This is a genomic window from Mesorhizobium sp. WSM4814 (genome assembly GCF_055811595.1).
Genome location: NZ_JBVVQT010000011.1, coordinates 1 through 57,671 on the forward strand (window position 1 = coordinate 1; position 57,671 = coordinate 57,671).

General features: G+C 61.9%; 45 protein-coding genes and 8 pseudogenes. 30 read left to right on the forward strand and 23 right to left on the reverse strand.

The annotated features are described in order from the left end of the window. From AC0L2V_RS17780 to AC0L2V_RS17810, 7 genes and pseudogenes are all read right to left on the reverse strand, one after another. On the reverse strand, nt 1-401 hold a 401-nt coding region (locus AC0L2V_RS17780), incomplete at its 3' end, for an apurinic/apyrimidinic endonuclease family protein (RefSeq protein ID WP_473520733.1). Nucleotides 402-829: 428 nt separating this feature from the next. After that, nucleotides 830-1,377 (reverse strand): annotated as a pseudogene (locus tag AC0L2V_RS17785) (transposase); the annotation flags it as partial. Continuing rightward, nucleotides 1,362-1,505 (reverse strand): annotated as a pseudogene (locus AC0L2V_RS17790) (IS6 family transposase); the annotation flags it as partial. The pseudogenes AC0L2V_RS17785 and AC0L2V_RS17790, both read right to left, overlap by 16 nt. Before the next feature lie 725 nt (nt 1,506-2,230). Beyond that, nucleotides 2,231-3,127 carry an alpha/beta hydrolase family protein gene (locus AC0L2V_RS17795; RefSeq protein ID WP_473520734.1) on the reverse strand — a complete coding sequence of 299 codons (897 nt, stop codon included), beginning with the start codon at nt 3,125-3,127 and terminating at the stop codon, nt 2,231-2,233. An 89-nt stretch (nt 3,128-3,216) separates the two neighbouring features. After that, nucleotides 3,217-3,543: a tautomerase family protein gene (locus AC0L2V_RS17800; protein WP_473520848.1), complete on the reverse strand. Its 327-nt coding sequence runs from the start codon at nt 3,541-3,543 to the stop codon at nt 3,217-3,219. After that, nucleotides 3,474-4,829, reverse strand: a complete 1,356-nt coding sequence (locus AC0L2V_RS17805) for an MFS transporter (RefSeq protein WP_065011452.1) — start codon at nt 4,827-4,829, stop codon at nt 3,474-3,476. Before AC0L2V_RS17805 ends, AC0L2V_RS17800 begins: the two co-directional genes overlap by 70 nt. Before the next feature lie 61 nt (nt 4,830-4,890). Further along, nucleotides 4,891-5,877, reverse strand: a complete 987-nt coding sequence (locus tag AC0L2V_RS17810) for an NAD(P)H-dependent flavin oxidoreductase (protein WP_473520735.1) — start codon at nt 5,875-5,877, stop codon at nt 4,891-4,893. Between the two features lie 116 nt (nt 5,878-5,993). On the opposite strand from AC0L2V_RS17810, the gene AC0L2V_RS17815 reads away from it, so the two are divergent. From AC0L2V_RS17815 to AC0L2V_RS17840, 6 genes and pseudogenes are all read left to right on the forward strand, one after another. Next, on the forward strand, nt 5,994-6,920 hold the full coding sequence (locus tag AC0L2V_RS17815) for a LysR family transcriptional regulator (RefSeq protein WP_473520736.1): 927 nt from the start codon (nt 5,994-5,996) through the stop codon (nt 6,918-6,920). 1,165 nt (nt 6,921-8,085) lie between these two features. Next, nucleotides 8,086-8,838, forward strand: coding sequence for an acetoacetate decarboxylase (locus AC0L2V_RS17820; protein ID WP_473520737.1), 753 nt, complete (start codon nt 8,086-8,088; stop codon nt 8,836-8,838). A 149-nt stretch (nt 8,839-8,987) separates the two neighbouring features. Continuing rightward, entirely contained in the window at nt 8,988-9,722 is a 735-nt protein-coding gene (locus AC0L2V_RS17825; protein ID WP_473520849.1) for a CoA transferase subunit A, read from the forward strand. A 15-nt stretch (nt 9,723-9,737) separates the two neighbouring features. Continuing rightward, nucleotides 9,738-10,367, forward strand: coding sequence for a 3-oxoacid CoA-transferase subunit B (locus AC0L2V_RS17830; RefSeq protein ID WP_473520738.1), 630 nt, complete (start codon nt 9,738-9,740; stop codon nt 10,365-10,367). A gap of 236 nt (nt 10,368-10,603) precedes the next feature. Continuing rightward, a pseudogene (locus AC0L2V_RS17835) lies at nt 10,604-10,832 on the forward strand (nucleotidyl cyclase domain-containing protein); the annotation flags it as partial. A 172-nt stretch (nt 10,833-11,004) separates the two neighbouring features. Beyond that, nucleotides 11,005-11,950 (forward strand): IS630 family transposase gene (locus tag AC0L2V_RS17840; RefSeq protein ID WP_473520739.1). Its coding sequence is split into 2 segments (ribosomal slippage): nt 11,005-11,133 and nt 11,135-11,950, totalling 945 coding nucleotides; the frame shifts between segments, so codons are not numbered across the junction. Between the two features lie 71 nt (nt 11,951-12,021). Here the strand turns inward: AC0L2V_RS17840 and fni are convergent. The 9 genes from fni to AC0L2V_RS17885 all read right to left on the reverse strand — a co-directional run bounded on the left by fni (nt 12,022) and on the right by AC0L2V_RS17885 (nt 22,112). Beyond that, nucleotides 12,022-13,074 (reverse strand): type 2 isopentenyl-diphosphate Delta-isomerase, encoded by a 1,053-nt coding sequence (gene fni / locus AC0L2V_RS17845; RefSeq protein ID WP_473520740.1) that lies wholly within the window; start codon nt 13,072-13,074, stop codon nt 12,022-12,024. Between the two features lie 85 nt (nt 13,075-13,159). Further along, complete coding sequence (locus tag AC0L2V_RS17850) at nt 13,160-14,062, reverse strand: terpene synthase family protein (RefSeq protein WP_473520741.1); 903 nt, start codon at nt 14,060-14,062, stop codon at nt 13,160-13,162. After that, entirely contained in the window at nt 14,059-15,609 is a 1,551-nt protein-coding gene (locus AC0L2V_RS17855; protein ID WP_473520742.1) for a hypothetical protein, read from the reverse strand. Before AC0L2V_RS17855 ends, AC0L2V_RS17850 begins: the two co-directional genes overlap by 4 nt. A gap of 295 nt (nt 15,610-15,904) precedes the next feature. Beyond that, nucleotides 15,905-16,906, reverse strand: a complete 1,002-nt coding sequence (locus AC0L2V_RS17860) for a polyprenyl synthetase family protein (RefSeq protein WP_473520743.1) — start codon at nt 16,904-16,906, stop codon at nt 15,905-15,907. 136 nt (nt 16,907-17,042) lie between these two features. Further along, entirely contained in the window at nt 17,043-18,386 is a 1,344-nt protein-coding gene (locus AC0L2V_RS17865) for a cytochrome P450 (RefSeq protein ID WP_473520744.1), read from the reverse strand. Further along, on the reverse strand, nt 18,386-19,231 hold the full coding sequence (locus AC0L2V_RS17870) for an SDR family oxidoreductase (protein ID WP_473520850.1): 846 nt from the start codon (nt 19,229-19,231) through the stop codon (nt 18,386-18,388). Before AC0L2V_RS17870 ends, AC0L2V_RS17865 begins: the two co-directional genes overlap by 1 nt. Beyond that, nucleotides 19,218-19,526, reverse strand: coding sequence for a ferredoxin (locus tag AC0L2V_RS17875; protein ID WP_473520745.1), 309 nt, complete (start codon nt 19,524-19,526; stop codon nt 19,218-19,220). Before AC0L2V_RS17875 ends, AC0L2V_RS17870 begins: the two co-directional genes overlap by 14 nt. Before the next feature lies 1 nt (nt 19,527). Further along, nucleotides 19,528-20,817, reverse strand: a complete 1,290-nt coding sequence (locus AC0L2V_RS17880) for a cytochrome P450 (protein ID WP_473520746.1) — start codon at nt 20,815-20,817, stop codon at nt 19,528-19,530. A 92-nt stretch (nt 20,818-20,909) separates the two neighbouring features. Beyond that, nucleotides 20,910-22,112: a cytochrome P450 gene (locus tag AC0L2V_RS17885; protein ID WP_473520747.1), complete on the reverse strand. Its 1,203-nt coding sequence runs from the start codon at nt 22,110-22,112 to the stop codon at nt 20,910-20,912. An 818-nt stretch (nt 22,113-22,930) separates the two neighbouring features. Between AC0L2V_RS17885 and AC0L2V_RS17890 the strand changes: the two are divergent. After that, nucleotides 22,931-23,383, forward strand: a pseudogene (locus tag AC0L2V_RS17890) (ATP-binding protein); the annotation flags it as partial. A gap of 233 nt (nt 23,384-23,616) precedes the next feature. Here the strand turns inward: AC0L2V_RS17890 and AC0L2V_RS17895 are convergent. After that, nucleotides 23,617-23,853 carry a DUF6074 family protein gene (locus tag AC0L2V_RS17895; RefSeq protein WP_473520748.1) on the reverse strand — a complete coding sequence of 79 codons (237 nt, stop codon included), beginning with the start codon at nt 23,851-23,853 and terminating at the stop codon, nt 23,617-23,619. 147 nt (nt 23,854-24,000) lie between these two features. On the opposite strand from AC0L2V_RS17895, the gene AC0L2V_RS17900 reads away from it, so the two are divergent. The 11 genes from AC0L2V_RS17900 to AC0L2V_RS17950 all read left to right on the forward strand — a co-directional run bounded on the left by AC0L2V_RS17900 (nt 24,001) and on the right by AC0L2V_RS17950 (nt 36,464). Then, nucleotides 24,001-24,381, forward strand: coding sequence for an HNH endonuclease (locus AC0L2V_RS17900; RefSeq protein ID WP_473520749.1), 381 nt, complete (start codon nt 24,001-24,003; stop codon nt 24,379-24,381). A gap of 1,377 nt (nt 24,382-25,758) precedes the next feature. Then, nucleotides 25,759-26,328 carry an FMN reductase gene (gene msuE / locus AC0L2V_RS17905; protein WP_473520750.1) on the forward strand — a complete coding sequence of 190 codons (570 nt, stop codon included), beginning with the start codon at nt 25,759-25,761 and terminating at the stop codon, nt 26,326-26,328. Nucleotides 26,329-26,353: 25 nt separating this feature from the next. Continuing rightward, nucleotides 26,354-27,454 carry a dimethylsulfone monooxygenase SfnG gene (sfnG, locus tag AC0L2V_RS17910; protein WP_473520751.1) on the forward strand — a complete coding sequence of 367 codons (1,101 nt, stop codon included), beginning with the start codon at nt 26,354-26,356 and terminating at the stop codon, nt 27,452-27,454. A gap of 55 nt (nt 27,455-27,509) precedes the next feature. Then, nucleotides 27,510-28,412 carry an ABC transporter ATP-binding protein gene (locus tag AC0L2V_RS17915; RefSeq protein ID WP_473520752.1) on the forward strand — a complete coding sequence of 301 codons (903 nt, stop codon included), beginning with the start codon at nt 27,510-27,512 and terminating at the stop codon, nt 28,410-28,412. Continuing rightward, a complete protein-coding gene (locus AC0L2V_RS17920) occupies nt 28,412-29,308 on the forward strand; it encodes a branched-chain amino acid ABC transporter permease (protein ID WP_473520753.1) in 897 nt (298 codons plus the stop codon). Before AC0L2V_RS17915 ends, AC0L2V_RS17920 begins: the two co-directional genes overlap by 1 nt. A gap of 3 nt (nt 29,309-29,311) precedes the next feature. Continuing rightward, entirely contained in the window at nt 29,312-30,349 is a 1,038-nt protein-coding gene (locus AC0L2V_RS17925; protein ID WP_473520754.1) for a branched-chain amino acid ABC transporter permease, read from the forward strand. 49 nt (nt 30,350-30,398) lie between these two features. Further along, complete coding sequence (locus AC0L2V_RS17930; protein WP_473520755.1) at nt 30,399-31,730, forward strand: ABC transporter substrate-binding protein; 1,332 nt, start codon at nt 30,399-30,401, stop codon at nt 31,728-31,730. Between the two features lie 64 nt (nt 31,731-31,794). Further along, nucleotides 31,795-32,586 (forward strand): ABC transporter ATP-binding protein, encoded by a 792-nt coding sequence (locus AC0L2V_RS17935; protein ID WP_473520756.1) that lies wholly within the window; start codon nt 31,795-31,797, stop codon nt 32,584-32,586. Further along, nucleotides 32,583-33,830: an SfnB family sulfur acquisition oxidoreductase gene (locus tag AC0L2V_RS17940; RefSeq protein WP_473520757.1), complete on the forward strand. Its 1,248-nt coding sequence runs from the start codon at nt 32,583-32,585 to the stop codon at nt 33,828-33,830. Before AC0L2V_RS17935 ends, AC0L2V_RS17940 begins: the two co-directional genes overlap by 4 nt. A gap of 31 nt (nt 33,831-33,861) precedes the next feature. Further along, the gene (gene ssuD, locus AC0L2V_RS17945; RefSeq protein WP_473520758.1) at nt 33,862-35,037 is read left to right on the forward strand and encodes an FMNH2-dependent alkanesulfonate monooxygenase; all 1,176 of its coding nucleotides are present in this window, start codon (nt 33,862-33,864) and stop codon (nt 35,035-35,037) included. Next, nucleotides 35,034-36,464, forward strand: a complete 1,431-nt coding sequence (locus AC0L2V_RS17950) for an FAD/NAD(P)-binding protein (protein ID WP_473520759.1) — start codon at nt 35,034-35,036, stop codon at nt 36,462-36,464. Before ssuD ends, AC0L2V_RS17950 begins: the two co-directional genes overlap by 4 nt. A 612-nt stretch (nt 36,465-37,076) precedes the next feature. Here the strand turns inward: AC0L2V_RS17950 and AC0L2V_RS17955 are convergent. The 3 genes from AC0L2V_RS17955 to AC0L2V_RS17965 all read right to left on the reverse strand — a co-directional run bounded on the left by AC0L2V_RS17955 (nt 37,077) and on the right by AC0L2V_RS17965 (nt 40,706). Beyond that, nucleotides 37,077-38,135 carry a class I SAM-dependent methyltransferase gene (locus AC0L2V_RS17955; RefSeq protein ID WP_473520760.1) on the reverse strand — a complete coding sequence of 353 codons (1,059 nt, stop codon included), beginning with the start codon at nt 38,133-38,135 and terminating at the stop codon, nt 37,077-37,079. Beyond that, the gene (locus tag AC0L2V_RS17960; RefSeq protein ID WP_473520761.1) at nt 38,128-38,334 is read right to left on the reverse strand and encodes a hypothetical protein; all 207 of its coding nucleotides are present in this window, start codon (nt 38,332-38,334) and stop codon (nt 38,128-38,130) included. Before AC0L2V_RS17960 ends, AC0L2V_RS17955 begins: the two co-directional genes overlap by 8 nt. 1,961 nt (nt 38,335-40,295) lie before the next feature. After that, nucleotides 40,296-40,706 carry a hypothetical protein gene (locus AC0L2V_RS17965; RefSeq protein ID WP_473520762.1) on the reverse strand — a complete coding sequence of 137 codons (411 nt, stop codon included), beginning with the start codon at nt 40,704-40,706 and terminating at the stop codon, nt 40,296-40,298. A 54-nt stretch (nt 40,707-40,760) separates the two neighbouring features. Between AC0L2V_RS17965 and AC0L2V_RS17970 the strand changes: the two are divergent. The 6 genes and pseudogenes from AC0L2V_RS17970 to AC0L2V_RS17995 form a co-directional block, all read left to right on the forward strand. Next, nucleotides 40,761-41,042: pseudogene (locus AC0L2V_RS17970) on the forward strand (sigma 54-interacting transcriptional regulator); the annotation flags it as partial. Nucleotides 41,043-41,341: 299 nt separating this feature from the next. Continuing rightward, nucleotides 41,342-42,427: a histidinol-phosphate transaminase gene (gene hisC / locus AC0L2V_RS17975; RefSeq protein WP_473520763.1), complete on the forward strand. Its 1,086-nt coding sequence runs from the start codon at nt 41,342-41,344 to the stop codon at nt 42,425-42,427. A gap of 145 nt (nt 42,428-42,572) precedes the next feature. Next, entirely contained in the window at nt 42,573-43,601 is a 1,029-nt protein-coding gene (locus AC0L2V_RS17980; protein ID WP_473520851.1) for an LLM class flavin-dependent oxidoreductase, read from the forward strand. A gap of 660 nt (nt 43,602-44,261) precedes the next feature. Beyond that, nucleotides 44,262-45,205, forward strand: a protein-coding gene (locus AC0L2V_RS17985; RefSeq protein ID WP_473520764.1) for an IS630 family transposase whose coding sequence is annotated in 2 segments (ribosomal slippage) — nt 44,262-44,598 and nt 44,598-45,205 — 945 coding nt in all. Because the reading frame shifts where the segments join, the coding sequence is not laid out codon by codon here. Nucleotides 45,206-45,323: 118 nt separating this feature from the next. After that, nucleotides 45,324-45,911: a nitronate monooxygenase gene (locus tag AC0L2V_RS17990; RefSeq protein ID WP_473520765.1), complete on the forward strand. Its 588-nt coding sequence runs from the start codon at nt 45,324-45,326 to the stop codon at nt 45,909-45,911. A gap of 38 nt (nt 45,912-45,949) precedes the next feature. Beyond that, nucleotides 45,950-46,402: a nitronate monooxygenase gene (locus AC0L2V_RS17995; RefSeq protein WP_473520766.1), complete on the forward strand. Its 453-nt coding sequence runs from the start codon at nt 45,950-45,952 to the stop codon at nt 46,400-46,402. 155 nt (nt 46,403-46,557) lie between these two features. Here AC0L2V_RS17995 and AC0L2V_RS18000 read toward each other — a convergent pair. Beyond that, nucleotides 46,558-48,180 (reverse strand): annotated as a pseudogene (locus AC0L2V_RS18000) (ISL3 family transposase). Nucleotides 48,181-48,326: 146 nt separating this feature from the next. Between AC0L2V_RS18000 and AC0L2V_RS18005 the strand changes: the two are divergent. Together AC0L2V_RS18005 and AC0L2V_RS18010 are read left to right on the forward strand one after the other, a co-directional pair. Further along, a complete protein-coding gene (locus AC0L2V_RS18005) occupies nt 48,327-49,031 on the forward strand; it encodes an acyltransferase family protein (protein WP_473520767.1) in 705 nt (234 codons plus the stop codon). A 14-nt stretch (nt 49,032-49,045) separates the two neighbouring features. Beyond that, nucleotides 49,046-49,723 (forward strand): methyltransferase family protein, encoded by a 678-nt coding sequence (locus AC0L2V_RS18010; protein ID WP_473520768.1) that lies wholly within the window; start codon nt 49,046-49,048, stop codon nt 49,721-49,723. 2 nt (nt 49,724-49,725) lie between these two features. Here the strand turns inward: AC0L2V_RS18010 and AC0L2V_RS18015 are convergent. Beyond that, a pseudogene (locus tag AC0L2V_RS18015) lies at nt 49,726-49,975 on the reverse strand (EamA family transporter); the annotation flags it as partial. Between the two features lie 467 nt (nt 49,976-50,442). Between AC0L2V_RS18015 and AC0L2V_RS18020 the strand changes: the two are divergent. Further along, nucleotides 50,443-50,541 (forward strand): annotated as a pseudogene (locus AC0L2V_RS18020) (IS5/IS1182 family transposase); the annotation flags it as partial. 65 nt (nt 50,542-50,606) lie between these two features. On the opposite strand, the gene AC0L2V_RS18025 reads toward AC0L2V_RS18020, so the two are convergent. Continuing rightward, nucleotides 50,607-50,957 carry a hypothetical protein gene (locus AC0L2V_RS18025; protein ID WP_095482951.1) on the reverse strand — a complete coding sequence of 117 codons (351 nt, stop codon included), beginning with the start codon at nt 50,955-50,957 and terminating at the stop codon, nt 50,607-50,609. Nucleotides 50,958-51,355: 398 nt separating this feature from the next. Between AC0L2V_RS18025 and AC0L2V_RS18030 the strand changes: the two genes are divergently transcribed. From AC0L2V_RS18030 to AC0L2V_RS18040, 3 genes are read left to right on the forward strand one after another with little or no spacing between them, the layout of a single operon-like run. Continuing rightward, on the forward strand, nt 51,356-52,864 hold the full coding sequence (locus AC0L2V_RS18030; RefSeq protein WP_473520769.1) for an efflux transporter outer membrane subunit: 1,509 nt from the start codon (nt 51,356-51,358) through the stop codon (nt 52,862-52,864). Further along, nucleotides 52,864-53,937, forward strand: coding sequence for an efflux RND transporter periplasmic adaptor subunit (locus tag AC0L2V_RS18035; RefSeq protein WP_473520770.1), 1,074 nt, complete (start codon nt 52,864-52,866; stop codon nt 53,935-53,937). Before AC0L2V_RS18030 ends, AC0L2V_RS18035 begins: the two co-directional genes overlap by 1 nt. Then, nucleotides 53,934-57,176 (forward strand): efflux RND transporter permease subunit, encoded by a 3,243-nt coding sequence (locus tag AC0L2V_RS18040; protein ID WP_473520771.1) that lies wholly within the window; start codon nt 53,934-53,936, stop codon nt 57,174-57,176. Before AC0L2V_RS18035 ends, AC0L2V_RS18040 begins: the two co-directional genes overlap by 4 nt. The last annotated feature ends 495 nt before the right edge of the window (nt 57,177-57,671 follow it).

Sequence of the window (57,671 nt, forward strand, 5' to 3'; positions counted from 1 at the left end):
GACTGGAGGATCGGCTTGAGCGCCTTCAAGGCAAAGCGGAGATCGCCCCGGCGCTCGCCATTGGCGGGCCAGGAGCCATCGTTGACCGGCACCAGCATGAGTGTCTTGGCTCCGCAGGCCGCCGCATAATCGGCGAGCTTGCTCGCCTCGGCCTTGCGGGCGGGAGTCCACTCGTTGAAGCGCTGCAAGGCATTGATGGAAATAATCCCAACGCCTGCTTCGGCGGCGGCAGACCGGACGTCCGCCGCCGGCATGCCGCGTGCAATAGCATTGCTGCGCTGTTGGCTGCGGATCTGGACATCGGTCAGGCCCTGGTCACGGGCAAAAGCGAAAAGTGCCCTGACGTCGAATCCGAGCGTCGCCATGTGGTCGAGTGCAAAGCGGGGCGCTGCTTGGCGCATGGCTTGGCTTTCCTTCAATGTTCCGGGAAACTTTTCTTGGACCCTATTGCGACACTTGACTTAAGACAAACGATTAGATCAGATGTTTTTCATCTGAAAAGGAGATGGCTGATGAACAGCGCCGACCTCCGGTTTTTCCAGGCGGTTGTGAGAGCAAACAGCACGGATTGGAGCACAATGGCTGGCCAGGGTGCTCCGCTTGCGCGTGCCATGCGGCCAAACTCATTCGAGGTCAGCACTGCTGCTCTTAAGACCGAGGTTCAACAATCAAATCGAGATCAGTAAGTGTGACTGTCGTCGAAGGTGACCCGCAGCAGCCGAGTGCCCCATCTGTGGGATGCCTCTCGTTTTGACAAAACTTGGACAGTCACACGATCTTCGCATGATGGGTCGGAACAAGAACTGCTCAAAATCGTACGAGGCATTTATCAACCAAAGGCAGCTACGGTTGATTTGTTGATGATTCCTCCACCCAGGCTTCGGCGCATCTGACGCCCCGTGGCGACGCGAAAAACGCTCAGTAGCTGCAGCGCCGGCGGCACGCGCGACCAGATGGCCCTCAAGACTTCTAGACCATGCCGGGTTTTCCGAACGGCGCTCCCGGATACCACGCGCTGTGACCATCGGAAGCCAACCTCGTGGAAAGGTCGGCATGCTGCTGGCTGATATGATGAAAGACGCCGGCGATGGTACGGCGGACGCGGGAGTTGAAGCCCTCTACCGAATTGACGTGGACGGCATCGCGAACATACTCACCACTGGAATGCTTCACGGTCTCCTGCTTGGCAAAGCTCTCACCAATGGCCATGAATGCTTTTCCACTCGTCGCTCATCAAATGAGCTCTCGACTCGATCTGCGCTTCAATGACGCGTCGCTTGCTCGCGCTGAGAGACCGGTCACGACCGCGGCACGCGCGTCACCGGCCGGAGCGCCGGTCGTGACGACGGTTGGTCGCTGCACCATGGCCATAACCGGCGCCTATCGATACTGATGCCGCGCTCGGCCATCATTTCCTTCAAATCGCGAAGGCTCAAGCCGTAGGCCAGATACCAGCGAACGCAAAGCAGAATGACGGACTGGTCGAAATGGCGGCCCTTGAACATCTGAACTCTCCGGCGAAACTACCAGAGGCCGTGCCATGCGCCTGGTTACCGAAGACTTTGCAACACAGCCTCGGCGCACATCTTCTGCTGAAAACCCGCACGCAGACCCTCGATGGCTCCCTGCGGTCGACCTTCCGGCAATGGTATCCCGGCATGGCGAACGACAATCACTAGAACGGCGAAATGGTCCGCGCGGCTTGACCGCCCCACAAATCCTCATGCTCCCCTCGTACGGGCGTGAAGCATCTCGAGCATCGCAGGCCCGGCGCGCTCGACGATGGCGACGCCGGCCAGCAATCCTGCGCGCAGTTACGGGGCAGGATCAGGTTAGCCGCGGAAGGAAGCGGCTTCCATTGCGCATGGGATATGGAAACCAGTCGAGGACATGCTCGCTCGCCTGCGATCATTTCCGCGTGCGACCGGACTTCTTCCCAACTGCCGGTACGAAAGGTAATATCCTGATTGGGTGCTTCTTGAGAGGGTCAAGAGTACGCCGTTGCAGCTCGCGATCATAGCCGCGCCGTCTTCCGCCAGCGAGCGGCCTACGATCAGCTCGAATTTTACTTCCGGTCGTCACGGGGCGGATGTACTCGGGAACCGGGCAGGTTCACGCGGGCAGGCATCCTGCATGAAGGATAACCGACAGGCGAGCGTTACCGCTTTCGCTAGGACGCCGCCAATTCCGGCGGAATTGGCGGCCGAGCGAGCGCCGTTCGACGCGCAGGCTATTCGCCGTTGGACTTTAGGAAGGCGACCGTCGCTAAGATCAGCTTGTCCACGGTCTTGGCACTCTGTTCAACGCCGAAGCCATGATCAACGGGTTCAGCCCACAGTTCTTCCCGACCGTCGTGATAAGCCAGCAACGACTTGGCGAGAACGGGTTGGGGAAAGACGATGCTATCGCGCGTGCCGACCGCGAGGAACAGCGGCCCCTTGTAGCGCGAGATTTCGCCGGCAGGCTGCACCGCGTAGAGGCTCTCGAAGAAGCGGCCTTTCAAGGGAATTTCCTTCCCATCTCCGACGCGCTTGGCCGGATAGACTTTATCGCCCGCTGTCACAGCTTCCGCCATCTGCTTCTCGCCAAATATAGAGATGAACGCTGCCGGAAGATTGATGCCGGGGTTCCAGAGCACGACAGACTTTAAAGGCGTTTTCGTCCGGCCGGCAACTGCTGTCGTGACCGCACCGCCCAGGCTCATTCCCATCAACGAAATACGTTTGCCGTCGATGCTGTCATTCGCCGATAGGAAGTCGAGCGCTGCTTGTGCGTCCGTTATCTCGGTTTCGACGGTCATGTCTTCGAATTTGCCGTCACTCGCGCCGCTGCCGCGAAAATCGATCCGAAGCGAAGCGATGCCATTGTTTGCGAGCACCGGCGCGGCACGCCCAAACAGGCCTTCCTTCACCGCCTCCGCACTCCATTCGTTGCGGCTGCCGGTGAAACCGTGAAGCATCAGGATGACGGGAGGATTCGCGACATCATCCGGCGTGACCATCGTGCCTACGATTGTCTGGCCTTCGACTTGGAACTTAATGATGGCCTCCTTGGCTTGCGCCGAAACTAAAAAAGTTGTCATCAGCATTCCCAGTGACGTTGCAACGGTTCGGTGTAGCTGTTTCATAGCTGCTCTCTCCTTGTTGTTTGAATTTGCGCGGCCGGTCAAAGCTGATGGCGCGGCCGTATCGGGCTGGCATTAGACATTGACGTCTTTCACCGCCGCGATGCCTGATTTCCGCGAAGCTCGCCGGTTATGAATTGAGCTCGACCAAGCCCGAAGGACCAATCCGCGTCACCATTTTCTACGATGCTGACCACACCATCTGCAGGGTCGATCGCACACACATCCAAAAGCCCTGTTGCAACGAAACGATGGAAGGGCTGTTTGTCGTCAGTTGACCGCGCTCGCGAGATCACCTCGATAATGATCAGCCAGGGCGGGGACGCGCTCTCGGCGTCCCAGTGAAGAATCAGATTGCCCTCGCAGGTAGGCCGGTTGGGGCAGCCTCGGGCTCCCCAGCCAGCGCGCAGGGGAACCAGAGAACATTTACGACTGCGCTCATGATCGCGATCGCAATGGGATAGGCCAGGCCCGCATAGATGTTGCCCGTGTAGGCAACCAGCGACAGGTTGATGAGGGGAACAAAGCCGCCAAACACGCCTGTGCCGATGTGATAGGGCAGCGAGAGCGAGGTGTAGCGCAATTTCGCCGGGAAGAGCTCGACGAGGAAAGCTGCCATAGGGCCATAGACCAATCCGACGAAAACGAGTTGGGCGACGATCAGCGCTGTTACCAAAACGAAGTTCTGGGCAGCGACGGCGGCGGCGATGCCCTGATAGATTGGAACATAGAACGCGGCTGCCAGAATGAAACCGGTGACAATCAACTTGCGGCGGCCGATCCGGTCAGACAAGGCGCCGAAGAAAACGATCAGGGGCGTTCCGATCACCAAAGCAGCAGCAAGGCAAATGTTCGCTGTCAGGAAGTCAAGCTTCAGCACGCTTTGCAAGAAATACAGTGCGTAGAATTGGCCTGTATACCAAACGCACCCCAGGCCAGCGGTCGCCCCGAACAGTGCAAAGGCTGCATAACGCACGCCATGACCGGTGGCGAAACTCTCACGGATTGGGCTCTTTGCGGTCTTCCCGCCTTTGCGAAGCTCCTCGAAGACCGGGGATTCGCTCAGCTTGAGGCGCAGATAAAGGGACAGCACGATCAAAACCGATGATAGCAGGAACGGAATTCTCCAACCCCATTGCTTGAAGAGTTCTTCGCCGAGCGACAGCCGGCACGTAAGCACGACGACAATCGCCAGAAAAAAGCCGACGGTTGCCGTTGTCTGGATAAAGCTCGTGAAGAACCCGCGCCGGTTCGCCGGTGCGTGTTCTGCAACGTAAACGGCGGCGCCGCCGTATTCGCCGCCGATCGCCAATCCCTGGATCAGCCGAAGGACCACAAGAGCGATCGGCGCGAAATATCCCGCGGTCTCAAAGGTTGGCAAGACGCCGACGAGCGCGGTCGCAATGCCCATCAGAATGAGCGTCATCAAGAACGTGCTCTTGCGTCCGACGCGGTCGCCGATGCTGCCGAACAGCAGGGCTCCTAATGGGCGCACGAGGAAGCCTGTGGCAAAGGTTGCGACGCTGATCAGAACAGCTGCCGTCGGTTCATTGGCAGGGTAGAAGAGCGTTGAGAAGAAAATCGCCAGACTGCCGTAAAGATAGAAGTCGTACCATTCGATGACAGTGCCGGCGCTTGATGCAAGGACGACGGTCCAGATACCTGGTTTGCGGACGGAGTCGCCCCTTTCCTGTAGCTGTTGCATGCTGCAGTTCCCCTTTTATGTTTTTGAAAGCAGTCGGCCCTCTCTTCAGGGCCGTGGTAAGTCAGCTCGCGATGCGCTGATCGAATGCGTAGACCCCAAGTCTTTCGCCTGCCTCGCGCACCGTTCGGCGAACGATGTCCTTCGCCGACGGCAGATCGTTGATGAGGCCCACCGCCTCACCGACAGTCACGTTGGCCGTGTCATAGTCGCCGGAGGACCATGCCGCCTCGACCTTCGACAATTCTTCGGAATGCAGCGTGCGCAGCTCTTCTTCCCGCCCGTGCCACTTGTCGATGAAGCCGTTTTTGAGCAGTCGGCCGGTATAGCCAGCGGGCCAGGCCTTCTGACGGACGATATCGTAGACGGAAGTCCGGATTGTCTCGTCGCCAGAGGCAGCGACTACCTTGTCCTTGGCTGCCGGATGGATGAGCGACTCTCGCGTAGCCCAGAACCTGGTTCCCATCAGGACCCCGTCTGCTCCGAGCATCAGCGAAGCGGCCAGGCCCCTACCGTCGGCAATGCCGCCTGCCGCCACGACAATGACAGAAGGCGAAATCTTTGCCACCAGATCCACGACTGCGGGAACGAAGGGCATGGTTGACCGCGCGACCAGGCCATGGCCGCCGGCCTCGGTCCCCTGTACAATAAGAACGTCGGCGCCAACGTCGATTGCGCGCCGGGCATGTTCGAGTGTGTGGATCATGCAAATCAGCGGAACATCCGCCTGCCTGACCCGTGCCGCGAGCTTCGCCGGATCCGAAAACGAAAGCATCATCGCGGACGGACGCTCCGCAAGTACGCGGTCAAACAGATCAAGGTCGGCTTCGACTGCCCAGGCGATGAACCCGCAGCCAACGCGTTCATTGGTGATCAGCGACGACTCTGTTTCGTACCATTGACGATCAGCATATCCCCCACCCAACAGGCCCAGACCGCCGGCGTCGGCGACGGCAGACGCAAGCGCGCCACCCGCGGCCGGGGTCATCGGGGCAAGGATGATGGGATGCTCGATTTCGAAAAATTCTGTCAGACGCGTTCGTATCGTCATCTATACTTCTCCCAGCTTGAGGAAGTTCCCGGAAATTTTTCTTTGACGCTATTGCGACACTTGACTTAAGACAAACGATTAGATCAGATGTTTTTCATCTGAAAAGGAGATGGCTGATGAACAGCGCCGACCTCAGGTTTTTCCAGGCGGTTGTGAGAGCAAACAGTATCGGAGGGGCTGCCGGTGTACTCAACACGGTGCAATCCAACGTCACCGCGAGAATAAAATCGCTTGAGGAGGAAATCGGTGCTCCGCTTTTTCATCGCTCCAGGCGAGGGGTTACACTGACAGCCACCGGCATTCAGCTCGTTCCCTATGCCGAGCGCGTCGGAGAGCTTCTGGACGAAGCCAAGCGCGTCGTCACAGACCGCGGTACGCCGTGCGGTTTACTCAGGATCGGCTCGATGGAGACCACTGCAGCGCTTCGCCTTCCGCCGATCCTGATCCGCTATGCTGCAGAATATCCAGAGGTCGACGTACTGGTGGAGGCTGCCCCGACGGAACAGCTCGTCAGCGAGGTCGTCGCACGCAAACTGGATGGCGCGTTCGTCTCCGGCCCCATCGCTCATCCCGAACTGAAAAGCCTATCGATCGTCGAAGAGGAGCTCGTTGTGATCTCATCGCCGCGGTTTCGCGAGCTTTCGGATCTAAAGGCCTTGGCCGCATCACCGGCTCTGAAGGTCCTCGCCTTTCGATCGGGCTGTTCCTACCGCCGGCGCATGGACATGTTCCTGGCGGCGTGTGGGGTAACGCATGTCCGCTGGATGGAACTCGGAACAATGGACGGGATCATCGGCTGCGTCGCCGCCGGGGTAGGGATGGCCATGCTACCTCGGGGGGTCGTTCAGGATGCGGCAGCCGACGGACAGGTCATCATACACCAGCTACCTGACAACCTGCGGTCGGCGCCGACTGTTTTTGTGACGCGGAGCGACGAGTATCTCTCCGCGGCACTTCAGGCTTTTATGACGGTGGCGTCTGAGGCGCATTCACGGCCTCAGCCGGCAAGACCAGAGCCGGTGCGACAACTGCAGCGGGCTTAGGAAAGGTGGAGCAAAAACAAGGGGTCAGTCAGACGGAATCGTCGGCAGCTCGTAGGGTCCGTTTGCCCAGAGATCGCCTACGATGCTGGAAAGGCGCTGCATGCTGCTGCAAAAAGCAAGGAATGAGCACGGATTGGAGCACAATGGCTGGCCAGGGTGCTCCGCTTGCGCGTGCCATGCGGCCAAACTCATTTCGACATCGGTTAAGGAGCTTGAGGTCAGCACTGCTGCTCTTAAGACCGAGGTTCAACAATCAAATCGAGATCAGTAAGTGTGACTGTCGTCGAGGGTGACCCGCGCAGCCGAGTGCCCCATCTTCGGGATGCCTAGCGAGAACCCGAGTGCGATATCGGTCGCCTTGCACTTGATCTCTGTGGATAGCTGTAGCCAAGGCTGACGTATGTGCCGCCCAGTTTGGCATCGTTTCATCGAGTATGGTGATGGAGTCGGGCGATGCGCAGACGGAAGCTTCTCAAAGCTCAGGATCGGCATAGACTTTTCCGTGTGCCGACCGATAAGGACAGCTCATCCGACACTGTTCGCTGTCGTCGGCTGACAGGCCTGAGAACGTGCCCGCCCCAAGCCAGGTAATCGGAAACCCGGTAGCCGGCGACTTTATCATCGATGACGATTTCGTCGGCCTCGGCCACACTGAATTGGTCCACGGCGCGATCGGCTGCGTCGGCAAGTCGGTAATAGCCGGGGTGGGCGGCTATGAACTCGTCAGAAGTGTGGGCTACCCCTTCAATCATGGCCCCTGGCGCGCCCCTGGCGGCATGGACCATCTCCGACACGCCGGCGAATGCTTAGTTTACCTCGAACGTATGTAATACGCTCAATGGCATAGATGCGCCCCATGGGAAGGGGATAGGAACGGTGCCCAGAGGTGCCCGACCCGGTCGGTGGTTATTTCGGAGCCTCAGTAAATTCCCGCGTATACACAAGCCCTAGGCCGATACCTGTTGTCGCCGATGGCGCAATGGCGGGATACTTACAAAAAAGGACATATCAAGATCCAATAGCCGAGCGGCCGTTCTGGGAATCTTAAAAATACAGCAAAATCAAATCGTTACACCTTGGCATGTTCCTTGCGTGGTTCATGTAGATCTTAGCAGTGTGAGCGTCCGGGATCCGGAATGCAGCACTCAGCCGGGGAGTAAAAGCCTTGAAGTTCAAAGATGTGCGTGCGCAAGCCTATTCTATGCCGCTGACGAGCCCCGCCTACCCGACGGGGCCATATCGCTTCGTGGACCGCGAGTACCTTATCATCACCTACCGGACGGACCCCGACCTGCTACGTGCGGTAGTCCCTCAGCCGCTCGAATTCGATGATCCCTTGGTAAAGTTTGAGTTCATTCGCATGCCCGACTCTGCGGGCTTCGGAAGCTATATTGAGTCCGGCCAGGTCATTCCCGTTAGGTTTAACGACGTGATCGGCGGCTATTCGCATGCCATGTATTTGGACGACGGACCGCCCATTTTGGGTGGCCGTGAGTTGTGGGGATTCCCCAAGAAATATGCGCATCCTGCGTTAGAGATTTATGGGGACACACTGGTCGGCACCCTCGACTACGGCCCGGTCCGGATCGCAACAGGCACCATGGGCTTTAAACATTGGGCGCTCGACCACAGCGAGGTGCTGGCCTCGCTGTGTCAGCCGACATTCCTCCTGAAGATTATCCCGCATGTCGATGGCAGCCTGCGCGTCTGCGAGCTGGTACGCCTTAAGATGGAGGACGTGACGTTGAAGGGCGCATGGGGTGCTCCCGCAGGCTTGGACTTACGGCCGCATGCACTCGCGCCCGTTGCCGAACTGCCGGTTCTGGAGGTCGTTTCAGCCGCCCATTTCATCGCGGATCTGACACTCGGCCTCGGCACGGTTGTTCACGACTATCTGGCGGAACCGCAGACGGCGTGAACCCAAGCCAAGGTGATCAGAGAACGAGCAGCAAAATAAGTAGGGCAACAAAGCAAGTTGGCTCGGACGAAGCAGTATCAAGCCGTTGCGGAAAGTTTTCCGTGTGCCGTTCGCCGAGGCGTGGCCGTGCGATGGCTGTTGCGACGACCATGAGTCCGCCTCGTAAGCTAGATCGGAGTGATGACGTGCAAAAAGTATTTGGCAGCCCTGCTTCGGCACTTGAAGGGCTTTTGTTCGATGGAATGTGCATAGCGGCTGGCGGCTTTGGCCTCTGTGGTATTCCTGAGCTTTTGATCAGCGCTGTTCTGGAAGCTGGTACCAAGGACCTCACGATAGCCTCGAACAACTGCGGCGTCGACGACTTCGGGCTTGGTGTCCTGTTGAAGACGAGGCAAATAAAGAAGATGATCTCGTCTTATGTCGGCGAGAACGCCGAGCTCATGCGCCAGTATCTGAGCGGCGAACTGGAGCTGGAGTTTAACCCGCAGGGAACGCTCGCCGAACGAATGCGTGCCGGTGGTGCCGGTATCGCAGGGTTCTACACGAAGACAGGCGTCGGCACGGTTGTAGCCGAGGGCAAGGAGCATAAAACCTTCAACGGCGAAACATATGTGCTCGAGACCGGCATCGTCGCGGATCTCTCGATAGTCAAGGCCTGGAAGGCAGACACGTCCGGCAATCTCGTATTCCGCAAGACAACTCGCAACTTCAATCCGCCGGCGGCGACCTGCGGCAACATCTGCGTCGCGGAGGTCGAGGAGATCGTTCCTGTTGGCGGCCTCGATCCCGATCAGATCCACCTGCCGGGGATCTACGTGCATCGCCTGGTCCAGGGCGAGCATGAGAAACGGATCGAACAACGCACGACGCGTGCGGCGGCTTGAGGGAAGGGGAGAGAAATGGCCTGGGACAGAAACCAAATGGCGGCGCGGGCTGCACGAGAACTTGAAGACGGCACTTACGTCAATCTCGGCATCGGAATTCCCACGTTGGTCGCCAATTACATTCCGGACGGCGTCCATGTAACGCTGCAGTCGGAGAACGGCCTCCTCGGTATTGGTCCATTCCCGACCGAGGAGGAGATCGACGCCGATCTTATCAATGCCGGCAAGCAAACGGTGACCGCACTGCCAGATTCCGCCTTCTTCGACTCGGCGCAGAGCTTTGCAATGATCCGCGGCGGCAAGATCGCCATGGCGGTCCTCGGCGCCATGGAAGTAGCCGAGAACGGGGACCTCGCGAATTGGATGATCCCCGGAAAGCTCGTGAAGGGCATGGGTGGAGCAATGGATCTGGTCGCCGGCGTCAAGCGCGTCGTCGTGGTGATGGACCACACAAATAAGGCGGGGGTGTCCAAAGTGATGAAGGCGTGCACTCTGCCGCTAACCGGCAAATCGGTTGTCGACAGAATCATCACGAACCTTGGCGTTTTAGATGTCGTTGAAGGAGGCCTGAGGCTTGTGGAGGTCGCCAATGGCGTAACCGAAAGCGAACTGCGCAATGCAACGGAGGCGACAATCGTCAACTGATCGGCGGCCCCAGAACGCGCGTTCAAAGCCCGCAAAAATGGCGCGACGACGGCCTCGATATTCCCGGTCATCCTCTCCAGCCGCACCGATGAGGCCGGCATCTTCTCGGCTTTTTTCTTCTTCCCGCGCGATCAATTCGCTGAGAACGGTCGCTGTCGCGAACGGATCGCTTGCTGGCGCAAACACTCTCTCAGCTAGGTCCCCCAAGGGTGCCTGGGGAGATGGTAGAGCGTTGAATCGAACTTTGCATCCGTATTCACATCGGCGATGTTGTCGAAGAAGCCGATAGCGACTTGATGGGCGATGGCGTCAATACCGCCGCTCGTTGGAGGGCATACCGAAACCAGGAACTACTTGCCTGTCGGAAGATGCCTACCGTCAGGTGCGGAGCCGGCTCGACCCCCTAAGAACATTGCTGAGCCGATCCGCGTCTATACGCTGGAGCTCGGTGTGCCTGCCCGTCGTGAGCCATTTGTGCTAACCGGAGGCACTGCAGGCGTACATGCCGGAAAACAACACGTCTAGCCGCACCACCGCTTCATTGTCTATCGTTAGAGCGCTTCGCCTTTTGACCGAATCTGGATTCCCAAGTTGGAGCAAATCAGATTCGATGTCCTGACCGTGTGGAGGTCGGGAGATGACGAAACCTTATTCCATGGATCTGCGAGAGCGGGCGATGGCCCGGCTTGAGGCGGGCGAGACGAGCTACCAGGTGGCTGCGGCGCTCAAGGTGGCGGTTTCGAGTGTGATCAAGTGGGCGGCCGCGCAAGCGCCGCCTGGGCAGCGCGGCGCCCGGCAAGATGGGCGGCCACAGGCCGTATCTGATCGGCGGCGCGCATCGGCTGTTCGTGCTGGGCGAAGTCGAGCGCGATCCGAACGTGACGCTTCATCAACTGACGGCAGCACTGGCCGAGCGCGGCCTCAATGTCCATCCTGCGAGCGTCGGCCGCTTCCTGCATCGCGAGGGCAGGAGCTTCAAAAAAAACCGTTCTGCCGGCCAGCAGCTCAGGCCGAAGCTGGCGCGCCGGCGCGCGCAATGGACCCGCTATCAGACCCGCATTGATCCAACACGCCTGGTCTTCATCGACGAGACCTGGGTCAAGACCAACATGGCGCCGCTACGTGGCTGGGGCGCGCGCGGCAAGCGGCTTGTCGCCCACGCGCCATATGGCCATTGGAAGACGATGACCTTCATCGCCGCGCTGCGACATGATCGCGTTGATGCACCCTGGGTGCTCAATGGGCCCATCAACGGCGAGGCCTTCCGCCTCTATGTCGAAACGCAACTCATCAAAACCTTGAAGCCGGGCGACATCGTCGTGCTCGACAATCTCGGCTCCCACAAGAGCGCTGCCGTACGCGGCATCGTCAGGGCCGCCGGCGCGCGGCTGTTCTTCCTGCCGCCCTACAGCCCCGATCTCAATCCGATCGAGCAGCTGTTCGCCAAGCTCAAGCACTTCATGCGTCGCGCCGCCAGGCGAAGCGTCGAGGCCGTTCACAACGCCATCGCCGCAACCCTGGATGCCGTCACCCCACTGGAATGCCGAAACTACATCGAAAACGCAGGCTACAAGTCAACCTAAATGCGAAAGGCTCTAGCGTAGGTATTTCAGCAGCCTAGGCGCCCGCCGCCACGCGCCGGCGAATGCCGGCATCAACCGCAGGGCAGATGCGACGCCGAGGGCAACAAACGCGCCTGACGCAACGCCGCCAGATCACCCGAGCCGGTGCAGAAGCAGGCGACGGCCAACTGGCGGATGACGATCTCGAAATGCGCGACAACCGCCTCGGTGGACACCGTCGCCGCGCGCAGCACGCCGGCCGCCTGCCCGGCGATGTCCGCGCCCAGGTGGATGGCCTTGGCCACGTCGACGCCGTCGCGGATCCCGCCCGACGCGATCAGCTTCACCGTTGGCAGCGCCCGACGGACCGCCTGCACGCTGGCCGGGGTCGGAATCCCCCAATCGGCGAACGCCATCGCCACTGCACGGTCGGCGGCATCGCGGGCGCGCTCGCCCTCCACCGCGGCCCAACTGGTGCCGCCGGCGCCGGCGACATCGATCACCGCCACGCCCGCCTCGACGAGCGCACAGGCCACCGAGGCGGACAGGCCCGACCCCACTTCCTTGGCCACGATCGGCACGCCCACGCTGCGCGCGGCGCGAGCGACCTGCGCCAGGACGCCGCGCCAGTCGCGGTCGCCCTCCGGCTGTACCGCTTCCTGCAGCGGATTGAGATGGACGATGAGTCCATCGGCCTCCAGCGCATCCACCGCCCGGCGCGCCAGGTCCAGGCCGTCGGCCTCGCGCAGTTGCGCGGCACCGATATTGGCCAGCAAGGGAATGTCTGGGGCCAGGCGGCGCAGCACGCGCGTCAGCCCTTGGGAGTTGCGGGATTGCAGGCTCACGCGCTGCGAACCGACGCACATGCCGATCCCCAAGGCTTGCGCTGCCTCGCTCAGATGCCGGTTGACGGCTTCGGCGCGTGGCATGCCGCCGGTCATGGAGCTGATCAGCAGCGGCGCGCGCATGGTCTTGCCCAGCAGCGAGGCGCGCAGGTCGATCTGCGTCAGGTCCAACTCGGGCAATGCGCAGTGTTCGAAACGGATGTACTCCCAGCCGGCGGCGACCATGGCCGGCGCCGTTCGCCGATCCAGCACGATGTCCAGATGGTCGTCCTTGCGCCGGCTCACGGCGGTGTCGCTCATGCTCGCTCCATCCGTGGCATCGGGCGACGGCGTTGCGTCGGATCGGACCGACGGCAGCGCGCGCACGCCGCCGTCTCCCGCGCGTTCAGGCCGGCGCACGCTGGCCTCCCCCCGCAGCGTCGCTGCGGTAGCGGCTGGTCGAGGTCTGGTAGTACTGCGCGCGGATGGCCGCCATGGCCTCAATCAACCGTCCCCACGGCGCGGGAAGGCGTTCTTGCGCCATCACCCGGTGCAGCATGCGCGTATGGCCGGCCAGCTCGTCGTTGAGGAACTCCACCACAGGCATAGCCGGATAGCGCTGCAGCAGCAGGATCGCCGCGTTGTCGGCCTCGCCGGCCGACCTGTCCTTGTCGCGTCCATGCAGATCGTTCTGCAGGCGCCCTATCGCGGAGACGAGCCGTAGGACCTGGCGAAACGCCGGACGCGCGCGCAAGGCCGCCATGTCCAGCCCCCACAGCAACGACAGGCAACAGAACACGTTCGCGTAGGCGATCGAATCGATGCCGTTGTGCAGGTACTCGGCGTAGGACCAGCGTTCCGCCCCTGCCGCCTGCGCGTGTCCGGCGTGGAGCGCCGCGCAGTAGCACCGGGTATCGTCGAGAAGCTGAGCATAGTCGCGACGATCGTAGGCGAGCGCAGCCAGCGAAGCGCGCAGCACAGCGCAGCCCTCGAATCCGGGGAGCGCGCACGGTACGCCCTGCCCCAGCGCCTGCTGCACCGCGGCGAGCTGCTCCGGCGCGATCAGGCCAAGGTCGTTGCAATCGTCGAGCCAGAACAGCAGCGCCAGTTCGCGATAGAACGCCACGATCAGCGTTTCGTCCTGCGGATCGCGGCCGGTGCGGGCGCTGGTGTCGCGCAGGCTCGGTTGGATACGCTGCAGGATGTACTGGCCGCCCCTGACCGCTTCCACGGCATGCTCGTCGGCGAACCCGGTCAGGGAATGCCCCCACTCCAGCACCTGCTGCAGCGCGCGTTCGGTCTGGATCATGGCGCCGCTCCTGGTCCCTCGGCCAGGACGCGCCGCCCCCAACGAAGCGCCAGCAACAACCCGGCAAGTTCGGCCACGCGCACGACCCGGGTGGGGCAATACAGTTCCTTGCCGATCCACAGCGGCGTCTGCGGCAATGCATGCGCCGCATGGCGGGCGAGCATCCACTCCAGGGCACGCGCCACCGCCTGCGCGATGCGCTGGCGCCCTGTCGGCTCTTCGCTCCGGTCCATCACGTGCAACGCGAACAGCGCATAGGCGGTTTCCTCGAATGTGGACTCGCGACCGGCGCCCCAGCCGCCGCCGTCGCGCTGCGCCTGCAGCAGCGCCCCCAGCGCGCGCTCGTCGCGCCACTGGGAGTTGCCTTGCGCCAGCGCAGCGACCGCATGCGCGGTGGGATACAGCCACGAAACGTGCCATTTTTCGTTGTCCCATAGACCGTGCGGGTTGCGATTGGCCTCGACGTAGGCGCTGGTGCCGGCGGCGGGCTTTCCCAACAGTCGCAACGCATGCAAGGCATGGATGTTGGTCGACACCGAGGCATTACGCTCGCCGGGGAAGGTGACGAAGAGCTCGCCGATTTCGAAATGGCGCAACGCATCGACCGCCGGGTCGCGGCCTGCAAGGCGCAGGACGCACAACGCAACGGCGGTGTCGTCCGCATCGGCCGCGAAGTCCAAGGCCGGGCCCAGGCCGCGCACGCCCAGGCGGGCGTCGAGCTGCGCGACGATCACGCGCACCGCCTCGGCGAGCGCGGGATGCGCGAACAGCCCGGCCAGATGCAGGGTGTACAGCGACCAGCATGGCTCGAACACATTGATCGGCCAGACGTTGGGAACGACACCTTCGATGCCGCTGCGCGTCGCCCGCGATGCCGCCTGCAGATACGTGTCGGCGCGCCCGACCTGCGGCGTGCTCCCCTGTGTCATGGCGTGCGCACGCCACGCGGCGGTGGCCGCCGGACTGATGCCGATGCTGCCGTCGTCATCCGGGCATGCGGTGGTCGACGACGTCCCCCAGGCTTCCCAGGAGTGCAGCAACGGATGGCCGCTCGGCAACGTCGGCACCGCCCCCAGCTTGACCAGGCACGCTTGCCGCAATGGCAACAGCGCCGGGTGGCGCGGGAACGCCACGCCGCCCAGCAGGGATGAAGCCTCGCCGCACAACTGCGGCAGGATCAGCTCCGCGCCGATCGGCGCGACTTCCGGCACCGCATACTGGTAGGGATCGGGCTGGCGCTCGAGGAACCGGGTTGCAGCCTGGACTGCGTCGGCAGCGCCGGGAAGAGGATCGGCATGCTGCAATGCCAGCAAAGCCGCCCACGTGGGCGCATGCCGGAACAGCGGGAAGTCCGCGCTTCCCCATCCGCCATCGGCCTGTTGCTGCGCGATGAGCCACGCGTATGCGTCCTGCCGACCGGTGACGTTGCCGCGGAACTGCAGAGCTCGCGCCGTGTCGTAGACGGACGGACCGACGCTGCCGCCGTCACTCATCTCGCTCAGCAGGTGGCGCAATTCGGAAAGGATCTGTTCGGACAGCTCATCCACGCGGGATGTTCCTTCTGCAGAGGATTGACGAGAACCAGGATCGGGCAGACGCCGCACGTCGCCGCGGGCCCGTCGCGGCCCGGCGCATGGGCAGCGCCGGACGGCCTCGCGCGGCGACGCGCCCCGATGCTGGCGCCGGTCCGCCGCATAGGCTCGCGCGCAGCGCGCCGCATGCGCCGCGGTCGTGCTGGACAACCGCTGCGATCGGCGCCGCGGACTCGGACACTGTGCAGCATGCACCGCTGCCGCCGGCGATCGCAGCGGCACAGGGGCGACTCCAGGCGGACAGGCGCGCTCATGCGCATGGCGCGTGCTTGAGCAGATACGCGTTGGCCCGCTGCAGCATCTGCGCCAACCGTTCCGCACGCGGCCCCAGCGGGGCGATGGCCTCCCCGGCGTCGCGCAACAGATCCAGCGCGAACTGGCGCGCTGCCCGCAGCCCCATGATCGACGCGCAGGTCGGCTTCTGCGCCGCCGCGTCCTTGCCGGCGGTCTTGCCCAGCGTCGCGGTATCCGCTGTCGCGTCGAGAATGTCGTCGACCACCTGCAGCGCCAGGCCGAAACAGGCGCTGTAGCGATCGAGCGCACGGTACAGCGCAGCATGCGCGGTATCCTCCGCGATGGCGCATAGCGCGCCCATGCGAACGGACGCGCGCACTAGCGCTCCGCTCTTCATCCGGTGCATCGCTATGATCCTGTCCAGCTCAACGTGCTTTCCGACCAGCGACAGATCCATGGCCTGCCCGCCTGCGGCACCCTCGGCGGACACCGCCTGCGCCAGTTCGCGCACGAGCGCGATACGGTTGTCGCCCGGCGGATCCAGGCTCGCCAGGGTCAGGAAGGCGTGCGCTTGCAGCGCATCGCCGACCAGGATCGCAGTGGCTTCGCCGAACTTGACGTGCACGGTCGGAATGCCGCGGCGAAGCACGTCGTCGTCCATCGCGGGCAGGTCGTCGTGGACCAGGGTACAGGCATGCATCATCTCGATGGCGGCGCCGATGTCGTCGAGCATGTGCGCCGGCGTGTCGGCCAGTGCGCCGGCAGCCAGACAGAGCAAGGCGCGGGTGCGCTTCCCGCCATGCAAGGTGGCGTAGCGCATCGCCGCCATCAGCTCACCGTTGCCTTCGGCGCAGAGAAGACGCGCCAGCGCCTGTTCGACCCGCTTTGCGCCGTCCTGCATCCAGATCTCCGGCAGCAGCCTGCCGGATGCGCCGCGCGCCTGCGCGCCCAATCCGCCGAGCGCGGAAACGCCAGTTCGGTCGTCGTGTAGCGTGGAACCGGTCTGCATGTTGTTCATGTCCTTGTACCTGACAGGAGACGACCACGGCGAGCAGCGAGCCGCCGCGGTGCTGCCGGCGTCGCACCGAGCGCGCGCACCGAGTGCAGCAATGCCGCGCGTCGCCGGCGCCGTTGCGGGGGCATGCGATGCCGGCTCATGAGAATCCGATGCGGATTGTCATGGACGGATGTGCGGTAGGGTAATAGCGCCGGCCTTTTTCGACGCCGCTCAGCAACCGCGGCCGCACCCCGGCCTTGTGCATGGTCAGCGCTAAGGCGATGCAGAATTGCACCATTTCCAGCCATACCAGGTGGTAGCCGATGCAGACGTGTGGGCCGGTACCGAACTGCAGCATGTCCACCGGCCGGATTGGCTCCGTGCGTTGCAGCCACCTCGTCAGACGGAACTGATCAGGCGCCTCGTGTAGCTGCGCCGAGGTCGAGAAATGCAGCAGTGGGATGCACAGATGGGTGCCCGCGGGAATGCGCCGTTGTCCGAGTTGCAATTCCTGCAGCGCGCGACGCGGCAGGAGCGTAGTCGCCGGATGCACGCGCAGCGTCTCGCGGAACAGCGCCTCGGCGACCGGACACTGCGCCAGGTCCGCGTGTCGGGTCGGCACCGCGCCCACGCGTTGCGCCTCCTCGACCAGGGCGTCCCACAGCACAGGCTGCCGCGCCAGCTCGATCACCATCCAGGCCATCGTCGAGGCGGTGGTATCGTGACCCCCAAGCAGCAGCAAGCGGATATTGGCGACCAGGACGTCATCGGAGAGCGCATCGTCGCTGCGATCGAAGGCGCTCACCATGTCGTTGATCAACCCGGTGCGCGCGGCATGCGCGCGCGCGTCGCGGATGAACTGGCGCAACTGCGCGTCGATCCAGTCGCGGGCGGCGCGGCCGCGCCGTAAAGGCAGTCCGGGCAGGTCGATCGGGGGCGCGACGATCAACTGCAGCAGTTGCCGGTACTTGCGACGCCATCCCGGCAGGTCCTGCGCGGGGATCCCCATGAGGCTGAAGATGAGCTTGAGCATCAGGTCGCCGGTTTCGCGCAGGACGGTTACGACGCCGCGGTCGCGCCACGCCTGCACCCGCTCTAGGATGACGGGCGCGAACAGCTCGCCGATGCCGGCCTGGGTCAGCCCCTTGGGCAGGAACGCCGCCTTGATCGCACCGCGCGCCTGCCGGTGCGCGCCGCCGTCCTGGGCGACCAACGTTCCGGCAAGCAATTCGGGCGCGATCTCTTCGATCAGCGCCGAGGACACGTCCTTGTGCCGGAGCAGTGCGAACGCATCCGGATCCACGCAGGTCATCATGTGTCCGGCAGGGCCGAAATCCAGCCAGAAGTGGCTGCCCAGCGTCCGTTCCGCGCGCCGCAGCAGGCGCGGCAGGTCGCAGACAATGGCGGGAAGATGCCCGACCAGGGGGAAAGCGCCGGGCACGACCGGGATGTCGTCCCGCAGCCGGTGCCGACGGTTCAGCGGGTTGAGCAGCATGTCCATCAGCAGCCCGGCGCCGCGGCCGCTTCGGCGGTGTCGCCGGCAGGCCGCGCGGCGCGGCTGTTGCCACCGTCGGCGTACGTCGGCACATGCGCCAGCATGCCGCCGTCGATGCACACGACCTGGCCGGTGATGAACGCAGCATCGTCGGAGAGCAGGAACGCCACCAGCCCGGCCACGTCCTCGGGGCGCCCGACGCGCGGCAGGAGCTGGTGCCGGCGCAGATGCCGTTGCATGCACTCGTCCAGCTTGGCGAGGAGACGCCCGGTCATGATTAGACCCGGCGCAACCGCGTTGCAGCGGATCTGCGCATGACCGTACTGGGTGGCGAGCGAGGCCGACAGCATGTTCATCGCCGCCTTCGACGCGGCGTAGGACGTCTGCGCGGTGTCACCGCTGAGCCCCTGGCACGACGACATGTTGACGATCGCGCCACCGCCGCGAGCGATCATCCGTGGGATGGCCTGCCGGCAGCAGAGCAGCGTGCCGCGCAGATTGGTCGCCATGGTCTGATCCCATACCGCCAGGTCCAGGTCGAGGATCGCGCGGTCGCGCGGGGTCAGATGCATGGCGCTCGCGTTGTTCACCAGCATGTCGACCCCACCGAAGTGCCGCTCCGCCGTCTCGAACAGCGCTGCCACCGCCTGCGCATCGGCGATGTCCATGGCCAGGGCCAGCGCGTGGCCCGCTTCGGCCGCGATCTGCGCGGTGCAGGCGATGGCCGCCGAGCCATCAATGTCGGCCACCACCACTCTGCCGCCCTCGCGCGCGATGGCGAGGGCGCATGCCTTGCCAATGCCGGCGCCGGCGCCGGTCACCACGGCCACCTTGCTTTCAAACCGTCCCATCGTGTCCTTCAGGATTGCGTTGGTCTTTCGCGGCATGCCGCTCGGCCTCCGCCGGAGAAGGCGCAGGGTCGGCGCTGGCGCACTCGTCATCGCCAGCGTCGGTTTCGATGACCCGAATGGCGGCGACCGGGCACTGGCTGGCCGCGAGCCGCGCGGCGGCGTGAAGCGACGGCGGGACCGTCGCCATGCACACTTCGGCCACGCCGTCCGGTTCGCGCTGGCGAAAGGTGCCCGGCAGCGTCAGCACGCACTGCCCGGTGGTTCCGCACAGATCCTGGTCGACCACGACGCGCATCTCAGCTCCCCGGCGCATGCAGCCGCACCGGCAGCGCGCGGAACGTCCTAAGGAACGCGGAGGGCTCCCGGGTCGGCGGCTCGGCCAATGCCAGCGTGGGGAAGCGCGCCTGGATCCGCGGCAGGCTCTCGGCCAACTGCACCCGGGCCAGTTGCGCACCGAGGCAGAAGTGGATGCCGTGGCCGAAGCTCAGCATGATCTTCCCGTCGCTCGACATGCCAGGACTGGTGCCGTAGAACCGCGCGGGATCGAAGCGGTCGGGATCGGCGAACGCGTCCGGGTCGCGATTGCCGGCCGCGATCAGGACGCGCACGTCCGCGTTCTTCGGAATCACCACGCCGCCCAGTTCGATGTCGCGCTGGGCGATACGCGGAATGGAGCTGAACATGGCGGGCGCGTCGCAGCGCAGGACTTCTTCCACGAATGCCTTCACCCCCACGGCGTCCCCCTGCAGCCAGTGTCGCTGTTCGGGATAGGCCAGCATCGCCAGGACCGCATGGTCGATGCTCGCAGCAGTGGTGGCGAAGCCGCCCAGCAGCATGCCCCACAGCATGCTGATCAACTCCGCATCCGACAGCGTGTCGGCATCGTCGTCGTGTGCGCCGACCAGCATCGACACGATGTCGTGGCGGGGATCGGTGCGCCTGCGCTGTATGAGGTCGCCGAAGTAGGCATGCACCTTGGCGCTGGCCTCGTCCGCCGCGGCGAGCTGGGGATCGCTGGCGCGCGGGCTTAGGCCTTCGAGAATGGCGCCGATTCCGGCGGCGAGCCCGAACACGTCATCCTGGGGCATGCCGAACAGTTCGGCGAAGACCAGCATGGGCAAGGCCAGCGCGAATTCCCCATGCAAATCCACCGCCTCCCCGCGCTCCAGCGCGGGCGCCATGCTGTCCAGGCGCGCTGCGACGATGCGCCCGATGCTCGGCCGCAGGTTGTCGATCTGGCGGATGGTGAAATCGCGCGAGATCAGCCGGCGCAGACGCGTATGCGTCGGGGGGTCCTTCATCGCTAGCGTGGACGCCAGCAGATTGAGCGACAGGCTGGTCGCCGCACGCGGGAAATAGCGCTCCAGTTCGCCCGGCGCCGGTCCCCGAAACGCATCGCCCGTGGCCTTGAGCACCCAGTAAATGTCGACGTGGCGGCTCAACAGAAAGAGGCCCGAGGCCGCGCGATGCACCGGATCGTGCTCGCGCAACCACCGCATGAACGGATACGGGTCGTGGATGCACGCTGGCGACGCCAGTTCGGCAAAGGCGTCCCGGCATGCTGCTGTGGTTTCTTGCACGTCCATCCTGGTTACCTGTTGGCTGGCTGATCAGACCGGCGCGCCAGGCGCCCCGGCAAATTGCGGAGAAGATCGCGATCCCCGGCGGCGTCCGCGCATCACCAGAGCACCGGGAACTCGTCGAACCCGCCCGTGATGATCTCCTTGCGCAACTTCAATTCTTCGGGCGCCACGGCCAGGCGTAGCGCGGGAAAGCGCCGGAAGATCGAACCGAACACCACCTTGAGTTCCAGCCTGGCCAGCGCCGCCCCGACGCAGTTGTGCGGCCCGTAGGAGAACGCCAGGTGCGGGTTTTCGTCGCGTCCAATGTCGAAGATTTCCGGGTCGTCGAAATAGCGCGGATCGAACGACGTCGCCGGCAGGCCTACCAGCACCTTGCTCTCCGCGGGAATATGCACGCCCGCGATGGTCACGTCGGTCCTCGGATAGCGCATGACGCCGTCCCAGCCCGCGCCCGGCGGGTACATGCGCAGGATTTCCTCCACCGCCTTGTCCACCAGGGACGGATCGCCGACCAGACGTTCGCGCTGTTGCGGATGGCGGAAAATGGCCAGCAAACCGAATTCGATCTGCGCGACAGTGCTCTCGTGCCCCGCCACCAGTATGCCCGCCGCCAGGCCGATCGCCTCTTCCTCGGTTGCCTTGCCCTGGTCGACCGCCGCGAGCAGATCCGTCAGCAGGTTGTCGCCCGGATCCTGGCGCTTGTCCCGCATCTTGCCGCGAATGTAGGCGCGCAGTTCTTCCCAGGCCAGGCGCGACGCGCTGCGCGGGCCGCTTTCATGCTGGTGCGTCATCACCTCGTCGGACAGCCCGGCGAAAAAGGCGTGATCCTCGTAGAGCACGCCCATCAGCGCGCTGATGACAATGGCCGGAAGCGGAAAGGAGAGGTGGCGCCGCAGGTCGGCGGGCTGGGGCTGGGCCGCCAGCGTCTCGAACAACTGCGCGGCGATCGCCTCGACCTGCTGCACGAGCAGCTTCACCCTGCGGTTGCTGAAGGCCGGCGCCACGATCGTGCGTAACCGGGCATGCTCCCCCCCCTCGTGCGAAACCAGCCACCCCGGCGAACCGAGAATCACGGAATCCGGGGTGAATGCCGCTGGCGGCATTCCCGAGGGTCGGAACGCCGCGTCGGACAGCACCGCCTTGGCCTCGTCGTAGCCTGTCACCCACCAGCCTTCATGCCCGGACGGGAAGCGCACGCGGTGGATCGGACCATTGGCGCATAGCGCCAACATCTCGGGCGAGGGCTCGATGTGATCGACGCGCCACATCGGCAGCGTCGGCAAGGGTTGTTCGGACATGGTGGCACTTCACTCTCTAAGCGATGGAAAGGGCGGAAGGTGACCGGCAGGCGCTGCGGCAGCGAATGACGTTGAAGACCAGGACACTGAGCTGCTTGAACGTATAGCAGACCAATACCCCTATGACCTTCAACCAAGATGACCGCTCTTCTTTACTATTGCTGTTAACCCGTCGTTGCGTGCTGTGCGGCGGTCCGAGAATGGTCGGCATTACTTTTGTTAGCCGTGCCGGACCTCAGACTTGCGGTGACCCTACCACTGTCAACGGCTGGCGGTCGTGAAGATCTTGTAAATTGATGTGAAGGATCTGTTGCAGCGTTTTGACTACCGGCGGTGTCGTACAGAGCGTCTCAACGAACGTCGGCGGCTTGCCCCGTTCAAGTGTGAGGTTGGGTGTGAGTCTGCCAGCGCCCAGGGCGACAGCACTTCAGCGACGGTGGTGGCATTTGGCGGTCGCCTCGATCATGCCTGCCGGAAAAACTCCCGGAGCTGGAACCGACCAGGAGGGTGACACCGGATAGACCGAGAACGATGCCCGCCCGGCCCGCTGATTACGTACTCTGTCAATGCGGCGAGTGCCATTAGGCCGGCTCTCGACGCGCCGAAGCGTTGAGGGCGGGATGCGGATTTGCGAAGTGCGGCTATTTTTTACCTTCGGTACTGGAGAGCGACCTAGGAGCCGCCTTGTTCATCTGAATCACTCGCTTAGGGCCTTGAGGATCGGCGTGGACCATAGGATCGGAATGAACCCGATGCCCGACCAAAGCATCACAGCATCCGAACTCCGATAATCCCGGCACATTTCAGGCCTTCTGCCAACACATCGTATCCCTCGCGCTCGGCCGGATGCCATCCGCGAAAGATACTCGGTGCTGTTCGTTGCCGCCCCGGCCTTGGTTGCCGCCCTCGCCAAGGCGCATCAGGAGGGCCGCTTCGAAGAGCGCCTGGCGTTCTATGCAAAGCCCAAGCTGCTGATCGTCGACGAACTCGGGTATTTGCCGTTCGACCCCAACGCGGCGCACCTGTTCTTCCAGCTCGTCTCCAGGCATTACGAGCGCGGCAGTCTGCTCATCACGTCGAACCGGTACGTCGGCGAATGGGGCGAGGTATTCGGCGATCCGGTCGTGGCCACAGCCATCCTCGACCGGTTGCTCCATCACAGCCATGTCATCACGATCCGCGGCGACAGCTACCGCCTGCGCGAGAAGCGCCGTGCCGGTATCTTCAACTCAGCCAACCTCAACCTGGAGAAGGCTCATGACGCACGATAGCCGACAGATTTGCGCCCCGGCGTGCCGGCACCCCGGAGCCCACAGGTACCTCCCGCGCTCCGCTCCGCCAGCCGCGTGGAGGCGCTCCGCTACGCGCGGGTCCCTCCTGTGGACGCCGGGACCGAGCCACAGTCCATCAACCAAGGGGGGCAGTTTTAAGTGTCGCCGAGGGGTCAGTTCCGGATGTCGCTTGATAGCTTCTTCACGCGGCAATCCTTCCTCGTGAGCCGATGCTATTGTGCGACTTTCGCAGACCGGGTGGATATATCACCTAAGACAGCACGGAGAAGCGTTCCAATTTCCTGTTCGGCGAGCCCCGGTGCAATTCCTAATACGGACAGCTGGACGAGAATTGTCTTCACGGTGCTGCGCCAGAAGGCATTGGCCTCCTCCCCGTTCTTCCGGACGATGTCTTCGACCAATTTCCGCCGACGATGCAGCGGAAACGCGCATATGTTTGAGTCACCCATCGATCACCTCACGCCTCCAGTCTCGCGTCAAGCATTGGAGTGTTAAAAAATTTCGTTAACGGCGCTTTTTTTGGACAAGCGCTACCTCCAAACTCATTTCCACGAAGCGGCAGGCAGCCGGGCCCCTCGCCCGCAGCAGCGAACTGCTTGTCAACCATCAACAGCGTGCCCACTCTTCAACCCACCCAACCCGTCAAATCCTCAGTGCAGAGGTACTGGGCGGGCGGTGCCGGGCCGAAGTTGGTTCGGATCAGGCGAAACGCGAACATCGTTGCTGATGCAAAGGCCTACTATGGGAGCATCTGCCAGTCATGCCATTTCCACTTCGAGGATTTCTACGGCGAACACGGCAAGGATTACATCGAATGCCACCGCGTTGACCCGCTCTCCGGCCGGGACGGAAAGGGCGAGGTTACGACCATCGAGGATCTGGCAACGCTGTGCTCCAATTGCCACCGGATGGTGCACCGGACAAAGCAGTGCCTCACCATCGAAGAGCTTAACGCCATTATCGCGGGAGCAGCGTAGGCATTTGTTGCCCCTTACCTTAGCTCGCCCCGCGCGACCGGCTTTTTTATGACGAGGAAGTAGCCAGAGTCGGCACCTGTGGGTTGGAGCGCAGGGCCATGCAAGTTTCAATCCGGCGTCCCGAAGGGCACGAGGTTCAAAAGCAGCATATGCACTGCCGTATGTAACCGCACCAGCTGCGATGCCCGCCAGAATAATCAGATGCAGCGGTGCTCGAGGTGTCGTGTATCCAACCGTAAGGACGGCAAGAAAGGACCATGCAAACCCTGCCAGAAGAGGCTAAAGTTGCCCGTCCCTATCCTGAGGTCGCATCCGTCCGGAGATAAATGCCGCCCGTCTCGCACTGGCCCGTTATCAGCTAAAGCAGACGAGGCATCAGGACGATGGGAAATCGGAAATGGCGGGAATAGGCGTGTCTTTCAGCTCGTTCATGGCTTCGCCATTTTTCACAGCGCAGTCATACTCCAAGTGTGCGACCTTTTGCATGACACTCCGGCTTGACGGAGATCCGTCCCGGAATAACTGCTTCCTAGGCTTCAGTGCCGAAGATGGACGGTCCGCTGTCGGCGCCTAGCTACCCGTTTTTTTCAGCTTGCCGGTCCGAGGCGGTGCGGGCACCTGGTGATCCGCGCGGCAGCGGCATGTCAGGGATCGGCCTGCTAGCCTACCGGCTCAAGCGGCTTCTTTCCCTTGAAATCGTATCGCCCTGACGTCATCGTCGATGCCGAGCGAAACATCCCTGGCCTGATCACCCACCGACCTGCTGGCGGCGGCAGGGCGCGTGCAGACCGCAGGCACAGGGCTGTCAGCGGCATAAAGGTAATCCGGATTCAATCGGGGTGCCCTTTTTTGCACACAGATACAGTCGCGATGAGAGCCGGCCAAGTCGTCGCGGTCTGGGCGGCCGTCGCCCAAATGAGCCTCGTACACCGGGCTCGGGCCCTTAGACTGGTGCCGGGCCTGCGCCAAACGCTTCGGGGCCGACGCGTCAACCGCGCGCAGGGAAGGCACGGCGCTCTGGACTGCCACCTCGTCCGTAGAAACCAAGTCTGGCAAGACGTGTGAACCGGCCATGAGGTACTCGTCGTAATCCGTGCGGCCATCTCGCCCCAATGGATCCGAGCAAGCCGCGAAACTTTGAAGGACCAAGGCGACCCCTGCTGCCAGCTAGAAGACCGACTAGGGCTGAGGGTGCCCATCGCATCATACGAGGGGCAGTGAAGCTTGGCCCTTGCCATGCGGCCAACAGCGCCGTTTTTCCCATTGACGCGAAAACATCAGAACAAAGTACCTTATCTCTACAGATTTTATAGAATATCGTTTGGCTTGAGTTTGGTTGCTGGCCTAGCGCCCATGCAAAGTGTGGAGATTGATGACTTGGCACGGCTATCGGTTCTCGGAATATCGGGCGGCGTAAACACACCATCCCGCACCACCGCGGTGGTGAACGCGCTGGTCAAGGCGGTCGCGTTGCGCGTGCCGGCCGACACTGGTCTGATCGAGATCACCGAGGCGGCACCCTCGCTTTTCGCCGGGCTATCCCGCGACGCACTCGGTGCATCCGGAGAAGCGATCATCCAGCGTGTCGAGAAGGCCGACCTGCTCGTGGTCGGAACGCCTGTCTATCGGGCTTCCTACACCGGCGCCCTCAAACACCTGTTCGATCTCGTTGATTATCGTGCGCTGACCGGCAAGACCGTGCTGCTCGCGGCGACCGGTGGCAGCCCATACCATGGCCTGGTGCTCGAACATCAGCTCCGGCCATTGTTCGGCTTTTTCGGTGCCGTCACCGTCCCGACCGGCGTCTACGGCGCGCCCGACGATTTCATCGAAGGCGAGATCGCCGGTGCGGCCATCATCGAGCGCATTTCAAGGGCCGCTAGCGAAGCGGTGTCCTTGCTCAATTCCAGTCATGCGAACGATGCCGTCGCCACGCGCGTCGGCTGAATCAATCAAAAAAGGGAACAACGACATGGCCTCGCATTCCGACAGCCTCAAATTCGCCTACTGGGTTCCGAATGTCTCGGGCGGACTGGTCATCTCCAACATCGAGCAGCGGACCGGCTGGGATATCGAGTACAACCGTAAACTCGCCCAGATCGCCGAGGCCAATGGCTTCGATTACGCGCTGAGCCAGATACGCTTCACCGCCGGCTACGGCGCCGACAACCAGCACGAATCGGTGTCGTTCAGCCATGCCTTGCTTGCCGCCACCACAACGCTGAAGGTCATCGCGGCGATCCTGCCCGGCCCGTGGAATCCTGCGCTGGCGGCCAAGCAGATCGCTACCATCAGCCACCTGACTAATGGCCGCGTCGCCGTCAATGTCGTCAGCGGCTGGTTCCGCGGCGAGTTCGCCGCCATTGGTGAACTCTGGCTCGACCATGACGAGCGCTATCGCCGGTCGGAGGAATTTATCCGAGCGCTGCGTGGCATCTGGACCGAGGACAGTTTCACGCTGAAGGGCGATTTCTACCGCTTCACCAACTATTCGATGAAGCCGAAGCCGATCGAGCCCTTGCCCGAGATTTTTCAGGGCGGCTCGTCGCGCGCCGCGCGCGACATGGCGTCTCGTGTCTCCGACTGGTATTTCACCAACGGCAACACGCCGGAGGAGATCCGGAAGCAGGTCGACGACATCCGCGCCAAGGCGAAGGCCAATGGCCACAAGGTCAAGATCGGCGTCAATGCCTTCGCCATCGCTCGCGAGACCGAGGCAGAGGCGCGCGCAGTGCTCGACGAGATCATCGCCAAGGCCAATCCCGAGGCAGTCCAGGGTTTTGCCGATCAGGTCAAGAATGCCGGCAAGGCCTCGCCGGAAGGAGAAGGCAATTGGGCGAAATCCTCCTTCGAGGATCTCGTGCAATACAATGACGGCTTCCGCAGCAATCTCATCGGCACGCCGGAACAGATCGCTGAACGCATCCTAAAGCTCAAGGATGCCGGCGCCGACCTGATCCTGCTCGGCTTCCTGCATTTCCAGGAAGAGGTCGAGTTCTTCGGCAAGCGCGTCATTCCACTGGTGCGCGAACTGGAAGAGGCTCGCGACAGGGAACTTGTCGCCGCGGAATAGGTCAGGCGCGGCCGCTCGGGCCGCTGCCAGCTCTCCTTCAAATCAGGGACGTTTCATGATTGGTGCTTCGCTGGGAGCCGCCGCATACGAGCGCGCGCCCGAAATTTCCGCCATCCTCGCGGTGACTAACCTCGTCGGCGACAGGCGTCCGGCATGCCTCTCGTTACGGCCGGATGCGGTTCTCGCATTGAGCGGGATCGGCATTTCCTTTGGCGGCGTCAAGGCGCTGAGCGACATTGATCTCGAGGTCAAAGGCGGTGAGATCCGCGCGGTGATCGGCCCCAACGGCGCCGGCAAATCTTCGCTGATCAACATCATCAGCGGCCTCTATCATGCCGACCACGGCACAATTGCGATCGGCGGCCAGTCCTTCTCCCGGGTGCCGGCGAGTCGTCTGGCGCGACTGGGCGTTGCACGAACCTTCCAGAACCTGGCACTGTTCGGCGGTCTCTCCGTGCGCGACAACGTCGCGTCCGGCCGCGTCTACACCAGGCGCGCCAGCTTCGTCGAACACATTGCCAGTCTGCCACGCGCCCGGCGTGAAGATGCGGGAATCGCCGAAAAGGTCGACCAGGTAATCGCCTTCCTGCATCTTGAGGCCGTCGCCGACCGCCTGGTCACGACGCTGCCCTACGGCCTGCAGAAGCGGGTCGAACTGGCCCGCGCCCTGGTCGCCGAGCCCAAGATCCTGCTGCTCGACGAGCCGATGGCCGGTATGACGGCGACCGAGAAAGCCGAGATGGCCGGGTTTGTGCGCGCCGCGCGCGACCGACACGGCGTCACCATCATCCTGATCGAGCACGATATCGGCGTGGTCATGGGACTCTCCGACCGGGTCGCCGTGCTCGACTACGGCCGCAAGATCGCAGACGGGACGCCGGCCGAGGTCAGGGCCGATCCGGCAGTGATCCGGGCCTATATCGGCACCGCCGTGGGCGAGAATGGCGAGGACATCTGATGAGCTACTATGATTTCCTCTTCGTCATCGAAGTGCTGCTCGGCGGCCTGCTCTCTGGTGTCATGTATTCGCTTGTCGCCATCGGTTTCGTGCTGATCTACAAGACGTCGGGCGTGCTGAACTTCGCGCAAGGGTCGATGGTGCTGTTCGCAGCGCTCACCTTTGTCAGCCTCGTCGAACGCGGCATCCCCTTCGCGCTTTCGCTGCTCATCACCTTCGCGGTCATGGTCGCGCTGGGCTTCACCATCGAGCGGTCTGTGCTGAGGCCGCTGGTCAATCGCTCGCCGATGACGCTGTTCATGGCCACACTCGGCCTGTCCTACATCATCGAGGGCGCTGCCCAGCTGATGTGGGGCACGCAGGTGCACGGGCTCGATCTCGGCATAGACGACACGCCCTTCGAGGTCGTCGGCATCCTGATCTCGTCGTTTGACCTTCTCGCCGCAGGCATTGCGGCGGCGATCGTGGCGGGCTTGAGCGCATTCTTCTACTGGACCCGGATCGGGCTGGCATTTCGCGCCGTCGCCGACGACCAGTTTGCAGCACTTGCCGTCGGGCTGCGGCTGCCCCGGATATGGGGAACGGTGTGGACGGCCGCGGGGTTCGTGGCGCTTGTCGCAGGGCTGCTGTGGGGCGCCCGTCTCGGTATCCAGTTCTCGCTGTCGCTGATCGTGCTGAAGGCGCTGCCGGTGCTGGTGCTTGGTGGCTTCGATTCCATTCTCGGCGCCATCGTCGGCGGCCTCATCATCGGCGCCAGCGAAAAACTCGCTGAGGTCTATCTCGGCCCCTTCGTCGGCGGCGGCATCGAAGGCTGGTTCGCCTATGCGCTGGCCCTAGTGGTCCTGCTGGTGCGCCCATCCGGCCTGTTTGGCCAGAAAACCGTCGAAAGGGTTTGACCGATGGCCGTGCAAGCGCTCGATGCCGAAAGGCCTCCAATCGACTGGCAGAGATTAGCTCTGCCGGCCGTGCTGATCGTCGTCGGCTACGGCCTGATCCCCGCCTATGCGTCGAGCTATCTCGTCGAGGCAATCCTGCTGCCGTTCCTGGCGCTCAGCCTGGCGGCGGTCGGCCTCAACCTCTTGACCGGCTACTGTGGCCAGCTTTCGCTTGGCTCCTCCGCCTTCATGGCTGTCGGCGCTTTCGCCGCCTATAATTTCAACCTGCGGGTCGAAGGACTACCTCTGGCGGCAACTATGATTCTGGCCGGGCTTTCGGCCGCCGGAATCGGCGTCGCGTTCGGCTTGCCGAGCCTGCGACTGCGCGGCTTCTATCTCGCCGTCTCGACACTCGCCGCCCAGTTCTTCGTGCAATGGGCGTTGACCAAGTTCGGCTGGTTCTCCAACTACAATCCGTCCGGGGTTATTTCCGCGCCGCGCCTTACCGTCGCGGGATTTTCGCTCGATGGCGCGACCGGCCGCTACCTGCTTTCGGTCACCACGGTCATCGTGCTCACCGCTCTTGTCTGGCGGCTGGTCAACAGCGCCACTGGCCGCAACTTCATTGCCGTGCGCGACAATGAAACGGCGGCGCGCGTCATCGGCGTGCCGGTGCTGCGAACCAAGCTGCTGGCTTTCGCCATCTCGTCCTTCATTATCGGCGTCGCGGGTGTGCTGTGGGCCTTCACCTACCTGCGCACCGTAGAGCCGGCCGGCTTCAACCTCGACCGCTCTTTCCAGATCCTGTTCATCATCATCGTCGGCGGACTGGCTTCGAAGCGCGGTGCGTTTCTGGGCGCGGCCTTCATCGTCGTCTTCCCGCTTCTTCTGTCCCGGATCGGCGCCTTCGCGTTTGGCGGCCTGTTCGATTCGGGCGTGCTCGACATGAGCCAGCGCATCGTGCTCGGCGCACTCATCATCATCTTCCTCATCGCGGAACCGAACGGGCTGTCGGCCCTCTTCGGCCGCCTGAAACGACGGATCGGCTCAAGGTCCAGCTGAGCGCCGCTCGACATCCTCTCACGGACCCACACCTCAGGAGACGCAACTCATGACCTTCTTCAGTCATCTCAAGAAAGCCGCGATCGCCACGGCCTTCGTGCTCGGCGCGACGGCTGTCCACGCCGACGAACAGTATTTCCCCCTGCAGAGCTATCGCGTCGGCCCCTATGCCGCCGGCGGCACCGGCTTCTTCGGCGGCTTCATCGACTACCTCAACCTGATCAACATCCGCGACGGTGGCGTCAACGGCGTCAAGCTGACCTGGAGCGAAGGCGAGACCCAGTATGAGGTCGAGAAGGGCGTCGAGGTCTACGAACGATTGAAGAGCAATCCGGGTATCGCCGCCTGGAACCCGCTTTCGGTCGGCATCGCCTACGCCATGATCGACCGCATCACTGACGACAAGGTGCCGCTGATCACCATCAACCACGGCCGCACCGACACCACGGACGGGCGCGTGTTCCCTTACGTCTTCCCGCTGCTGCTCAATCCCTACAGCGAGACTTCCGGCATCGTGAACTACATCGCTTCCAAGGAAGGCAGCCTGGACAAGCTCAAGGGCAAGAAGATCGTGGTGCTCTATCACGGCTCGCCCTACGGCAAGGAGACGATCCCGATCTACGAGCTGCTGGCGCAGAAATACGGCTTCGAACTGTCGCAGATCGAGGTTCCGCATCCGGGCAACGAGCAGCAGGCACAATGGCTGACGATCCGTCGCGAGCGTCCCGACTATGTGGTGCTGCGCGGCTGGGGCGTGATGAACCCCGTAGCGTTGAAGACTGCGCAGAAGACCGGGTTCCCAGCCGATCACATTGTCGGCAATGTCTGGTCGAATTCCGAAGAGGACGTGATCCCCGCGGGCGATGCCGCCAAGGGCTATACGGCCATCACCACCCAGGCCTCGGGCGAGCAGTATCCGGTGGTCCAAGAGATCGTCAAAACGGTCTACGGCGACGGCAAAGGCAATCTCGAGGACAAGAGCCGCATCGGCTTGGTCTACCACAATCTCGGCATCGTCAACGGTATCCTCAATGTCGAGGCGGTCCGCATCGCACAGGCCAAGTTCGGTACCCGCACGCTGACCGGAGACGAAGTCCGCTGGGGCTTCGAGCATCTCAAGCTCGATCCGGCGCGCGTCGAGGCGCTCGGCGCCAAGGACCTATTCCACTCGATCAATGTCTCCTGGGACAATCACGAGGGTGACGGCTACGTGACCTTCCAGCAGTGGAACGGCAAGAAGTGGAACGTCGTGTCCGACTGGATCGCGCCCGACTGGAAGCTGCTGCGCCCGATCATCGAGAAGTCGTCCGAGGCTTATGCCAGCGAGAAGGGCATCAAGATCCGCACGGCCGAAGACGCCGAAGCGGTGGTCAGCAACTGAGTTTGCCATGGCGCGGCCGACAATCTGGCCGGCCGCGCCATCCAGCTTCCCAGCGGAGTCATCGATGTCTAGCCCGGAAAACCCGATCCTGTCAGTTGCCAGCGTGGAAGCCGTCTATAATGGCGCCATCGCCGCCCTGCATGGCGTCGACCTGACGGTCGGCAAAGGTCAGATCGTCGCGTTGCTCGGCTCCAACGGCGCCGGCAAGACGACGCTGCTGCGAGCGGTGTCCAATCTCCTCCCGGCCGAGCGCGGCACTGTTAGCGCCGGTCGGATCACCTTCGATGGCGAGGATGTTTCAAGGACAAGCCCCTCGCAACTCGTCCGCAGCGGCCTCGTCCAGGTCCTCGAGGGCCGGCATTGCTTCCGTTCGCTGACGGTCGAAGAGAACCTCTTCACCGGCGCGCTCGGACGCTCGTCCTCTCGCACCGGCGTCAAGGCCGACCTCGATCGTGTCTATTCACTTTTCCCAAGGCTCGCCGAGAAGCGGCGAACCCGGTCCGGCCTCACTTCCGGGGGCGAGCAGCAGATGACGGCGATCGGCCGGGGCCTGATGTCGCGGCCGAAGCTCTTTGTTCTGGACGAGCCGTCGATGGGGCTCGCGCCGCTAATCGTCGACGAGATCTTCAGCGCCCTGAAACGGCTAAACCGCGACGAAGGCCTTTCGATCCTCGTTGCCGAACAGAATTCGGCGGTCGCGCTGAAATACGCCGACCGCGCCACCGTGCTCGAGAACGGCGTCAGCGTCCTCGAAGGATCGGCTGCCGACCTGCGCCAGCGCACTGACATCAAGACCTACTATCTCGGCGGCTCGCCGCTTCCATCCGACCATTTCCCCAAGGAGACCGCAGCATGACCATCCAATCGAAGCAGCCGTCCGATATCCGCAGCGCCGTGCCACCGGTCGAGCGTCCGTCAGCCAAGGCGCATGTTATCAGGACCGACGCCGAGGCGATCGCTGTCGCCGAAAAACTGGCCGCGGAATTCGCCAAGGATGCCTCCAAGCGGGACCGTGAACGCCTCTGGCCGAAGCGAGAGCTCGATGCGTTTTCGCAGAGCGGCCTGTGGTCGATCAACGTGCCGAAAGCCTATGGCGGGCCGGAGCTCTCCTATATGACGCTGTCGAAAGTGATCACCATCATCTCGGCGGCCGATCCGTCGCTGGGCCAGATTCCGCAGAACCATCTCGGCGTCGTCGCCGCCATCCGCACCGTCTCCGACGAGGCCCAGAAGAAGCTGCTTTTCGCCGAGGTGTTGTCCGGCACCCGCTTCGGCAACGCGTTCTCCGAGTTCGGCTCGAAGCGGGCGGCCGACTTCGAAACCAAGTTCGTCGACGCCGGTGACCATGTCGTCGTCAATGGTCAGAAATTCTATTCGAGCGGCGCGCTACTCGCGCACCTGGTCCCGATCGTGGCGCTCGATGACGAGGGCCGCGCCTGGTATGCCATCGCCGATCGCGGCGCGCCCGGACTGACGGTCATCGACGACTGGTCGAGCTTCGGCCAGAAGACGACGTTGTCCGGCACGGTCTTGCTCGACAATGTCAAGGTGCCGAAGACGCATCTGGTTCCCGGCTATAAGGGTTACGACCGGCCGACGGCCGACGGAGCCATCTTCCAGATCATCCAGGCCGCCGTCGATCTCGGCATCGCCAAGGCGGCGATCGACGAGACGGTCGATTTCGTGCGTACCAAGTCGCGCGCCTGGATAGACAGCGGCGTCGATCATGCCTGGCAGGATCCTTATACGATCCAGGCGATCGGCGACCTTCGTCTGCGCGCCAATGCGGCAGAGGCAGTTCTGGAAAAGGCCGGGCTTGCCGTCGATCGCGCTGTCGCCGACCCGAATGAGAAGACCGTCGCTGAAGCGCAGATCGCTGTGGCGGAATCCAAGATCCTCACCACCGAGATCGCCATCAATGCCACCAACAAGCTGTTCGAGCTCGCCGGCACGCGCTCGACGCTGGCCGAGCACAATCTCGACCGGCATTGGCGCAACGCCCGCACCCACACGCTGCACGATCCGGTGCGCTGGAAATACGCGATCCTGGGCAACTACTACCTCAACGACGTCAATCCGCCGCTCCATGCCTGGAGCTGAGCAAGGCGCGCCAAGTCACAGAGGACTATTCATGAGCATTGCCACTCCCGACAGGATCAAGGTCCTGTGGTTTCTTCCGACCCATGGCGACAGCCGCTATCTCGGCACCTCCGAGGGGGGCAGGGCGGTCGACTTGCCCTACCTCACCCAGGTCGCCAAGGCCGCTGATGCCATCGGCTACTATGGCGCGCTGCTGCCGACCGGACGCAGTTGCGAGGACAGCTGGGTCGTGGCGTCGGCTCTGGCGCCGCTGACGCAGCGGCTTCGCTTTCTTGTCGCCGTCCGGCCGGGCCTGCAATCTCCGACGCTCGCCGCGCGCATGACCTCGACGCTCGACCGCATTTCCAGCGGACGCCTGCTAATCAATGTTGTCACCGGCGGCGACCCGGTCGAGAACAAGGGCGACGGCATCTTCCTCAGCCATGACGAGCGCTATGAGGTGACGCGGGAATTCCTCGACATCTACAAGGCCGTGCTGCGCGGCGAAACCGTCGCTTTCAAAGGCAAGCATTTCCGGATCGAGGATGGCCGGCTGCTGTTTCCGCCCGTGCAGACGCCACATCCGCCGCTCTATTTCGGCGGCTCATCAGAGGCGGCCAACGCGGTCGCCGCCGAACAGATCGACAAGTATCTGACTTGGGGCGAACCGCCGGCCGACGTCGCCGCAAAGGTTGACCATGTGCGCGGCCTTGCCGAGAAGGCGGGACGAGCGGTGAGTTTTGGAATCCGATTGCATGTCATCGTCCGCGAAACCAATGACGAGGCATGGGCCGATGCCGACCGGCTGATCAGCCGCCTCGACGATAGGACGATCGCCGAGGCGCAGAAGGTTTTCGCGCGCATGGATTCCGTCGGCCAGTCGCGCATGAGTCGCCTGCATGGCGGTCGTCGCGACAAGCTGGAAATCAGTCCGAACTTGTGGGCCGGCGTCGGCTTGGTTCGCGGCGGCGCCGGCACCGCCCTGGTCGGCGATGCGGCCACGCTGGCGGAACGGATCGACGAATACCGGCGTATCGGCATCGATACCTTCATCCTCTCCGGTTATCCGCATCTGGAGGAAGCCTATCGTTTTGGCGAACTGGTGCTACCGCTATTGCCGCTCGATCATGAAATCTCGACCCGACCGACGGCCGTGAACATGGGGCCTTTTGGCGAAACGGTGGCCGGCGACCATCGACCGTCGGCGCTGCGCGCGAGTCAATCTTGAGCGCCAGAGAATCGGGCAGAGGGCCGGTCGTAGTCATCATCGGCGGCGGCTTCTCCGGTGCGGCGACTGCGTTTCATCTTGCGCGGCTTCTGCCCGCCGGAGCTGCCGATATCGTGGTCGTCGAGCCCAGAGAGGGGCTCGGCTATGGCCTGGCCTATTCGACGCCCGATCCTTCACACCGCATCAATGTGCCGGCGTCGAGGATGACGCTGATCTCCGGCCAGGACAGCCACTTTGCCGACTGGCTGGAGCAAACTGGCGCCATTGCGGACGATCCCGAGGCCATTGCCGCCAATGGAGCGCTCTACCCGCAGCGTCGCGTTTTCGGGCGCTACGTGCAATCCCATCTTCAGCCCTTTCTGTTCGGTAAAACGATCCGCCATGTCAGATCCGCGGTTGCGTCAGCCGAGCTCAGTGGCGAGGGCTACCATCTGATCCTCGCTGATGGAGGAACGCTCGCAGCGGACGCGCTGGTGATTGCGACGACGCATCCGCCACCGGCCTTGCCATTGCCGCTGCAGTCCGTGATTGGCGCAGTCGGGCTTGTGGCCAATCCCTATGATCTCGAAAGGCTGGAAGCGATCGGACGTGATGACCATGTGCTTGTCGTTGGCACTGGACTGACGTCGGCGGATGTCATCGCAACGCTCGACCGCAATGGCCATCGCGGTCGCATCACAGCACTTTCGCGCCATGGCTACCGGTCGCGAGGCCATGCGGCTATGCATGCCGATCCGATCGGCGACTTCACCGGCCTGCCGGCACGCAGCGCCACCGTGCTTCTCAGGCGTATCCGGTCGACCATCGCAACCGCCGCGCAGCAGGGCGAAGGCTGGCACCCGGTGCTCGACGCTGTCCGGCGACAAGGGCAAATCATCTGGCAGGCCCTGCCGCTCGCGGAGCAACGCCGCGTCGTGCGCCATTTGCGCGCGCTGTGGGATGTGCATCGCTTCCGCATAGCGCCACAGATCGCGGCCGTGCTCGATCGCCGGGTTGCCGAAGGCACGCTCGCCTATCGCGCCGCATCGATTGCCGCCGCCGAGCAAGTCGACGGGCGCATTCGCGCCACGCTGCGGCCAAGGCGCCAGCCCACCCAGACCATCGAGACGTTCGACAGGGTGATCGTCACAACCGGGCCGGCGCATGCCGATATTTTCCGGACCAACACCGCGATAGCCGCTCTCGGGCGAATGGGACTGGTCCGGCTGGACCCGATTGGTCTTGGCTTGGCGACCGACAGCCAAGGCCGTGCGGTCGGGACATCCGGCCGACCGATCGACAGCATTTTCGTCAGCGGGCCTCTGGCGCGCGGCAGCGTTGGCGAACTGATGGGAATTCCCGAAGTCACCGCCCATGCCGAGCGCATCGCCGGCGAAATTCACCAATGGCTCGGATACCAGACAGCGTTGCGTCGCAAGGCGTCGTGAGCTGCAAACGGTGAGGCTATCCAGATGACACTGACGGAACGCATTGCGAAGGTGGAATGCGCATTCGAGTTGACAAATAGGCCACTGGTCGCGTGCCGCTCCTGGCGCTTTCTGCATTGTCGCCTGGTACGACGAGCTTTACGTTTGTGACGGCTGCGGCGGGTCAGCTTAAAACTCCGTCCAGATCCTCTCGACCTTTGAGGTGCCGATCTCCACCAGACTTCGCCCCGGCTGTCCGCCTTGACGCCAGCCGCAATGATGACAGCGACCCGAGACGATCAGCCCGCCACGGCGGAGCTTCAGGTAAGTGGGTCGAGAAAAAATTGGGCGGGAATACGCCTACAACGAGGCTGCTGGCCTTGTGCCGCAGGAGGTAAAGAATCTGCCGCCGCAGCCCGGTGCGGGTCGTCGGACGTCGGATAATCTGAGAGCACCCTTAGGCGGCGAGCTTGGCTGCGCGTGCCTTCACTACTGTCGGCGTTTACCAACTCCAATCTGATCTCAGGGTGAGTGACGCGCTTGAAAATTTGCCCAATAAGCCTGCGTCCGGAATTTTGGCGATGATATTCACCAAATGCGATGAGCTGCAATTTCTAGCTAGCAACGGCCGCGCTAGGGGCGGGCCTCCAGCACCAAGTTGAACGGCGTCTCCGCGGCACGACGGAATCGCTTGAAGCCGCCACCGGTTACCACTTTGCGCAGCCTCGCCTCGCCTGCCTGGGCGCCAAGCCCGAGCCCGACCTCCTGTGACACGGACGCAGGCGTGCACAGGAACGTGGAAGCGGCATAGTAGACGCGTCCGACGGGATTGAGGTTCGCCGCTAGATGATCATGCGCGAACGGCTCGACGATCATCCACGTGCCATCCGGCTTGAGCGACCCATGGACATGGGTGGCGGCGCCCACCGGGTCGCCCATGTCGTGAAGGCAGTCGAAAAAAGCGACGAGGTCATAGGTGCCGGGATAGGTCTTGGCGGCCGCGACCTCGAAGCGCGTGTTGGCGCCGACGCCGGCTTCCTCGGCGGCCTTGCGGGCGCGCTCGATCGAAGGGGCGTGATAGTCGAAGCCGACGAAGCGCGAATTGGGGAAAGCACGCGCCATGAGCACGGTCGATGCGCCATGACCGCATCCGACATCCGCGACGTCCACGCCGCGTTCGAGCTTCTCGACGACGCCCTCCAAGGCCGGCAGCCAGGAGTCGATCAGATTGGCATTGTAGCCTGGACGGAAGAACCGTTCCGTACCGCGAAACAGGCACGCGCTATGATCGTGCCACGCGACGCCCTTGCCGGACTGGAATGCCTGCCTCACCTTTTCTTCATCGAGCCACAGCGCGGACAAGAACTCGAATGCGCCAGCCATGAAGGCCGGGCTATCTTCATCGGCGAACACCAGCTCCTGCTCGGCGTTGAGATAGAACTGGTCGTTGGCTTCATCGTAGTCGACGTAGCCCGCAGCCGCCTGCCCGGAAAGCCATTCCCTTACAAGGCGTTCCTGGGTGCCGGTGCGTGTCGAAAGTTCGGCGGCCGTCATCTTGCCGCCTTCGCGCAATGCCTTGAACAGGCCGAGTCTGTCTCCCAGCACGACTCCCGCGCCCGTAGCGATCGCACCGAGATCGCCGACCATTTTCCCCAAGAATGCATCCAACTTTTCCTGACTGGCTTCAGACATCGGAAATCTCCTTGTGGGCGCGATGTTGCCGACCTTGCACCACACGGGCGACGACCGGCGCAGGTGATCGGGGATGACGACCACCGTCGTGGAGTAGCAAATCCGTCACTTTGCCCTCCTCGGTAACGGGCGGAGCCGGAGCGGTCGTCACCAGGGCAAGCGCGGTCGCAGCAGGTATCCTGGGCAGCCCGTCAGACATCGATGGCTCCGGTTGTGGTGACCGGCAATAAGCAAGTTCGAGGCGAAATGATTGTTCCGCGGCGGCTGGATGTTGTGGTGAGGTGCGCTACAACCTTCTTCTTGGTCGGTCACGTGTTTGCGGATGATCGTGCATGTCCTGTGCCAAATGAGAAAACCATTTAAACGCAATCCCGAGATCTGACTCTATATCCGAAATTGTCGGAAATTGCACAGCGCCGAACGCGAAGCGCTCGGGCTCATGACGATACTTGCGCGTGCTGCTTCGGAGGCGGATATTGATGCGCCTCGAACCGGCCGCGAGGCTTCCTGCCATCTAAGGCGCCAAATCAACTGAACGCCCATATCCGTCGGCCGCTCGGTCGAACACAAATGGTGTCGAATTAATCCGCGGTGGTGAAATGTGGTTAAGATCATCAGCGATTTACCAGGCCCGTCTCAAGCGCACGCGAAATGCTGCGGAAAAATTGATGTGATCTGGGATGAAGATCGATAGATTGCGTACCAAACTCGTCGAGCGTCTCCAAAGACGGTAGAGGACCAAATGATGATGATTAGTGTTGCGCAACAACGGAAATTGGTTGTAGACCCTCACGTCGCTCCGTTTGCTATTTTTATCAGGAGCGCCGTCGCAGATTTCATTATGGGTGCACAATGTAAAAAACAACGCGCCCGTTTGATAAGATCAAAGTCGACTCAGTCTCTTGTCCGCGCGGTGGATACCAGCGACGAGGCGGCTGACTTTTTGCGTGCAGTCTTTGGCTCGCTCGGCGTCTCAAGCTCCCGGTTCTTGCAGAGAGCGTCGAAACGGAAGCGGAATTTGACTTTTCTTCGGGAGGAAGCGTTTGATGCGATGCAGGCCATCCTCGGCCGACCTTGCCCGAATTCCGAGTTCGGTCAGCATACAAGTGGCATGGGCAGGACGGCCGCTCCAGACGGCTGGGCAACCACGAACTGCGCCTAGTCAAGAACAGCGCGGCCTAGCGCGGAAGTGGGTCGCAGGGTCGGGGGATCTCGCGATGCGTTCGCAGATAGTGCAGTGTTCTGCAAGTCAACAGCTCCTACGTCGAGATGGCAGCGCCTCACGGCAGCGCGGGTTCTGCCGGCCGGCCGTATCGACCGCCGCTGCCTCCGCTAGATCGAGCGGCGTAGCGCTCCCATGAAGAACCTGGCCCATAGCGCATCCCTTGATTCGGAGGACAAGGATGCCCCATCAAAATCTGGGATCAAACACCTAGCCAGCGAAGATCGTGTTCGTCATCCCCGCGGTTCGGGCGCAGGTGCACCCGCCGCTGGCGCTCATCTGATGCGCGCTTCGCCCTGCGGACAGCAGACAGCGAAGCCGCCATGGCCGCGAAAATCTCGCAATGTCGGCTCGATCCAGGTCCCGCCCGCCTTTGCGAGGTGATCCGTGTAGGTGCCCGCCGTGGATCATGCAATCCATCCCCTGACCGCATCATTGCCATCGTCCTACTTCAGCCGGACGAGCCTCCCGACGCCGGATCGAATAAGACGGTACTCTCTGAAGAACAGTCTCTTTTAGAGAGCGTGACAGTCTGCGCCGTGTTACCGAGTTTCAGCCTTTGCCATCGGCTCCTGCCCGCCCTGCCGCGCACGCGGCATATCTACCCCTGCTCGCATCGCCTCATTTCACGCGGGAAAGAATGTCGTCAACGTCCATCCTGTGCGGCAAACGTCGGCAGCGACCGCTTCCAGGGGCTCCGCGAAATCGGCTTTCGCTCCCATCAGTCTGCTCGATACGCTCGTCAACCTCGAGAAGCGGCAGATCACATACGAGACCACGCTGGATCTCATGCGCGGCAACCTGAGCACGTCGGCTTCTATATGGTCGGCGGGGGCAGGGGGGCCGTCAGGCGCTCCGCGAGGAGGGCAAAGGTCAGGACCTCGTCGCGATTGTGAATGAAATCACGCCGGAGTCGCGGTCGGCGCTGCCGGATCACATCATCGATGGCGGCCGCCACGCCACTGCGCCAGCTTTGCCAAGAGCTGATTACGCTGATGGCCCGGGCCATCAGCACCGGCACCGCGGAAACGCCGAAGCAGACTTTTCTGCCGTTCGATATCATCTGCCGGAGATATATGAAACTGATGGAATTCTATCATCAGCGCCGAGTTTCCTTTCGCAAATGAAAGAAAGCTCGATTGACTCTCCTGCCCCATTCCGGTCTCCTGAATCAACGTGCGGTTGCGGCGTGCAGAAGCCAGTCGACGATCACGATTCATGAAAGGAAAGCCATGCGTCAGCCATCGCCCCGCTGTGCACTCGACCACGTCGCGGCCCCCCGACTTACGGCCAGGGCGTTTTTCGCGCTTGCCCGTGACCAGGTGACCGACCTCAAGATCCGCAACCAAGCGGCGCATCCGGCCTTCAACGCCGCCGACAAGAACGTGCCCGGGGCGTCCGACATCATTGGCGACAGCCGGGCGCTGCGCGGGCTGCTTGAGAAGGTCGCGTTAGTAGCCAGGTCCAACAGCACCGTTTTGCTGCGCGGCGAATCCGGGACCGGCAAGGAGCTGGTCGCCAAGGCCGTTCACGAGCTGTCGGGGCGCGCCAAGCGGCCGTTCATCAAGCTCAATTGCGCAGCGCTCCCCGAGACAGTCCTGGAATCCGAGCTGTTCGGTCACGAAAAGGGTGCCTTTACCAGTGCATTCAACTCGCGGAAGGGGCGCTTTGAGCTCGCCGACAGACGCCGCGCCAGATTGGGTACACGCTGAGGAAATACGGCATCAAGATCAAGCGTCCTTGAAAGGACGACCGAGGCAAATATCAGGGACAAATCAAGCGTCGGTGGTTTTGGCGGAGTCTTGGCCCGATGACGAGTGGATGCGGACCTGAGCGTCGGCGCCAATTCGACCCGGGAGGATAGCCCGCCCGACCTCACGGGGTCACTGGCTGACAAAGGCGGTGTGAACGCACCGTCGGTCGGCCATGTGCTCTCGACCATCAGTTCATCCGGATTCCCTCTGCGACTGAAACGGAGAAAAACATGTCCGATGCAAAACTGCAGAGTGTGCTTTCGTCTCTTTCGCGAGTGGCGAGACAGTTAGATGCTCCGCCATGTGATAGACCAGCGCCGGATTCAAGTTGGGTAAAACTAAACACGAATGAGAACCCATTCCCGCTTCCAACAATCATAATGCAAAGTGCGATTGCGGCCCTCGAGCGGCACTATCTATATCCAGAAGACGATAACATCAGCTTGAGGGAAGCAGCCGCCAATGCCTACAGCGTCTCCATGGATCAGGTGATCGCCGGTAACGGATCGTCTGAACTGCTTGGACTTGTCTACAGAGCTTTCCTTGCCCCGGGCGATAGCGTGGCGATGATGTCGCCAGGGTTTTCGTTTAATCGCAAACTTGCCATGTTGCAGGGTGCTCAATTTCTCGAAATCGAATTTAGCGAAGATCATTCCTTGCCGATAGAGCAATTGCTCTTCGGTCCTGCAAAGGACGCCAAGTTCATTCTGTTAGCCAATCCGAACAATCCGACCGGAACGTTCGTTCCGGTGGCCGACATCGAACGCCTGGTAGCGAAATCGGACCGCTTGATCGTGCTGGATGAGGCCTACGTCGACTTTGCACCCGAGGATGGTCTGCGCCTCATCAATCGCCATTCGAACCTTCTGGTCTTAAGAACATTTTCGAAAAGCTATGCTGCCGCCGGCATTCGCATCGGTTTCGGTTTCGGTCACCCTGAAATTATCGGCAGGCTACGCAACATCCAGAACGTCTTCAACATGAATGTGATCGGGCATGCGGTTGGTGTCAGCATCCTTGCGCACCGCGCCGGCTATGCAGACAACCACAGACACATCAAGCATCAACGACAGCGAGTGACGCTCGCGCTGTCGCAACTTGGATTTTCCGTAATTCCTTCCCACGCAAACTTCTTGCTAGCCCGCGTGCCAACGGGACAGGACGGCTCATGGTGGCAATCAGCCTTTGCAAGACAAAAAATACTTGTTGCCGTCTTTCCCGATGAAGGTTTGGAAAATTACATCCGCGTCAGCATCGGTACAAAAGAGCAAATGGATTCATTTCTTGGCGCCGTTAGTCATATTAGTAAGATTTAATTTGTAAGATCCACGCCTTACGCAGCGCAGTCTATGATTTGGCGTTCGCATACTATAATCCGAAGATTACACAACAGATAGATCTTTGAATTGCTTGGGACCTGCAAGCAGTGAGACTTGTTGCGTCAAACTTGGAGACAATATGATGAATAAGGTTTTTCCTTCAGACCTAGCTGTCGGCATCTTCGATCACCTGGACGAGGACGGCTTCGATATCGCCCGACAATACGAAGATCGCCTGATGTTAGCGGAGGCGTGCGATCGCCTTGGGTTCTATGCATATCATCTCGCGGAGCACCATTGTACCCCACATGGGAGAGGTCCATCGCCGAATCTGTTCTTGTCGAGCGTAGCCCAGCGAACCCGGCGCCTTCGTGTCGGCCCATTGGTAATGCTGCTTGCCCTCTATCATCCGCTACGTGCGTTCGAAGAGGTCTGTATGCTGGACCAATTGAGCGGTGGCAGGCTCGAACTTGGGATTGGGCGCGGCTCGCTCCCGATCGAATTGGGTTACTTTGGGATTGGCTCGGACGCGGCGCCAGACCACTATGCGGAAGCCAGCGAAATTCTTCTCAATGCGCTGAAAGGCGGCACGCTATCCTATCAAGGCCGCCATTTTGAGTTGAACAGCGTTCCGCTGACGCTAAGAACTCATCAGCGTCCACATCCGCCGACTTGGATCGCCACGAATCGACCCGAATCGGCAGCCTGGGCCGCTGCGAATGGCGTGAACATCGCGTGCGTGGGACCTTCCTCTTCTGTTCGCAGAATTACTGATGCCTACCGCGGCGGTCGAGAGCACACCAGTGACGCGGACGACCAAGCGCCATTTCTTGGATTGCTCCGAATGGTCGTGATTGGGCGTTCTGAAACAGATGCACGTTCACTCGCCGCACCTGCTTACGAACGGTGGCTCAAGAGCTTTAAATTCCTTTACGATCTCAATGCCATGCCGACTCCACCAAACCTGCCGCTGACCTTCGATGCAGCAATCGAGAAGGAATTGTGCGTAGTAGGAACGGCAGCTTCTGCGGGACAAGCTCTTCTTGATCAGCTGGAAGAGGCAGGTGCGAACTACCTCCTTTGTCAACCGGCATTTGGGAATCTGTCGTTAGATGCTTCCCTATATACCGCAACGGCCATTCAATCGGCAATTATGGCTCGAGTTGGCTGAGCTCAGTGCGGCAGCGCTCGTTAGACGCGTCCACCATGGATTTGTTCCATGCGCTCATGATTCCAACGGAGCACGCCTTCGGTCATAGCCAAGAAAAAGTCGATTTCCTCTGCGGTAAAGTGGGTCTCCGACAACATGGCGACACTTTTTGTGAATCACCGCCGAAGGTTGACCCCTGACAAGTGGAGCGTAACGCGTTGATCCGCCATCACAATCACCATCGGCGTCGGTAGTGACCTCCGGAAGTCATGAATTTGCCAGTAAAGCCATGCACTTGACGGCGATCAGCTTGGGGTCAACCTTCGGCGCTTGTTCACATTTGCCCGGCGGCGTAGGCCTGACGCCTATGGTAAGCATGCTGGAGGCACTGGCAGAATAGCATCTCGGCCACACATGCTTCCACATCCATGGTACCGGAAATCGGGCCGCCTAGCAGCGCGCCAGCAAGCGACCTCATTTGCGACCCCCCATGATCAATCGAGTGATGAGGCGAAGTGCATAGCGGCTAGTCTCCTTCGAATGGCTACTCACAAACACCCCTATAATGAAGCGGACTTCTACATCTGCGGTCCTAGAGCACGTCCTGTGATCGATGAATCGATTGTGATGTGACAGCTGCGTCTTGTGCTGATTCAACATCCACCTCGATGGAGGTGGACGATGGGAAGAGCATTGAGCGGGGAGCTTCGATCGCGGGTTTTGAAGGCTTCGGACGAGGGGATGTCGGCGCGGCAAGCGGCGGCGCGGTTCGGCGTGGGAGTGTCCAGCGCGATCCGCTGGATTGCGCGGGCGAAGATCGGCGAACTGGCACCACGCCCGCAGGGCCGCCGCCGCGCCTCCAGCCTCGATGCGCATGAAGCCTTCATCGTCGGGCTGATCGAGGAACGCAAGGACATCACGCTGAACGAGATGGTGGAGCGGCTGGTCGCCGAGCAGTCGGTGCGGATCAGCCGCAGCGCCTTGAGCGCCTGGCTTCGCGGCCACGGCTGGACATTCAAAAAAAGTCCGCGCACGCACTGGAGCAGGATCGCCCCGACGTGCTGAAGCGGCGCCGGGACTGGTTCGACGGCCAGCTCGATCTCGATCCGGCGAAGCTCGTGTTCATCGACGAGACCGGCCTCTCCACAAAGATGGCCCGCCTGCGTGGAAGAGCGCCGCGCGGCGAGCGCTGCCGGGCCGGCGTGCCGCATGGCCACTGGAAGACCACGACCTTCACCGGAGCGCTGCGGCTGACGGGCATGACTGCGCCCTTCGTCTACGACGGCGCTATGAACGGCAACGTGTTCCTGGCCTATGTCGAGCAGGTGCTGGTCCCGACGTTGTCAGAGGGCGACGTAGTCATCATGGACAACCTGCCCGCCCACAAGGCCGCCGGCGTGCGCGACGCGATTGAGGCCGCAGGCGCGAGCCTGCTCTACCTGCCGCCCTACAGTCCCGACTTCAATCCGATTGAGAACGCCTTCGCCAAACTCAAGGCGCTGCTGCGAGCAAAGGCCGAGAGAACCATCAAGGCTCTGTGGGACGCGGTCGGCGCGGTCGTCGACCTCTTCCCCCCAGCCGAATGTGCCAATTACTTCAAAGCCGCAGGATATGAACCGGATTAAACAGGACGTGCTCTAGTCCATTCATGCGCTTCTTTGTTTCGGGGCTGGCGCAAGCGGCCGTTCCCGCTGATCACATCCATTATGAATTTTTTGGCCCGACTGACGAATTGTTGGCGGCTTGAGGAGAAAAAACGGTGTTGGAACAGCTAAGAATGACAATTCCGATCATTCAGGCCACTCTGGCGGGTGTTTCGACCCCCGCCTTGGCGGCGGAGGTCTCGAATGCTGGGGGGCTGGGATCGATTGCCGTTGGAGCAACGATGCGGCAGGCGCAAGAGCGAAGATTGAGGAGTTGCGCTCGCGGACCGATCGCGCCTTCAATGTCAATTTGTTCGTGCATGGCACGCCAATTACCGATCCGGTGCGCGAGGCGGCGTGGCTTGATTGGCTGAAACCATTGTTCGCGGAGTTCGGTGCAGAGCCTCCAGAGGCCCTGCGCACAATCTACAAGAGCTTTGCCGACGACATCGAGATGCTGTCGATGTTGCTTGAAACGCGGCGCCGTCATCAGCTTCCATTTCGGACTACCGTCGGATGGATTATCAGGGCCTTGAAAGCGAATGGCACGACACTGCTTGCGACCGCCACCAGTCCTGACGAGGCACGCAAGGTCGAACTGGCCGGCATAGATGGAATCGTGGCGCAAGGCATTGAGGCCGGCGGTCACCGCGCGTCTTCGATCCGACGTTGCCCGATGACGGTTTAGGCACTTTCGCACTTGTGAGGCTCCTGGTTCGCGAAAGCATGCTCCCCGTGATCCCCGCCGGCGGCATTATGGATGGAGCCGGAATTGGGGCGGCGCTCGCGCTTGGCGCAATCGCAGCCCAGCTAGGTACGGCGTTTGTCGCGTGTCCCGAATCGAGTGCTGACGAGGCATATCGAAAGGCGCTGACGGGGCCGGGCGCGTATCACACGCGACTGACGCGCCTGATCTCCGGAAGGCCGGCACGCGCAATCGAAAACCGCTTCACGGCGCTGCAGGAAACGTTTGACCTACTACCGCCTGATTACCCGATCGCCTACGATGCTGGAAAGGCGCTGCATGCCGCTGCAAAAGCAAGGAATGAGCACGGATTCGGAGCACAATCTGGCCAGGGTGCTCCGCTTGCGCGTACCATGCCGCGCCAAAACTCATTTCGACATTGGTTAAAGAGCTTGAGGTCAGCACTTGCTGCTCTTAAGACCGAGGTTCCATAACCAATTCGAGATCAGTAAGTGTGACTGTCGTCGACGGTGACCCGCCGCAGCCGAGTGCCCCATCTGTGGGATGCCTGCGCTTTTGGGAGAACTTGGACGGTCACACGATCTTCGCATGGTCGCTGATGTCGCTTGGCAGTTAACTGGGTTCTTCCTCACTTTGGGTGGCGCGGTGGCAGCATTCGTGCTCTCAGCAGTTCGGGGCCCCTGCCGTACATTGCGCGCTGGAGGGTCTTCAGGCGGTTGATCTGACGTTCGGCCTGTCCGTTGCTCCAGGGCAGCTCGATGGCATTGTTGACGGCATCGATGTCTCTGCGCAAAACACGGGCGAATCGCATGATCGGAATGATGTCGGAGTCGATCGCATCGTCGATCCAGGGGTCCAGTGTTTCCGACCTCTTGCTCCGGAGGATACCGTTGAAGCGCATTGCCAAGGCGTCGCATATCGGCGAATGCGTCAGATCCCTGCTTCAGGGCATCGACTTTCCTTGCTTGTCGAGGCGTCAGCAGGCTCTTGGCTTTATGCACAGCGCCGCGGCAACAACTGGCGAAATCGCGTGGCCGGTATCCGGATCTCGAACGGGTCCCAAGCTGATCGCAATCGAAGGAACATCATCGGCGCGCACTCTTTCGGCCCGCCGCCAAGCTCCCAGCAGTCGCTCCAGATTGGAGACGCTGCCGGTGTAGCCACGCTGCTTCACATCATGAAAAAGATACCGTCCGCAGCGGTTCCCTTCCTTCCAGCGTTGGTCAGCGTTGGGCAAGGAACGTTTCAAAGCACCATGGTGATGGGGGGTTCAATGCTGCTCGCCGCCTATCTGGCGGAGCCTTGAACTTAAGCCACGTCGCTACACTGCGACGCTCATAGCCGGTCCGTCGGGCGATCTCGCTGTAGGATAGACCCTCCTGGCGTAAGGCGTGGAGCATCTCGAATATCTGCTGGCGAGACTGCCTATGCGCGAGACGGGCACGCTTGTGATGTGTCGCAGCGTCGTCCTCGGACAGGATGGATCTTCCTGAAGCACGTCCACTAAAGCTCATCTGTTCCTCGATTGCCTTACGAAGATTCTGGACCAGATGAAACCGGTCGGCCACTTGGTGAGCCTGCGGTGCGCCTTCACGGACGGCCTGCGCATACAGGCCGCAGCGGTCTCGGCTGACGACCTCGACGGAGCGATGATTCCGCAGCCACCTGGCTGCGCTATCGACACTCCGATCATCGAGAATGTCGACGAGCAAGTGACGCTCGAGATCAACCACGATAGTGCCGTATCGCGTCGCTCGCCGCCAGCTCCAGTCATCGATGCCAACCACCCGAATCTCGGAGGCGCGGTGAGTAACCGCGGCATCCCGCTTCAGTTGCCGCAGGATGGTGTCGTCACTGACCGGCATGCCGAGCCGTTGCATGAGGCGTTCGCCAGGACGTCCACCCGTGCTATGGCCGAGCAAGCCGACAATCTCCACGACCCTAGTCGTCCTGCGCGCATGAGGGGAAGCAACCGTCGGGAGTCGATCAGTGAACGTTTGTCGCTCACATTTCTGATGTGCACATCGCCAGGGGCTCAGCAGGAGCTTCGCCGTCACGGGCTTGCCCTGGACCGGCAGATCCTGAAGGCTGCAGTTGGACCAGCCATGCCGACTTCGGCTTCGCCGGCCACAACGGGGCAAATGCCGATCGCTGGTCCGGCAGTGGAAACAACCCAACTGTGATCATCAGTGAGCGCGACACCCAGAAGTCTGACCCCTGGGCCGGGCGACCATTTCGATGTCGTTCGCATGCCCGCCCATAGCGATAGCGTCGCTAACAGCGGATGAACCACACAAATTGAGGAAGACACTCATTAACTGCAACGCGACAGGTGGAGACCTAGATGTTTCCGCTGGGTGGCGGCCCCGGAACAAGGCGGTAGACATGCATCGACTAGTGGCCATCACCATGATGGCCTTCTTGATGGCTGTTTCGCGCCCGGGCCGTAATGCCTGCCAATCCAAGGCCGCGATGAAGGCGGCATATCGCAGGATTGTCGGTATGGCCGGTCTTGGAGCGTGCCTGATCGTGTCAGGCTGCACGACCGTCGCCAGCGTTCAGGAACCTGATTTGAAGATCGCAAATGCCTGGCACGCGACTTTTCCGCTGTGTCTCTACGTGGCCATTCGTCACCCATACGCTGCATTTTATCTTTTTCCGACCCGCTTTTGGGAAATAGCGATTGGTTCGCTCGGGGCATTGCTTCCCGCCAGCGCTCGCGTGGCGGCCAAGTTTGCGGCGCTGCGCCTCCCGGCGCTCGTGCTTATCCTCCTTATTCCCATTGGACTTGGTTCGCAGAACCCAATCGTGAATGCCGCTTTGCTTTGCTTGGCAACCCTGATCCTCCTGCTGTCGCCCAGCAGGGATAATGTGGCGGTTCGAAGCATGGCAAGGATCGGGGATATCTCGTACTCGCTCTATCTGGTCCATTGGCCGGTGCTTGTATATGTGCGGGCTGCTTGGCTGGCCCGAATTGTGGCTCCCGAAGGGCTGCCGACATCGGGATTTGCCAAGGGTCAGGCCTATTGCAATCGGCTATCGAGCTTGCCATTAAAACCGAGCAGTCGCCGCCAGGAAAGGGACAGCGCGTCACATTTCTGACAGATCGGTCGACATTGGATGCACTGCTGGCGCGAGCCCCCGAAAAAGCCTTTGTCGAAGGAACCATGATGTCCGCTTCCATTGCCCCGCAACCGTTTAATCAGCGGAAGAGACTTTTGGTCGTCCAGGCCTTGAGCATAGCGGCGATTGGCTCGCTGCTATTCTCTCGCCCCGGTTGGGATGAAGCATCTAGCCTTCACCAGGTCATCGAGATGATCGGTTTTGTTCTGATCCTCGTCTGCATACTCGGGAGGTTGTGGAGCATCCTCTATGTCGGGGGGCGGAAGAACAGCGAGTTGGCAGTCAGCGGGCCGTACTCGATCACTCGCAATCCCCTATATCTGTTTTCGACGATCGGAGCATTCGGCATCGGCCTCATGTTCGGATCGCTCATCGTTGCATCCGCTCTGGGGGTGTGCACCTATGCGGTTTTCGGGACGACTGCCCGAAAGGAAGAGACGTTTCTTCGTGACAAATTTGGTCCGGAGTTCGAAGCATATGTGGCAAGGACGCCGCGGTTCTGGCCCAAGCCGTGGCTGCATCAGGACAAGCATCAGCACACGTTCTCCACGAACGCATTAAGAAGCACATTCTTCGATGCCCTCTATTTTCTGGCGATCTTTCCAGCCATCGAAGGCATCGAATACCTCCAGGTAGCTGGCTATCTGCCCACCTTTTTTTGGCTGTTCTGATCCTAAAGACGGAGCAATAAGCCGCCGCGAATAGCCCTCCTGTTAGCCTTGTAGCGTACCAGAACCGCGCCTGTTGCGATCAAGGCAACCCCTGCCCAGTTCGACAATTACAAGTGTTCCTTGAGGAATGTCAGTCCGAACACCGCCACAAGCACGAGGCTCAGTTTGTCGACAGGGGCAACGCGTGCTGCGCCTCCCAAACTGGAGCGCGCGAAAGTAGCAGATCCACGATGCACCCGTCGCCACCCCGGATTGTCCTGCGTCATGTAATCGTCCAGGCACTTGGGAAGCAGTGCCGCTTGCCGGCGATCCTCGCCCTCGACAAACCGCTTTAGCCAGACTCACCTCGCTGATCGGGAATCACGTTATCACATCAATGACTTTCCACGACAGGCTGGACCCGTTCCGGCCATTGCCGTTGGGAGCCACGAAAGGGTCTTGATTGTTAAGGTCCTCACACCTCTTGGCGATCACCAGAGCAGACCTGGCATTCCTAAGACGTTGTGGCACGGGGGCTTTGTTAGCGGCGCCGGTATGGTGGGTGTGGTCCTGGACGGAGGCGCGCGTCGCTTCGGGTTTGGCAGGCGATGCACACCGAACCGGCCGAGCGTTGCCCACGTCGCCTCGGTTCGCGTGCCATCGCCGAACCGGCCATGTACCTGGCTATCACGCTCTTCGCGGTGATTGCCCCATTCACCGGGCGGCAATTTGATGCCGCGTGGCAGACGGTCTACTGGTGGTTCCGGCGCTTTGTACGGCTGATGCTGTTTCGCACGATCCACAACATCTCCCTGATGGACGACCGCCAGCGGGCCGGGCACAACCTGATCCGGAAAGGCGCCGCGAGGCTCTGAGGGGTAGACCGCTGGCCAAACCAATTGCCCTATTCGCAAACCACACGGTATCGCTTGCCGGGCTCGCTGACGTTCTTGCACACAAGCGGCTTGTGCGGCTCATAAGAGGAAAGCGGAGGACTTGCGATCCGCGATGCGCGTCTGTTTGATGTCTTGTGACTTGCCGTACGACGCGGTTCGAGCCTTTCCGGCTCCTGTGGCGCAACCGGAAACACGCTGTTTTCGATGTGTGGCTGCTGCAGGTGGGGCGGCTCTTTGTCAAAAAATCGCCTGGCATCAAGCGGTCTCGGAATAATCACCGTACCATCATCGCTGCGCGCGCAGCCGCTACCCAACAGTAAAGCCAGCCCCACGAAAAAAGGCAAAATCCGTTCAAGCATAAGCACCAACCTTGGCGGGCATATACCCCGGCTTGCGAGTCACTGACAACTGGCGGAATGGGCACGAAGAAGGGGCGGCATTGCTTGCCGCCCTTTGTCGAAATTGTGTTTAATTTTGTTGCTGTGGTCCCAGGCAGGCCTCCTCCCGGCCCAACAGTCGCTGCGTCTGCGGCAGCGATCCCATCCACGCGGCGCGGACCAGCGCTTCCGGCGGGCGCCAGGCCGCTGCGCCTTAACAACTCTTAACAATACATAACCCACCGCAATGACAAATCGGGATTAATGCCGCCCAGGAGCGATTGCGAAGAACGATCGCCATACGCGGTGCTGCCGGTGGAGACCTAGATGTTTCCGCTGGGTGGCGGCCCCGGAACAAGGCGGTAGACATGCATCGACTAGTGGCCATCACCATGATGGCCTTCTTGATGGCTGTTTCGCGCCCGGGCCGTAATGCCTGCCAATCCAAGGCCGCGATGAAGGCGGCATATCGCAGGATTGTCGGTATGGCCGGTCTTGGAGCGTGCCTGATCGTGTCAGGCTGCACGACCGTCGCCAGCGTTCAGGAACCTGATTTGAAGATCGCGAATGCCTGGCACGCGACCTTTCCGCATGGCGGCCGGACCGGCGATCTCGTGTCCTGGTGGTCCACGTTTTCCGATCCGTCGCTGACGGCCCTCATTGCATCTGCGCAGGCGGAAAGCCCCAGTCTCGAGTCCGCCGCTGCAGAGATCGAGAGGGGGCGCGCCACGCTGGCATCTACGCAGGCGAGCCTTTTTCCGGGGCTTGGCGGCTCGGGATCGCTCGCCCGCGGCAACAAAGCCAACCAAGTTGCTGCCGCTACGACTGTGAGCGGCAGCCTCGACGCTTCTTGGGAAATCGATCTGTTTGGCAAGATGCGGCAGAGGAGCGAGGCGGCGCGGCTGCGGGTCCACGAGCGCACCGCCGATTGGCACGATGCGCGCGTCTCACTCGCGGCGGAGGTGGCGGACTACTATATGCAGTACCGTGCCTGCCGGCAGCTGGAGCAAGTTTATATCACCGAACTCGCCTCGCAGCGCGAGACGATCCGGGCAATGGAAATGGCCGCAACCTCCGGCCTTACGTCGAGCGCCGACCTTGCGCTAGGGCGGGCGAGTGCTGCTACCTCGGCCTCGACACGGACCGCCCAGCGTGCCGAGTGCGAGATTCTCGTCAAGTCGCTCGCCCGCCTTATCGGCGGTGACGAGCCTCATGTCCGCGATATTCTGGCGATGGGCAAGCCCGGGTTACCCACGCCGAGGACCCTCAAGCTATCCGCCGTGCCTGCCGACGCCTTACGGCAGCGCCCCGACATCGACGCCCTTGAGCTCGAGGTCGCTGCATCGCTCGCCGAGACCGGCGCGGCAAAAGCCGATCTCTATCCGAGCCTCAGCCTCGGCGGCTCGGTCACGATCGACAGTTCATCGCTGATGGGAACCTCTCTGCCCTGGTCCTTCGGCCCGGCCATCTCGATCCCGCTCTTCGATGGTGGCTCGCGCCGGGCGGCAGTGGGCAGCGCGGCAGCCGCATATAAGGTAGCGGTGGCCGCCTACAAATCAGGTGTGCTGGACGCGGTCGCCGAAGTCGAGACCGCACTCGTGCGGATCGACAGTACGCGACGGCAGATCGGCGATGCCAGTGTCGCGGCGCGCAACTACCGCGCCTACTTCAAAGCCGTGGATTCGAACTGGAAGGCCGGTGGCGCAAGCCTGCTCGACCGCGAGGACGCCCGGCGTTCGGCGCAGTCGGCGGAGGTCTCGCTCATCGAAACCCGTCGCGACTCCGTGCGCAATTGGATCGCCCTCTACAAGGCGCTCGGCGGCGGCTGGGATGCGAGCGCCTCCTCACCCAAGGACCTGCGGCAAAAGTCGAAAGAAAACCTGCTCTGATGCGATCTTCACCTCGTCTCCTCGCCGCTACCCTGAGCGGGATCCTTGTTTTCGCCGCAGAGCCCGCGCTCGCGCAACAGAACGAGGCGGCAGCGCTTACCGTCGCGGTGGCAAAGCCGGCGGAACGCCAGTGGCCTGAAACGATACCCGCCAGCGGCTGGCTGAAGCCTTGGCACGAAGCGGTCATTGCCGCGGAAATCGGCGGCCTGCGTGTGACCGATGTCCTTGCTGACGTCGGGTCGGTGGTCTTGAAGGGTCAACCCCTCGTTCGGCTGGCCGACGAAACGGTGCGCGCGCAACTGCGCAAGGAAGAGGCCGTGCTGGCAAGTGCCAAGGCGGACCTCGCAAAAGCCAGGACGAGTGCTGACCGAGCACGCAAGGTGCAGGGAAGCGGTGCGCTTTCTGAGGAGAAGATCACCGAATACCTGATCGCCGAGCAGACTGCGATCGCGGGTGTCGAATCCGCCGAAGCCTCGTTGGAAAGCCAGAAGATCAAGCTCGCTCAGGCGACCATTCTGGCCCCGGACGACGGGCTGATCACTGCCCGTTCGGTCCAACTCGGCGCTGTCGTTTCCTCCGGCACGGAGCTGTTCCGTCTCGTGCGCCAGCAGCGCGTCGAGTGGCAGGCGGAAGTGTCTGCACGTTATTTGCCTCGCATCAAGGAAGGCCTGACCGCCACGATCGTCGGTCTGCAGGGGCGGCGCGTCAAAGGGACCGTGCGGCTCGTCGGGCCGACGGTCAGCACCGATACCGGAAGGGTGCTCGCCTATGTGGCGCTGCCGGCCGAGGCGCACTCACCCATCGGCCTTTACGTTACCGGCCAGATCGAGCTTGCGAGCACGAAGGCATTCACCGTGCCCGAGACGGCGCTCGTGGTGCGTGACGGCATCGCTTACGTCTTCACGGTGGATGCGGACAGGCGTGCATCACGCGTCCGTGTTGAAACCGGCCGCCGCAATGCCAGAGAAGTGGAAATCCTCTCGGGCCTTGATCCCTGGGCCGACGTGGTGACATCGGGCGGCGCCTTCCTCTCGGATAAGGCCCTCGTCCGGGTAGAGGAGGACGCCCAATGAACTTTTCCGCCTGGTCGATCCGCAATCCGGTTCCCGCAATCCTGCTGTTCATCCTGCTCACCGTCGGCGGCCTGCTCGCCTTCGATCGCTTGGCGGTTCAGAACTACCCCGACATGGTGCTGCCGACTATCCAAATCAAAGCCGCGCTCGAAGGTGCAGCGCCGGCCCAACTCGAAACCGAAGTCGCGCGCAAGATCGAGGACAAGCTCGCCTCCCTGAACCTCCTAGAGCACCTCACGACCACGATCACGGACGGCGCGGTCAGCATCAATGTCTCATTTCAGCTGGAGAAGGACGGCGAGGCAGCGCTGAACGAGGTGCGCAATGCCGTCGATAGTATGAGCGGTAACCTGCCCGCCCAGATGCAGACACCGAGCGTGACGAAAACGACGGTCCAGGGATCACCAATCCTGACATACGCCGTGCGCTCCATCCGCCTCAATGAGACGGAACTCTCGTGGTTCGTCGACAACGACATGACGAAGGCCTTGCTTGCCGTGCCCGGCGTCGGCCAGGTCAGCCGCATCGGCGGCATCAATCGTGAGGTGCATAGCGATCTCAATTCCCAGCTGATGAGTTCGCTCGGCCTCAGCGCCGCAACCGTTTCCGCGCGGCTCAAATCCATGCAGTCGGACGCTTCGGGCGGCCGGGCGGAAATCGGCGGCAGCAAGCAGGTGATCCGCACGCTCGGCGCGGTTTCTTCGATCGAGGCATTAAGGGCGCTCGCAATCCCACTCCCAAGTGGCGCTCTGGTGCGTCTCGACGAGATCAGCACCGTTACGGACAGCTTCGCTGACCGGGCGTCCATCGCCTATCTCGATGGCGAGCCGGTGATCGCAGTGCAGGTCAAACGCTCGAACGGCTTTTCTGATACGGGCGTCGCGACGGCTATCCAGGTGGCCATGCAGAACTTCGCCGCCGCCAATCCTGGTGTCGAGATTGTCGAGGCGTACAGCACGATCGGGCCGATCATCGAAAACTATGACGGCTCGATGCACATGCTCTACGAGGGCGCCATCCTCGCGATCGTCGTGGTCTGGCTCTTCCTGCGCGACTGGAGGGCGACTGTCCTTTCGGCGGTGGCGCTGCCACTATCGGTCATACCGACCTTTCTGGTGATGTATCTGGCGGATTTCAGCCTCAACAAGGTGACGCTGCTCGCGCTCTCGCTCGTGGTCGGCATCCTGATCGATGATGCGATTGTCGAAATCGAGAACATTGCGCGCCACCTGCAAATGGGCAAACCGCCGAAGGAGGCCGCGCTCGAAGCCGCCGACGAAATCGGCCTTGCCGTCATCGCCACGACCTTCACGCTCGTTGCCGTCTTCCTGTCGACTGCCTTCATGGGCGGTATTCCCGGCCTTGTCTTCCGCCAGTTCGGTGTAACGGCAGCCGTGGCGGTTCTCGCCTCCCTGGTCGTCGCGCGCCTGCTGACGCCGATGATGGCCGCTTACATGATGAAGGCGCATCCTGTCGAGGCAAAGGACGGCCGAATCATGCGCGCCTACCTAGCCATCGTTAAAACCTGCCTGCACCATCGCAAACTGACGGTCCTTGGCGTCTGCCTGTTCCTCGGCCTGTCGATTTCGACGATCCCGTTCCTCAGTTCCGGTTTCCTACCCGCTTCGGACCATGCGCAGACACAAGTCACCCTGACGCTGCAACCCGGCAGCACTATTGAGCAGACGGACGCGATCACGCGGCGAGCCGCAGAGATTGTTTCCCGACTGCCGGACGTGACGCATGTGTTCTCCTCCGTCGGAAGCGCCTCTTCAGGTGACCTGATCGATTCCTCGACGACCGTCGATACGGCGGCCGCCTCGCTCGTCGTCGATCTGAAGAAGATCGGCGAACGCACCCGCAAGCAGACCGAGATCGAGAATGATATCCGGCAGGCACTCGCCATTCTTCCTGGCGCCAGGATCGCTGTGGGTACGGGCGGCAACGGCACGACACTGGAAATCACGCTGGCCAGCGACGATTCCAATGCACTCGGCCAGGCAGCCGGCGCGCTCGAAGAGCAACTTCGCAAGCTGCGGGGGATCGGCGCGGTTACCTCCAGTGCCTCCCTGCAGGCCCCTGAAGTCCAGATCGTCCCGAACCTCGACCGCGCGGCCGCTCTCGGCATCACGGCGGAAGCGATTTCCGACGCGGTTCGCGTGGCCACCAACGGCGATTATTCCTCCTCGTTAGCAAAGCTCAACCTGCCGCAGCGCCAGCTTCCTATCCGCGTCCGGTTTGATCCCAACAACCGTACGACGATTGATGACATTGCCAATCTTCGCATTGCTGGCGCCAGGGGCAGCGTCGATCTCGGCTCAGTCGCCGAGATCAGCATCGGCGGCAGCCCGTCGGAGATCAGCCGCATCGACCGCTCGCGAAATGTCACGCTATCGGTCGAACTCAACGGTCGCATCCTCGGCGACGTCTATCGCGAAGCGCAGGCACTGCCCGCCCTTCAGCGCCTTCCAGACGGGGTGAAATTCGTCGAACAGGGGGAATTGGAGCGCAGTTCCGAGCTCTTCAGCAGTTTCGCTATCGCCATGGGGATCGGAATATTCTGCATCTATGCCGTGCTGGTCCTGCTCTTCCATGATTTCTTCCAGCCGGTGACGATCCTTATGGCGCTTCCACTGTCTCTTGGCGGCGCCCTGCTGCCGTTGGTGCTGACCGGCACGAGCTTTTCCATGCCGGGGGTGATCGGGCTGCTCATGTTGATGGGTGTGGTGACGAAGAATTCGATCCTGCTGGTCGAATACGCGATCATCTCACGCCGGGCCGGGCTCTCACGCTTTGACGCCCTGGTCGACGCCTGCCACAAGCGTGCTCGCCCGATCGTCATGACGACGATCGCGATGGGATGCGGCATGCTTCCCGTAGCGCTCAGTCTCAGCGGCGGCGACTCCAGTTTCCGTCAACCGATGGCAATTGTCGTTATCGGTGGGCTGATGATTTCCACCGTCCTCAGCCTCGTCGCCATTCCCGTCATCTTCACCTTCGTCGATGACTTTCTCAGACTCCTCAAGCAGCTTGTCGGCATAAGACAGCCTGAGCCCTCGCCGGCTTCCACACCTGAAGATGGGGGGCGGTTCGGGGCACCACTTTGGGAGGAGCGGTCCTGGGAGGCACCTCCACTTGGATCCGGCCGTCGTGGACCAGACGCGGCATCGAACTGGGCTGCAACGCCCGCCGACGGGCGTCTGCCTCCTGCTGCCAGACAACAAGCACGTCGGAATTGAAGCCGATGGCTCGGTGCACTTCAGCCGAGGTGGCGAACCGTCGCGCTGTCCGCATCTTGGGAAATGGCAGGGGGGGATCCGGACCGGCGGTTGCCACGAAGGACGGGCCGACCATCAGGTCCATTCTTATTATTCAGACAAAGTACATTGGTACGTTGTCTAAATTTCGGAAATGCGCCTCATTTCAGTCAATCGCTGGCCGTGTCGTTCTCCAGAAGCGAACATCGCGGGTGGCACGAACGGGAAGCTTAACAACATAAACCGCCCCAGGGCTTCGCCTCAGTCTGCGTTCGTAGCGGCCTAGGCGTGAGTAGTTCGTTTGATCGTTTGATCTGGCAATCGGTACAAAGCTGTCCATGCAGATGACCCTCGACTGGTGGATCTCGAGGAGTCCGTTGGAGGCTTTTTATCCGGTGCGCGGCAATTGCGGGCCTCTACATCGTTGTGACCTACTACACGATGAGGGTGAATCAGCGGACAAAGGCTGGCCGCTTA

Bases quoted from the DNA above. Each gene is read 5' to 3' on its own strand.
- fni (WP_473520740.1), bottom strand. From the start codon at position 13,074: ATGAGCGACACCGCCGTGAGCCGGCGCAAGGACGACCATCTGGACATC.
- AC0L2V_RS17825 (WP_473520849.1), top strand. From the start codon at position 8,988: ATGAGTCCGCCTCGTAAGCTAGATCGGAGTGATGACGTGCAAAAAGTA.
- AC0L2V_RS17860 (WP_473520743.1), bottom strand. From the start codon at position 16,906: ATGAACAACATGCAGACCGGTTCCACGCTACACGACGACCGAACTGGC.
- AC0L2V_RS17955 (WP_473520760.1), bottom strand. From the start codon at position 38,135: ATGTCTGAAGCCAGTCAGGAAAAGTTGGATGCATTCTTGGGGAAAATG.
- hisC (WP_473520763.1), top strand. From the start codon at position 41,342: ATGTCCGATGCAAAACTGCAGAGTGTGCTTTCGTCTCTTTCGCGAGTG.
- AC0L2V_RS18025 (WP_095482951.1), bottom strand. From the start codon at position 50,957: ATGCTTGAACGGATTTTGCCTTTTTTCGTGGGGCTGGCTTTACTGTTG.
- AC0L2V_RS17885 (WP_473520747.1), bottom strand. From the start codon at position 22,112: ATGTCCGAACAACCCTTGCCGACGCTGCCGATGTGGCGCGTCGATCAC.
- AC0L2V_RS17920 (WP_473520753.1), top strand. From the start codon at position 28,412: ATGAGCTACTATGATTTCCTCTTCGTCATCGAAGTGCTGCTCGGCGGC.
- AC0L2V_RS17870 (WP_473520850.1), bottom strand. From the start codon at position 19,231: ATGGGACGGTTTGAAAGCAAGGTGGCCGTGGTGACCGGCGCCGGCGCC.
- ssuD (WP_473520758.1), top strand. From the start codon at position 33,862: ATGAGCATTGCCACTCCCGACAGGATCAAGGTCCTGTGGTTTCTTCCG.
- sfnG (WP_473520751.1), top strand. From the start codon at position 26,354: ATGGCCTCGCATTCCGACAGCCTCAAATTCGCCTACTGGGTTCCGAAT.
- AC0L2V_RS17830 (WP_473520738.1), top strand. From the start codon at position 9,738: ATGGCCTGGGACAGAAACCAAATGGCGGCGCGGGCTGCACGAGAACTT.
- AC0L2V_RS17815 (WP_473520736.1), top strand. From the start codon at position 5,994: ATGAACAGCGCCGACCTCAGGTTTTTCCAGGCGGTTGTGAGAGCAAAC.
- AC0L2V_RS17915 (WP_473520752.1), top strand. From the start codon at position 27,510: ATGATTGGTGCTTCGCTGGGAGCCGCCGCATACGAGCGCGCGCCCGAA.
- AC0L2V_RS17940 (WP_473520757.1), top strand. From the start codon at position 32,583: ATGACCATCCAATCGAAGCAGCCGTCCGATATCCGCAGCGCCGTGCCA.
- AC0L2V_RS17935 (WP_473520756.1), top strand. From the start codon at position 31,795: ATGTCTAGCCCGGAAAACCCGATCCTGTCAGTTGCCAGCGTGGAAGCC.
- AC0L2V_RS17875 (WP_473520745.1), bottom strand. From the start codon at position 19,526: ATGCGCGTCGTGGTCGACCAGGATCTGTGCGGAACCACCGGGCAGTGC.
- AC0L2V_RS18040 (WP_473520771.1), top strand. From the start codon at position 53,934: ATGAACTTTTCCGCCTGGTCGATCCGCAATCCGGTTCCCGCAATCCTG.
- AC0L2V_RS17805 (WP_065011452.1), bottom strand. From the start codon at position 4,829: ATGCAACAGCTACAGGAAAGGGGCGACTCCGTCCGCAAACCAGGTATC.
- AC0L2V_RS17925 (WP_473520754.1), top strand. From the start codon at position 29,312: ATGGCCGTGCAAGCGCTCGATGCCGAAAGGCCTCCAATCGACTGGCAG.
- AC0L2V_RS17865 (WP_473520744.1), bottom strand. From the start codon at position 18,386: ATGGACATGCTGCTCAACCCGCTGAACCGTCGGCACCGGCTGCGGGAC.
- AC0L2V_RS17895 (WP_473520748.1), bottom strand. From the start codon at position 23,853: ATGGGTGACTCAAACATATGCGCGTTTCCGCTGCATCGTCGGCGGAAA.
- AC0L2V_RS17980 (WP_473520851.1), top strand. From the start codon at position 42,573: ATGAATAAGGTTTTTCCTTCAGACCTAGCTGTCGGCATCTTCGATCAC.
- AC0L2V_RS17930 (WP_473520755.1), top strand. From the start codon at position 30,399: ATGACCTTCTTCAGTCATCTCAAGAAAGCCGCGATCGCCACGGCCTTC.
- AC0L2V_RS17880 (WP_473520746.1), bottom strand. From the start codon at position 20,817: ATGGACGTGCAAGAAACCACAGCAGCATGCCGGGACGCCTTTGCCGAA.
- AC0L2V_RS17960 (WP_473520761.1), bottom strand. From the start codon at position 38,334: ATGTCTGACGGGCTGCCCAGGATACCTGCTGCGACCGCGCTTGCCCTG.
- AC0L2V_RS17995 (WP_473520766.1), top strand. From the start codon at position 45,950: ATGCTCCCCGTGATCCCCGCCGGCGGCATTATGGATGGAGCCGGAATT.
- AC0L2V_RS17795 (WP_473520734.1), bottom strand. From the start codon at position 3,127: ATGAAACAGCTACACCGAACCGTTGCAACGTCACTGGGAATGCTGATG.
- AC0L2V_RS17850 (WP_473520741.1), bottom strand. From the start codon at position 14,062: ATGATCCAGACCGAACGCGCGCTGCAGCAGGTGCTGGAGTGGGGGCAT.
- AC0L2V_RS18035 (WP_473520770.1), top strand. From the start codon at position 52,864: ATGCGATCTTCACCTCGTCTCCTCGCCGCTACCCTGAGCGGGATCCTT.
- AC0L2V_RS17810 (WP_473520735.1), bottom strand. From the start codon at position 5,877: ATGACGATACGAACGCGTCTGACAGAATTTTTCGAAATCGAGCATCCC.